General features: G+C 59.9%; 51 protein-coding genes (1 of these 51 running past the window's edge). 23 read left to right on the top strand and 28 right to left on the bottom strand.

Annotated elements, in window-relative coordinates; translation table 11 throughout:
• The 5 genes from D9X30_RS08000 to D9X30_RS08020 all read left to right on the top strand — a co-directional run.
• Nucleotides 1-213, top strand: a 213-nt coding sequence (locus tag D9X30_RS08000; RefSeq protein WP_349632225.1) for a hypothetical protein, incomplete at its 5' end; no start/stop codon positions are given.
• An 862-nt stretch (nucleotides 214-1,075) separates the two neighbouring features.
• Complete coding sequence (locus D9X30_RS08005) at nucleotides 1,076-2,221, top strand: tyrosine-type recombinase/integrase (RefSeq protein WP_011239934.1); 1,146 nt, start codon at nucleotides 1,076-1,078, stop codon at nucleotides 2,219-2,221.
• Nucleotides 2,196-3,854 (top strand): tyrosine-type recombinase/integrase, encoded by a 1,659-nt coding sequence (locus D9X30_RS08010; RefSeq protein WP_011514892.1) that lies wholly within the window; start codon nucleotides 2,196-2,198, stop codon nucleotides 3,852-3,854. The genes D9X30_RS08005 and D9X30_RS08010 overlap by 26 nt, the downstream gene beginning before the upstream one ends.
• Nucleotides 3,851-5,764 (top strand): tyrosine-type recombinase/integrase, encoded by a 1,914-nt coding sequence (locus tag D9X30_RS08015; RefSeq protein ID WP_029309944.1) that lies wholly within the window; start codon nucleotides 3,851-3,853, stop codon nucleotides 5,762-5,764. The genes D9X30_RS08010 and D9X30_RS08015 overlap by 4 nt, the downstream gene beginning before the upstream one ends.
• The gene (locus D9X30_RS08020; protein WP_011514894.1) at nucleotides 5,761-6,261 is read left to right on the top strand and encodes a hypothetical protein; all 501 of its coding nucleotides are present in this window, start codon (nucleotides 5,761-5,763) and stop codon (nucleotides 6,259-6,261) included. Before D9X30_RS08015 ends, D9X30_RS08020 begins: the two co-directional genes overlap by 4 nt.
• A 301-nt stretch (nucleotides 6,262-6,562) precedes the next feature.
• Here D9X30_RS08020 and D9X30_RS08025 read toward each other — a convergent pair whose 3' ends face one another.
• The gene (locus D9X30_RS08025; RefSeq protein WP_029309942.1) at nucleotides 6,563-8,005 is read right to left on the bottom strand and encodes a hypothetical protein; all 1,443 of its coding nucleotides are present in this window, start codon (nucleotides 8,003-8,005) and stop codon (nucleotides 6,563-6,565) included.
• The gene (locus D9X30_RS08030) at nucleotides 8,005-12,429 is read right to left on the bottom strand and encodes an ATP-binding protein (protein WP_011514896.1); all 4,425 of its coding nucleotides are present in this window, start codon (nucleotides 12,427-12,429) and stop codon (nucleotides 8,005-8,007) included. Before D9X30_RS08030 ends, D9X30_RS08025 begins: the two co-directional genes overlap by 1 nt.
• Before the next feature lie 668 nt (nucleotides 12,430-13,097).
• Here D9X30_RS08030 and D9X30_RS08035 point away from each other — a divergent pair.
• The gene (locus tag D9X30_RS08035; RefSeq protein ID WP_153949994.1) at nucleotides 13,098-15,881 is read left to right on the top strand and encodes a DUF6531 domain-containing protein; all 2,784 of its coding nucleotides are present in this window, start codon (nucleotides 13,098-13,100) and stop codon (nucleotides 15,879-15,881) included.
• Nucleotides 15,882-15,890: 9 nt separating this feature from the next.
• Nucleotides 15,891-16,106 (top strand): hypothetical protein, encoded by a 216-nt coding sequence (locus tag D9X30_RS08040; RefSeq protein ID WP_011514931.1) that lies wholly within the window; start codon nucleotides 15,891-15,893, stop codon nucleotides 16,104-16,106.
• A gap of 113 nt (nucleotides 16,107-16,219) precedes the next feature.
• On the opposite strand, the gene D9X30_RS08045 is transcribed toward D9X30_RS08040, so the two are convergent.
• A complete protein-coding gene (locus D9X30_RS08045; RefSeq protein ID WP_227461077.1) occupies nucleotides 16,220-16,816 on the bottom strand; it encodes an alpha/beta fold hydrolase in 597 nt (198 codons plus the stop codon).
• Between the two features lie 448 nt (nucleotides 16,817-17,264).
• Here D9X30_RS08045 and D9X30_RS08050 point away from each other — a divergent pair, with 448 nt between their 5' ends.
• The 6 genes from D9X30_RS08050 to D9X30_RS08075 all read left to right on the top strand — a co-directional run bounded on the left by D9X30_RS08050 (nucleotide 17,265) and on the right by D9X30_RS08075 (nucleotide 23,568).
• Nucleotides 17,265-20,045: a DUF6531 domain-containing protein gene (locus tag D9X30_RS08050; protein ID WP_158664421.1), complete on the top strand. Its 2,781-nt coding sequence runs from the start codon at nucleotides 17,265-17,267 to the stop codon at nucleotides 20,043-20,045.
• A 12-nt stretch (nucleotides 20,046-20,057) separates the two neighbouring features.
• Nucleotides 20,058-20,273, top strand: coding sequence for a hypothetical protein (locus tag D9X30_RS08055; RefSeq protein WP_011514935.1), 216 nt, complete (start codon nucleotides 20,058-20,060; stop codon nucleotides 20,271-20,273).
• A 395-nt stretch (nucleotides 20,274-20,668) separates the two neighbouring features.
• A complete protein-coding gene (locus D9X30_RS08060) occupies nucleotides 20,669-21,775 on the top strand; it encodes a phage Gp37/Gp68 family protein (RefSeq protein WP_228771098.1) in 1,107 nt (368 codons plus the stop codon).
• Between the two features lie 24 nt (nucleotides 21,776-21,799).
• Entirely contained in the window at nucleotides 21,800-22,072 is a 273-nt protein-coding gene (locus D9X30_RS08065) for a hypothetical protein (protein ID WP_153949992.1), read from the top strand.
• A 56-nt stretch (nucleotides 22,073-22,128) separates the two neighbouring features.
• Nucleotides 22,129-22,719 (top strand): hypothetical protein, encoded by a 591-nt coding sequence (locus D9X30_RS08070; RefSeq protein WP_153949991.1) that lies wholly within the window; start codon nucleotides 22,129-22,131, stop codon nucleotides 22,717-22,719.
• A gap of 21 nt (nucleotides 22,720-22,740) precedes the next feature.
• Entirely contained in the window at nucleotides 22,741-23,568 is an 828-nt protein-coding gene (locus tag D9X30_RS08075; protein ID WP_153949990.1) for a DNA/RNA non-specific endonuclease, read from the top strand.
• A gap of 100 nt (nucleotides 23,569-23,668) precedes the next feature.
• On the opposite strand, the gene D9X30_RS08080 is transcribed toward D9X30_RS08075, so the two are convergent.
• The 4 genes from D9X30_RS08080 to D9X30_RS08095 all read right to left on the bottom strand — a co-directional run bounded on the left by D9X30_RS08080 (nucleotide 23,669) and on the right by D9X30_RS08095 (nucleotide 26,810).
• The gene (locus D9X30_RS08080) at nucleotides 23,669-24,610 is read right to left on the bottom strand and encodes a hypothetical protein (RefSeq protein WP_249640911.1); all 942 of its coding nucleotides are present in this window, start codon (nucleotides 24,608-24,610) and stop codon (nucleotides 23,669-23,671) included.
• A complete protein-coding gene (locus tag D9X30_RS08085) occupies nucleotides 24,591-24,884 on the bottom strand; it encodes an HU family DNA-binding protein (protein ID WP_153949989.1) in 294 nt (97 codons plus the stop codon). Before D9X30_RS08085 ends, D9X30_RS08080 begins: the two co-directional genes overlap by 20 nt.
• A 78-nt stretch (nucleotides 24,885-24,962) precedes the next feature.
• Nucleotides 24,963-25,544 carry a hypothetical protein gene (locus D9X30_RS08090; protein ID WP_153949988.1) on the bottom strand — a complete coding sequence of 194 codons (582 nt, stop codon included), beginning with the start codon at nucleotides 25,542-25,544 and terminating at the stop codon, nucleotides 24,963-24,965.
• A gap of 117 nt (nucleotides 25,545-25,661) precedes the next feature.
• The gene (locus D9X30_RS08095) at nucleotides 25,662-26,810 is read right to left on the bottom strand and encodes an integrase domain-containing protein (protein ID WP_153949987.1); all 1,149 of its coding nucleotides are present in this window, start codon (nucleotides 26,808-26,810) and stop codon (nucleotides 25,662-25,664) included.
• 1,107 nt (nucleotides 26,811-27,917) lie between these two features.
• Here D9X30_RS08095 and D9X30_RS08100 point away from each other — a divergent pair.
• Genes D9X30_RS08100 through D9X30_RS29695 form a run of 3 tightly spaced genes read left to right on the top strand, consistent with a single transcriptional unit; the run spans nucleotide 27,918 to nucleotide 29,543 of the window.
• Entirely contained in the window at nucleotides 27,918-28,940 is a 1,023-nt protein-coding gene (locus D9X30_RS08100) for a PRTRC system protein D (protein WP_153949986.1), read from the top strand.
• An 8-nt stretch (nucleotides 28,941-28,948) separates the two neighbouring features.
• On the top strand, nucleotides 28,949-29,353 hold the full coding sequence (locus D9X30_RS08105) for a hypothetical protein (RefSeq protein WP_153949985.1): 405 nt from the start codon (nucleotides 28,949-28,951) through the stop codon (nucleotides 29,351-29,353).
• 58 nt (nucleotides 29,354-29,411) lie between these two features.
• Complete coding sequence (locus tag D9X30_RS29695) at nucleotides 29,412-29,543, top strand: hypothetical protein (protein WP_283780772.1); 132 nt, start codon at nucleotides 29,412-29,414, stop codon at nucleotides 29,541-29,543.
• Nucleotides 29,544-29,615: 72 nt separating this feature from the next.
• On the opposite strand, the gene D9X30_RS08110 is transcribed toward D9X30_RS29695, so the two are convergent.
• The 6 genes from D9X30_RS08110 to D9X30_RS08135 all read right to left on the bottom strand — a co-directional run bounded on the left by D9X30_RS08110 (nucleotide 29,616) and on the right by D9X30_RS08135 (nucleotide 33,390).
• Nucleotides 29,616-29,828, bottom strand: coding sequence for a hypothetical protein (locus D9X30_RS08110; RefSeq protein WP_153949984.1), 213 nt, complete (start codon nucleotides 29,826-29,828; stop codon nucleotides 29,616-29,618).
• A gap of 104 nt (nucleotides 29,829-29,932) precedes the next feature.
• Nucleotides 29,933-31,003 (bottom strand): DUF7146 domain-containing protein, encoded by a 1,071-nt coding sequence (locus D9X30_RS08115; RefSeq protein ID WP_153950001.1) that lies wholly within the window; start codon nucleotides 31,001-31,003, stop codon nucleotides 29,933-29,935.
• A 222-nt stretch (nucleotides 31,004-31,225) separates the two neighbouring features.
• Nucleotides 31,226-31,747: a single-stranded DNA-binding protein gene (locus tag D9X30_RS08120; RefSeq protein ID WP_153949983.1), complete on the bottom strand. Its 522-nt coding sequence runs from the start codon at nucleotides 31,745-31,747 to the stop codon at nucleotides 31,226-31,228.
• Between the two features lie 12 nt (nucleotides 31,748-31,759).
• Nucleotides 31,760-32,548 (bottom strand): hypothetical protein, encoded by a 789-nt coding sequence (locus D9X30_RS08125; protein ID WP_153949982.1) that lies wholly within the window; start codon nucleotides 32,546-32,548, stop codon nucleotides 31,760-31,762.
• 6 nt (nucleotides 32,549-32,554) lie between these two features.
• Nucleotides 32,555-32,983, bottom strand: a complete 429-nt coding sequence (locus D9X30_RS08130) for a hypothetical protein (RefSeq protein WP_153949981.1) — start codon at nucleotides 32,981-32,983, stop codon at nucleotides 32,555-32,557.
• A 98-nt stretch (nucleotides 32,984-33,081) separates the two neighbouring features.
• A complete protein-coding gene (locus D9X30_RS08135; RefSeq protein ID WP_153949980.1) occupies nucleotides 33,082-33,390 on the bottom strand; it encodes a hypothetical protein in 309 nt (102 codons plus the stop codon).
• Between the two features lie 673 nt (nucleotides 33,391-34,063).
• On the opposite strand from D9X30_RS08135, the gene D9X30_RS08140 reads away from it, so the two are divergent.
• From D9X30_RS08140 to D9X30_RS08150, 3 genes are all read left to right on the top strand, one after another.
• Nucleotides 34,064-35,224, top strand: a complete 1,161-nt coding sequence (locus tag D9X30_RS08140) for a hypothetical protein (protein ID WP_153949979.1) — start codon at nucleotides 34,064-34,066, stop codon at nucleotides 35,222-35,224.
• Nucleotide 35,225: 1 nt separating this feature from the next.
• Nucleotides 35,226-36,410 (top strand): FlhC family transcriptional regulator, encoded by a 1,185-nt coding sequence (locus D9X30_RS08145; RefSeq protein ID WP_153949978.1) that lies wholly within the window; start codon nucleotides 35,226-35,228, stop codon nucleotides 36,408-36,410.
• 676 nt (nucleotides 36,411-37,086) lie between these two features.
• Nucleotides 37,087-37,905, top strand: coding sequence for a hypothetical protein (locus D9X30_RS08150; RefSeq protein ID WP_153949977.1), 819 nt, complete (start codon nucleotides 37,087-37,089; stop codon nucleotides 37,903-37,905).
• 67 nt (nucleotides 37,906-37,972) lie between these two features.
• On the opposite strand, the gene D9X30_RS08155 is transcribed toward D9X30_RS08150, so the two are convergent.
• The 15 genes from D9X30_RS08155 to D9X30_RS08225 all read right to left on the bottom strand — a co-directional run bounded on the left by D9X30_RS08155 (nucleotide 37,973) and on the right by D9X30_RS08225 (nucleotide 53,638).
• The gene (locus D9X30_RS08155) at nucleotides 37,973-39,301 is read right to left on the bottom strand and encodes an adhesin (protein WP_153949976.1); all 1,329 of its coding nucleotides are present in this window, start codon (nucleotides 39,299-39,301) and stop codon (nucleotides 37,973-37,975) included.
• 65 nt (nucleotides 39,302-39,366) lie between these two features.
• On the bottom strand, nucleotides 39,367-39,999 hold the full coding sequence (locus tag D9X30_RS08160; protein ID WP_153949975.1) for a type 4 pilus major pilin: 633 nt from the start codon (nucleotides 39,997-39,999) through the stop codon (nucleotides 39,367-39,369).
• A gap of 16 nt (nucleotides 40,000-40,015) precedes the next feature.
• Nucleotides 40,016-41,251, bottom strand: coding sequence for a type II secretion system F family protein (locus D9X30_RS08165; RefSeq protein ID WP_153949974.1), 1,236 nt, complete (start codon nucleotides 41,249-41,251; stop codon nucleotides 40,016-40,018).
• Nucleotides 41,248-43,065 carry an ATPase, T2SS/T4P/T4SS family gene (locus D9X30_RS08170; RefSeq protein ID WP_249640912.1) on the bottom strand — a complete coding sequence of 606 codons (1,818 nt, stop codon included), beginning with the start codon at nucleotides 43,063-43,065 and terminating at the stop codon, nucleotides 41,248-41,250. Before D9X30_RS08170 ends, D9X30_RS08165 begins: the two co-directional genes overlap by 4 nt.
• Before the next feature lie 10 nt (nucleotides 43,066-43,075).
• Nucleotides 43,076-43,711 (bottom strand): hypothetical protein, encoded by a 636-nt coding sequence (locus D9X30_RS08175; protein WP_153949973.1) that lies wholly within the window; start codon nucleotides 43,709-43,711, stop codon nucleotides 43,076-43,078.
• Nucleotides 43,711-45,075, bottom strand: coding sequence for an ATPase (locus D9X30_RS08180; RefSeq protein ID WP_153949972.1), 1,365 nt, complete (start codon nucleotides 45,073-45,075; stop codon nucleotides 43,711-43,713). The genes D9X30_RS08175 and D9X30_RS08180 overlap by 1 nt, the downstream gene beginning before the upstream one ends.
• Nucleotides 45,072-45,872, bottom strand: a complete 801-nt coding sequence (locus D9X30_RS08185; RefSeq protein ID WP_153949971.1) for a hypothetical protein — start codon at nucleotides 45,870-45,872, stop codon at nucleotides 45,072-45,074. The genes D9X30_RS08180 and D9X30_RS08185 overlap by 4 nt, the downstream gene beginning before the upstream one ends.
• A 2-nt stretch (nucleotides 45,873-45,874) precedes the next feature.
• On the bottom strand, nucleotides 45,875-47,677 hold the full coding sequence (locus D9X30_RS08190) for a protein PilN (protein ID WP_153949970.1): 1,803 nt from the start codon (nucleotides 47,675-47,677) through the stop codon (nucleotides 45,875-45,877).
• A gap of 7 nt (nucleotides 47,678-47,684) precedes the next feature.
• Entirely contained in the window at nucleotides 47,685-48,278 is a 594-nt protein-coding gene (locus tag D9X30_RS08195) for a toxin co-regulated pilus biosynthesis Q family protein (RefSeq protein WP_153949969.1), read from the bottom strand.
• Between the two features lie 28 nt (nucleotides 48,279-48,306).
• Complete coding sequence (locus D9X30_RS08200) at nucleotides 48,307-48,732, bottom strand: lytic transglycosylase domain-containing protein (RefSeq protein WP_153949968.1); 426 nt, start codon at nucleotides 48,730-48,732, stop codon at nucleotides 48,307-48,309.
• Nucleotides 48,729-49,976 (bottom strand): TrbG/VirB9 family P-type conjugative transfer protein, encoded by a 1,248-nt coding sequence (locus tag D9X30_RS08205; RefSeq protein ID WP_153949967.1) that lies wholly within the window; start codon nucleotides 49,974-49,976, stop codon nucleotides 48,729-48,731. The genes D9X30_RS08200 and D9X30_RS08205 overlap by 4 nt, the downstream gene beginning before the upstream one ends.
• Nucleotides 49,973-50,770, bottom strand: a complete 798-nt coding sequence (locus tag D9X30_RS08210) for a lysozyme family protein (RefSeq protein ID WP_153949999.1) — start codon at nucleotides 50,768-50,770, stop codon at nucleotides 49,973-49,975. The genes D9X30_RS08205 and D9X30_RS08210 overlap by 4 nt, the downstream gene beginning before the upstream one ends.
• Nucleotides 50,763-52,007 carry a TraB/TrbI/VirB10 family type IV secretion system protein gene (locus D9X30_RS08215; protein WP_153949966.1) on the bottom strand — a complete coding sequence of 415 codons (1,245 nt, stop codon included), beginning with the start codon at nucleotides 52,005-52,007 and terminating at the stop codon, nucleotides 50,763-50,765. The genes D9X30_RS08210 and D9X30_RS08215 overlap by 8 nt, the downstream gene beginning before the upstream one ends.
• On the bottom strand, nucleotides 52,007-52,915 hold the full coding sequence (locus tag D9X30_RS08220; protein WP_153949965.1) for a TrbG/VirB9 family P-type conjugative transfer protein: 909 nt from the start codon (nucleotides 52,913-52,915) through the stop codon (nucleotides 52,007-52,009). The genes D9X30_RS08215 and D9X30_RS08220 overlap by 1 nt, the downstream gene beginning before the upstream one ends.
• 15 nt (nucleotides 52,916-52,930) lie before the next feature.
• On the bottom strand, nucleotides 52,931-53,638 hold the full coding sequence (locus tag D9X30_RS08225; protein ID WP_153949964.1) for a VirB8/TrbF family protein: 708 nt from the start codon (nucleotides 53,636-53,638) through the stop codon (nucleotides 52,931-52,933).
• A 342-nt stretch (nucleotides 53,639-53,980) separates the two neighbouring features.
• Between D9X30_RS08225 and D9X30_RS08230 the strand changes: the two genes are divergently transcribed.
• The 4 genes in view from D9X30_RS08230 to D9X30_RS08245 are tightly spaced (at most 20 nt apart) and all read left to right on the top strand, a layout consistent with a single transcriptional unit that may run on beyond the window.
• Nucleotides 53,981-55,030 carry a TadA family conjugal transfer-associated ATPase gene (locus D9X30_RS08230; RefSeq protein ID WP_153949963.1) on the top strand — a complete coding sequence of 350 codons (1,050 nt, stop codon included), beginning with the start codon at nucleotides 53,981-53,983 and terminating at the stop codon, nucleotides 55,028-55,030.
• A gap of 20 nt (nucleotides 55,031-55,050) precedes the next feature.
• On the top strand, nucleotides 55,051-55,398 hold the full coding sequence (locus D9X30_RS08235; protein WP_153949962.1) for a TrbC/VirB2 family protein: 348 nt from the start codon (nucleotides 55,051-55,053) through the stop codon (nucleotides 55,396-55,398).
• A 1-nt stretch (nucleotide 55,399) separates the two neighbouring features.
• Entirely contained in the window at nucleotides 55,400-55,729 is a 330-nt protein-coding gene (locus D9X30_RS08240; protein ID WP_008645668.1) for a conjugal transfer protein, read from the top strand.
• Nucleotides 55,723-57,671 carry the 5' portion of a VirB4 family type IV secretion system protein gene (locus D9X30_RS08245; RefSeq protein WP_153949961.1) on the top strand. The gene runs 508 nt beyond the window's last position, so 1,949 of the gene's 2,457 nt are visible here — the first part of the coding sequence; its start codon is at nucleotides 55,723-55,725; its stop codon lies off the right edge, out of view. Before D9X30_RS08240 ends, D9X30_RS08245 begins: the two co-directional genes overlap by 7 nt.

Here is a 57,671-nt window from a genome sequence, read left to right on the forward strand (position 1 = left end):
GACCAAGACATACGAGATTGGCAAGCAATCTCGGACATTGATGGAAGCGGACAAAACGCGCTTATCGAAAAGGGGCAATTCGAAGCGCAAGCCCACTTGTTCGAGGGCACGCCAGTGCTACTAAAGACGTTTGATGCCGAAACCTATGACGAAGCCGCACAAATCTATAACGATTACTTCGGATGGGGCAAATACCACCCGATGAAAGACTAGGGGTTGATCGGTGTTACGCTCGGCGCGAGACGATTGGGGACGAGCGGTGCTCTTGATGGGAATCACCAAAGCCGAATCAACGTCGGTTCATGATAGTTGAGCGGACGTTTGTCGCAAAAGGTCCAGTGGCTGGGATTGGCCGGACCCAGCCACCTGGCCAGCAGTCAGTGAATGACTGTCATGGCCTGCGGCGCAGGGCTACTACCTCGCCCCTAGAGGGATTTTGATCCAGCGGACACAATTCATGCGCCGCTCAAAGCAACCCCTCGGTTGAAATCGTCCTCCAACGTCCGCGACGACGCACAGCCGTCTCGGCTGAAGCTAGCACCGGAAACTATCACGAGCGGGCCAAGATCATCGAGCGCCTGTATGTATTCGCCACGACCGGTGCCGAAGTTCATTGTCCTCAATTTCAATGCGCAACACGCGATACGCTGATCAGTGCCCAAAGCCCCTGGGTGACAGCGACTTCTCAATGCGCAACAACAAGGTTTCATTAGATAATTTTTGATATGTAACCATCTGTCTGCTGCGTATTGCATGGGGCCTCGATATAATGCGACAGGTGTGTCGGGGGATAGTTTTCTCTTTCAATCGTAGGTCGGAGCCTGTGGAGCTTGTGGGCTAGGCTGGAGACTGTGGGCGGGTTGTGGGCAACCTGAAGGTTGTCCACGAGCCGTCCATAGGAAGGAGCTCGTCCTCCGAAGGAGGAAGTCCACAAATCCTCAGACTGATGGACCGCAGCAGTTTTTTTGGCACTTAGGGATCTTATGGGACACCAAGTAAAACGGGTGCCACTGGACTTCGATTGGCAGATCAACAAGGCGTGGTCCGAATATCCTCCGCGCGAGACGGTCGCTGCATGAAACTGTTCTTCACCGATGGCCAGTTTGCTGTCGCTGGCTATTCTCGCCCAGACGTGCCTTTTCTCTGCGATGCGGAGATGGAGCTAGTCGACGCACCGAATCGCTACCTGCGCTACATTGCGACCGTCAAAGGGCGGACTCGCGCTGCGAATACCTGGCGCACATACGGCGCCGCGCTCTACGAGTTTTTTGCGTTTCTTGAGGCGAACGGCCTCGCATGGGATCGCGTCGATCAAAGCCAGATCGCGGCCTGGCGTGACACCATGCTTGAGCGCGGTTGCGCCAGAAGCACCGTCAATCAGCGGCTTCGTACCGTTGACGCCTTCTACAACTGGGCAAAGTCGAATGGAATGACGCACTCGATTCCTTTCGATCGGACCGATGTTTGGGTCGCGAAGCCTCGTGGGTTCCTCGCGCACGTCGATGCGTCAGGCGACCGATTCGAGGCCAATTCCCTTACGGTGCAAACGCACAAGGTTACCCCCCAGTTTCTCCATCTGGACCGCGCGATTCGCTTTCTCGACGCGCTGACGCCCTACCGCATGCGCTTGATGGGGTATCTCGCCCTGCTCACTGGCATGCGGCGCGAAGAGGTGGTCAGCATGGATTGCCGCGTGCTGCCCAACCCAGCCGGACGAGATTCGAACAAGCAGATCCCCATGCACCTTGATCCGTCCATTACCCCAACGAAGGGGGAAAAGGACCGGACCGTGATGTTGCCGTACGATCTCGCCGTCGCGTTGTATCAGTACTTCACATTTGAGCGCTCGCGCTTGCTCGCCAAGCACAGGGCCAAGTTCGGCATCGAAACGACATTGCTGTTTCTTTCGCAAACGGGAGACCCGTTGTCAGTAAACGGACTGAACAACGCGTTCAGGCGTGTCAGCCAGAAGACGGGGATCTGGTGCACACCTCACATGCTGCGGCACACCTTCGGCACCTATGAACTGATGCGGATGAGCCGACAGAAAACCCAGACCCAGGCATTGCTGTGGGTACGCGACAGAATGGGGCACAACTCGATCACAACGACTGAAATCTACGTCCACGCGGCCGACCTGGTCGAGCATGACGACGTGGATGGCTACCACTTAGATATTTGCCGCGCGCTCGCACATGGCAATCCGACGTCAAAAACTTGATCGCAAAGCCAGCGCCCAGATTCAAGGCGGCCGGGTCATTGACCTGGCGCCCGGCTGGTCTTTCTCGCTCGTTTGCCCTCACCAGGGCGAGCAGCGGTTCGATTTTAAAGAGTATCGTGCGCGCGGCCGCGAGAATCTTGCAGCGCATATGCGCGACGCCGCCTGGAGTCTACGCAATGAGCTAGGCGCCTACACCCTGACTTCCTATGTTAGCTTTCTGCGCCGCTTCTGGCTGTTTCTTGACGACCTGTCCGCAAAGGGCGAGGATATTGTTGCTCTCAACCAGATTACGCGGTCGTTGATTGAACGGTATCTGGCGTGGATGGAACGCCAGATCATCGTCGCCACCCAAAACCGTGGGCAGATTTGGTCGATAGGGACTCGGCGCACTGCCTACAAGGCCCTCAAGGCATTCCTCGTAGCAAGGCAAAAGCGGGTTCCCGACGAGGTAAGCGATCAGCTGACTTTTCCGCGCAACCCATTTCCCAACGCAAACAGTCACTCCTCCAAGCGCCAGCCCTATTCGGACAGAGAGCAGAAGCGACTTCTTGCGGCGCTGAATCAAGATTTGCGCACCATCCACGAGGGCGTCGGAGCACCCCTCTCGGAATTGCAGGTGCTCGTCGTTCACCTGCTATTGTTTGCTCTTGCAACGGGCATTAATCAGCAGCCGTTGCTGGATCTCAAGCGGGATAGTTTTCGACCCCATCCCCTCCCAGACAGAGAATTGCTGGTCACGCTCAAACGTCGAGGCTATTCCGTCCAGAACACGTCCGTCCGCGCGGCCGAGGCACCAGTTGCTACCGCAAATATGCAATCGGTCCCGTCCACGATCGGCGAACACTTCCGGTTTCTGTGCCAGTTCACTGAATCTGTCGCCGATGACGCTGCACCGCGTGACCGCGAGTATGTGTTCCTGCGTCGCGGACTTCTCAACGAGCGCAAAGGCGTTGTATCTCGACTGTCCGCGAGAGATGCCAAGAATGCCGTCGCGATCTTCATGCGCCGGCACAAATTGGAGGATGATCGCGGCCAGCCTCTGCAGGTCAGAGTCGCGCGCTTACGCCCGACGTTTGCTACGGAGTTATACCGCCGCACCCGTGACTTGCGCCGCGTGCAACGGGCACTCGGGCACGCGAGCGTCTCCACCACTGCCCGTCACTACGTCGACTCACCCATCGAGGCTGAGCGTGATCATGCCTTTGTCCTCGATGGGATGGTCAGCAGCTTCACTAAGCAAGACGTTTCTGGCAAAGTCCTTATCGCTGCCGACGGGTTAATCCCCGCGGCGAACATAAAAGACCTCCTCTCGGGTGGATACAACACCGGCGTCGCGCGGTGTCGAAATCCATTTCGGGATGACGCGTCCGTTTGCAAGAAGTTCTTTACCTGCTTCGGCTGTCCAAATATGGTGGTCTTCGAAGATGACCTGTGGCGGCTCTTCAGCTTCTACTACCGCTTGATCTCCGAACGGCCGAAGATCAATGCCGCGCACTGGCTGAAGACCTACGCTCCGATTATCCGGCGCATTGATACCGATATCGCACCGCAGTTTCCGAAGGACAAAGTCACTGAGGCGCGAGCGCGTGCCCAACAAAATCCCCATCCGACCTGGCGTGGTATCGCCCTATGAACGCACTCTCAATCGATATCAAGCGGGCTGGCGCTGTCGATCCGGCAGATCGTAACTCCATGCCCGTGTCGGCGATCGCGACGGAGGACGGTGGCCGTCATGTGATCAGCCGCTATGGCGACTCCAAGTGGGATTTCTACCCGTTCATTCCCCAACTCAATCTAAAGGGCTCAAGCAAACGCATCAATTGGGCAATACGTTTGAGCGACGGATCGCTCCTCACGGATCCGCAACACGGACAGCTTCTCGCCAGTAGCAAGGCGTATATCTGGTCGCTATTCGCCGATCCGGTTGATGGCCGGAAGCGCCCTTCACTGCTCACGCTATGCGAAAAGACCGCTAGTCTCGTTCCGCTGCTACGCTGGATGTTCGAGATGGGCCTGCGGCGCTTCGAGGACTTGTCGGGCCACACTCTTCAATATGTTCCGGCCGCGAGGCTCAATCTTAATGGCTCAGCCGCCGTACCGCATACAGTGGCAACGAAGCTGTTTATTGTTGAAGACCTCTATTTGCAGCGCGACAAACTCGACGACGCGCTTCGAAGTCACCCGTGGCCTCATGAAAGCGCGATGTCTCTGGCGGGCGAACGGCGGAGGCACGCTCATCGCGTACCTAAGACTGAGTTCATCCCCGATCAAATAGCGCAGCGGATCACGGATGCCGCACTCGACTACGTCCGCGTGAAGGGCGACTCTATCTTGAAGGCCCGTGACGCCGTCGCCGAGGCCCGCCTACACAGCGTGGGCCGGTCTGGGGGAACACTGACTCGTTATCTGGCATCGGCCGCGACCCAGAATGGATTCGACGGAGTAAACCATGTAATCAGCGAGATGGGCATGCTGCGTACTGCGTGCTACGTCACTGTCGCCATGTTCTCGGGGCTGCGGGACTCTGAGATGATGTCCCTGGAGGAAAACTGCCTTTCGTCGTCACGAAGCAAAGATGGGAGCATTGAAGTCCTCTGGCTGCACGGAACGATTTATAAAACCGGCCGCCGCGCAAAAAAGTGGATGGTCCCTGCCGTTGTCGGTGACGCTATCAGCGTCTTGACACGCCTTACGGAGCCGTGGCGAATTGCATTGGCTGGTGAGGAGCGCGCGCTCATGGGCCAACTGGACGCGTCGCTTGGCTCTGGGTCGAGCGTCAGACGGCGCCTTGACGAGGTTCGGGTCCAGAAAAAGAGCCTGTTTCTTGGCCGGCAACGGTCGGGGGGAATCGGCACTCTCTCCAGCCGCGCTATCAACATGAATCTGAAAGAGTTCTGCGAGGCCTGCAACATTGTTGGTCTGGATGGGAATCCTTACCCCCTTACGACACATCAATTCCGCCGCTCGTATGCGCGCTTCATCGCGAAGGCCGAACTGGGAGATCTCCTGACACTCCAACACCACTTCGGCCACTGGAGTCTGGACATGACTGCGCTCTACGCCGACGGAGCCCCGGATGAATACGAGACTGACACGGAGCTGCTGGAGATGGTGACCGAGGAAAAGCGCATCCGGCAGACGGAGGTGATGACGTCCTACCTTGACTCCGACGCTCCGCTCGCCAACGGCTCGCACTGGCTAGAGGATTGGCGCAGTACGGTTCGCACAGCCGCGAACAAAGAGGAGTTGATTGCCGAGTACGCCGGCACGATCACCCTCAATGGCACGGGCCACTCGTGGTGCGTAGGTAACGCCAAGGGCGTAGGTTGTGGCGGTCTATGCGTATTCGAGGCCCAAATGTGTGTTGATTGCAATCACGGGATTATTGGTCAGGAGCACCGCTCCGTTTGGGAGGGCATTCGAGATCAGCAAATCGAAGCCATCGCCATTGGCGACCTTGGTGAAAGCGGGAAGGCTCGCGCCCAACAGATTCTGGTCAAGGCTGAGAAGGTTCTCCGTCGCCTCGATAAAGACCCGGCATGAGAGTACTGTCGGCGGCCGCACGGAAGGCGTTATCGGAGCAGAAAGATGTGTCGACCAGGAGAACGCGGAAACGCCTTGAGCAGGCGCTGCAACGGCTTTCCCGAGGCACACCCGAGACCGTCATCATAGGCTCCCGGCTCACTGTCTCCAATGTGGCTAAAGAGGCGGGTGTCGATCGTGCCACGCTATATCGTTTCCATCAACCGGTGCTCGACGCGATCCGAAAAGCGGCCGGCGACTCGAAGCCTTCGGCAAAGAAGACTCGCAGAAACCTCACTGAGAGTGAAGCTAAACTCAAGGAATATCGTGCTTTGGTTGAGGATGCCCAAAGCGAGGTCGCGGCTTTGGCACGTATCAACTATCGTCTTGACGCGAGGATTCGGGAGTTGGAGGAATTGATCCGGATACGAGACCGAGTAATCACAGATTTGCAGTTGCAACTGAATCAGCGCCCCGACTCGAGGCAGCCGACCCCGCTGAAGCGCCCCAGAGCATGATCGCGACGTCCCCTTTGTATTTCGATCAGGCTGATCGATTTGCTCTGCCACACGAGCGCTAAGATTGAGGTTCACTAGGCGGATTCAACCGTATGCAGCGGCAATGAAAGACTGACGGCGACCGAGGCCGTGTGGAAACACCCCTCGACCCGTTGCTGCCCGATCGGGGTTCGCTGAACAACGTCTGCTTCGCAGCGATTGCTGTCGGTCGGCTTGAACGGGTGAACTCACGCTGTCGGCCACTAAGCGGCCACTAGCTCTGGCTGCGCTCCTGTGAAAGTTAGTTGAATGGAGGGCTGGGTCACACGAACGTGGCACCAAAAGACAGCTTTTCTTCAAAGCCGTTGAATCCGCCCTTCCTATGGAGCGTTCTCACACGCCAGAAGTAGAACGATCGCACCTCCTGAACTGCATCATCCGGTGATATGCGATATGCCGTACCTCTGGAGACAAGGGCCATGCCGCAGTTTCCGTCGAACTGCATGGGGCGAACCGGACCCCAGCCTGCATTCCAATAGCTGAGGTCGGCGATGACGGCGCTACCCGACTTAACCTCCAGCACCCCATCACGAGGCGTGACCTCCAACTGGTCGCGCCTTGGAATTGCAGGCAAGTAGAGGCGGCCGGGATAAAGATCGAGCTGCAGGTAACCGAGGCGCTCAAAGTCGAGCAGCTTTGCCAGCGGCCAAGCTCTGCTCTCCCGATCGGCTATCGCTTGATGCGCCGGTGACTCCAGGACCGTCGTCGTTCCTAGGGGCTCGTGGAAGTCGCTAGCGAGTAGCTCTCCAGTTCTCCACAGATCCTTCAAGTGTTCAGCCAAGCCTTCATCAGCGACGCTGCTACCTGCCACCTGCGCCCACCGGACGACCGAGACCTCCACACAGCGGTCCATTGACATCACAACGGGAGACGCGAAGGCCATCAGTTCGTCGCCGGGACGTTCTAGCTGAACCCGTTCAACGAGACTGCGGACAGCCCCACCAATAGCCTCGTCATCGCCGTCGAACTCCGTTCGGCCTGGAAACCAAGCTGGCCGCCTAGGCCTAAGCAGTGCAAGTGTCGGGTGAACAGGCAAAGCCAATAGAGCCCATTCTTCCGCTGTATCGGGAGGCATGCCCCAGAACTCCTCAGCAACCGCCAACGTGCGGTGGTAGGCGGAGATCATCCGCAAGGCAGTCCGGGATGAGATTTGACCGCTGAACCCGTCGCCCAAGAGGCGCGAGAAATGCCAAGGGTCACCCTGAAAAGGAGCATCCGGATAGGCCTCCTTGTTCATCGACCACTCGAAAGCCATCTGGCGGACGAACGGCAGCCGCGTAGCGGCCTCAAGTTCCGTCATGGAGGTACGGAACATCCGCGGAAGGTCCGCACCTTGGACTCCGTTGAAATCCTGTGGAATCTCGAAGTCCTCAGGCACTTCTTCTAGGCCTTCGTCCGGGATGTCCGCCCACAGCCCGAGGCTCTCTAGCAATAGCTCCGAGAGGACGGACGTCTTAGGAATGCTCTCGGCCAGTTTCTGGCTGGCCTCGTACCCGTGCGCCTGCGCGGCCATCCAAAAGACGAAGAGCGCCTCCACCACCTCGGCCTCGAGCTTCCTTGTGCCGAGGAATTCAAGAAGTGCGGCCTCCGTCGCCGCTTTGGACGCCGGCGCGCCCAGCCGAGCGGCGAGCTCCTGCATGGTCCACCACCGTGCAGCGGTCGACGGCCAGCCCAGCCTAGCGACGAGGATGCGAAGGTCATCCATCATGTGCCCTTCGCCCTCGCAGCGTCGAGCTCTTCTGCCCAGCGCGGCCGTTCCAGCGGAAGGGTTCGGGTGTCTTCAAGAACGCAATTCACCATCATCTCGGCGAACTTCACGGCGTCGGCAACGCGCTTCTGCCGTGCATAGAAATAGACCATCAGATTCGTCGGCGCTACACGCGGCGGCTCGGGCTCTCCGAACATGCCATACGTCGTCTCAGCGACGAACTCGTCGCAACGACTCGGGTAGTGCTGAACGACCATATCCAGCCTCTCACGCGTCTTTTCTTCGCTTTCCGCGAAGCCCAGCCATGCACCCTTCCGGACCTGTGCCTGAACGAGGTAATTCCACGCAGCCTTCGAGCCGCTCAGCCTGCGCCTCGTCTCAAAGGCGAGGTCAGACAGTTCGAGGATGCCATTCATGCGCCCCTCGTCTGAGTGAAGAAAGCCGTCCAACGCCGCGAGAAGGCGCTTGCCATGTCCGGCCTTATCCCAGTGCTCGTACCATGTCCGAAAGAGCCTCTTCTTCTCGTTGTAGCTGGTCGACAGGCTTGCCAGCATCTCGTCGACCTGCTCCGGTGCAAACGTGGTGACATCGCCCGTATACGGCTTGCTGTCAATGTCGCCGCTAGACGAGTCTGCACGCTGAAGCACGCCGACGTCCCAGCCGGCGTGCTCCCTGAGAACACGCAGCCGCTCGGCAGCGCCATCCTGACCATTGCGCTCAAGCTGCATCAACGCGTCTTGGACCTCTGGGTGAACACCCGTGCGCATAAGCGCATCCAGGGGCCAACCGTCCCGCACGCCCTGCTCTACGTACGCCCGCAGGCTGTCCTCCGCATGCGACCAATCGCCGGCGGCCGTGTGCTCCTCATACTTCACCACCAGAGCTGGTGGGCAGAGCTTCGCCAACAGGCGGTCAGCGGCTGAGAGCACGTGCCTCGTGCCCTTTCCGTCCGTGAAGTCCAGCACGCGGTGGATCTGGGGCGAAATCGAGCTGAGCAGCCGTCGAGCATCGTCTGGCACGACCTCCACCAGGTAGTCAATGGCGTCGACGGTGTTGTTCAACGTGGGGTCCTTGCGGTGCCCGTAGCCGGTCACCAGCTCCCAAGTCTGCGTGCAGAGCTCCCGGGCGCTGGTGTTTAAGCCGTGGCTAAGGGTGATGCCGCAGAGTTGCAGAGGCGTCTGAAGATGAACGCTGGTCTCCTGGCGGATCTCAGCATCGAGCAGGACGCGTTGGGATTGGATGAAGGCCGCTGCAGCTTCATCGCTCATCCTGGTCAGCAATCCTGCCGCGTACTGGGTGCGGAAGGACGCAGGGTCGAACCACTCGCCAGTAGCTGAGGCGACCATGGTGGCCTCAGTGAGTTCAACATCGTCGCGACCGGCAAGCAGGCAGCTCCCCAGCCGGATGTCGCAGGCAATGCGATGCAGTCCAGCCCGGAAATCCTCCGCTGCTGAGCTGGCATCGTGACCCTGCCTAAAGCGCCTGAACTGGATAGGCTTGAGCAGTTCGAACAGCTCATGAAAGTCCACGAACTCCCCGCGCCACCAGCGCTCAGCAACCTGAGCTGCAATTGCTGAGAGGGAATTCAAGAAGTAGCTGATGTTCCTCCTGTCCTCGTAGGTGGGCGCCCGCACGAACTCGAAGCCGGTTTGTCCTTCTGCCTTCATGCAAAGGCTCAGGTGCACGCCGCTGAAGAACCAATGATGAACGAGCGCACTCAGGTCGTCCTTGCGCTCGTAGTAGTCACCCTTGAGCCACTCAATGGGGATGGGCTCGTTCAGCGGTTTGGAGCCCCGTGTGCGGGCGGCCTCCAATGCGGCAACAAATGGGGTTCGCGCCAGTTTGTTGAAGTCGTCGCGGTCAAAGATGCTCACCCCCGCCGTTGCAGCCGCCCGGACGCAGACGTCGCTGAGAACACTCTTATCCGGATCGTCGGGCGGCAGCGGGGTGGCCGCGTCCATCAGGTCGTCCAGCACGCCCTCATCAACCAGCATCCGGGCTCTCGGCATCCACACGACAGGGGCGTTCTCGCGAACCAGCTTGGCAAACGCCTCTGAGGTCGCACCGATGACACCCAAGCGCGCGAACGCCTCGACCAAGAACTTGAAATCAGCAGTTCCTTCGTTTGACGAGTACCGCGTGGAGAAGCGGCTGAGACCTCTGAAACGCCGCAGTGCCTCGGAACCACAGGTCTTGGCCAGTACCGCATGTCCTCGCGCCTGCAAGGCCAAGCCAAGGGCTGCCACACGCAGGATGTCCGTCTCGTGCCGCGACGCCACAGCCTCTCGGACAACACAGTCGTCGGCTGTCAGCCTCAGCGTAAACGACACAAGCCGAGCCATGTCGTCGTCCTGCATCTGAAACTCGCTGCCACGGACCATCCGCGCCCTGAGATGGTCAAGGCGGTAGGCGTCGGCAAACGCATTGGTATCCAGCGCCGCGACCATGGCCTCCGACAACAAGGTGTCGAACAGCGACTCTGGATAGCCTTCCTCCAGGCGGAGCATGATCCAGTCGCGGGTCAACCCGGCAATGAGGTTCTTGGGGTCACCGAGCCTGGCCTGAACCGACCAGAGCCAGTTGACGCGCAAAGAAGGCGGTGCCGATGTTTCAAGCCAGCCCGCCACCGCCGGCATCAGTTCCTTGATGCGCTCGTCGTAGTCCGGTGTTGAGCGCACAAAGACGGCCAGGCTCTCGTGGAAGACCTTCAGGCCAGCCGCTGAGGAATGCAGTAGGTGCTCCACCTTCGCGACATCGGGCTGAGCAGTGCCAAGCTTCGCCGCAATCTCCAAGAACCCAGCCTTTGGCCAGAAGAAGGGGAACGCGCACACCAAGCGCAGCGTGTCCTTCAGACTGGGTGGCAGCTCTTCCCACAGGGACGCGTAGTAGAACTTAACCTCCTTGGTCATATCCCCTTGCAGCCGCTCGATATCCCAGCTGTCCAGGTCACCCCCGGCATGCTCAACCTCCGCGGTGGCGTAGATGACGTGCAGCGGGTGGCCGTTGGTCTTCTTGCGAAGCGCGGTCGCCGCCTCCTGCAGTTGGCGCTCCGACTGCCCCTCATCGTCGAATCGGGTCGACAGCCTGCCCTCGTCAACAGCCTTGCGCAGGTACGACAACACTGCGTTCTCGGACATCGCTGGCAACTCACGCCAACTGGCCTTCGGGGCTACCGCCAAGAGGTCCCTAGGAAGCTGGGCGTCGTCAACCGGCTGCGTGCCCACCAACAGAACCATGTTGTCCGGACACGGCAAGACCTGCGAGAACAAGTCGTCCAGCGGACGCTTGTCGGCGGCATTGATGCGCCAGACATGGTCCAAGCCGTCCAGAACCAGCACGAACGGCTTGCCCTTACCCTCGTAGTACGCCGCGCAAGCTTCGAGGAGCCCTCGCAAGTCACCGCCGAGTGCCTGAACCCCTGGATGAAACTGCTTGACCTGAGCCGCGATGGACTGCTCAACCACATAGCTGTGCACGCGGTCGCGCCCCCGCTCGGTCGTCGACAGGAAGTAGTGGTGACGGACCGTGGGAATGTCCAAGCTAGCAAGCTTGTCGCACAGCGCGCTCAAGTACGTGCTCTTCCCGCGGCCAGGCGGCCCCGTGAGCACGAATGCCTGTCCGGCACCGGCGGCGGTGTCGCGCACGAAGTCCCGGTGGAACGTTTCGTCTGGCACTTCATATCCGAGCGGCACGAAAAAGTCTTCAGGCAAGGGGGCCGCCGGCGCAGCTCGCAGGATTGTGAGCACCTGGTTCAAGGAGATCCACCCGTCAGGCGGCGGGGAATTCTTCCGAATCGCCCAGTTCAAAGCGACATTCTTGAGGTTCGCAATGCCCTCAGGCGTACCGTGCCGGTGCAGTCGAGCATCGACCTCGTGCTCGAGCGATTCGAACCCCTTGTCGCTGTGAAGAACCTGCAGCTGACTGAAGAAGGCTTCGCACTTCTCCTGGTCGCCCAGCTCGGCGATTAACGCTGAGCGCCGCGGCTCGGGAACTTTGGCGAAGTCGATCTTCCCCCCGGACAAGCACGCCTCAACTTCCGCATCTGGCCGGCGATTCGTCCTCAGCGATAGGACGCCAACCCGAGCGGGGTCCAAAGCGGCGAACGCGTCAAACCACTTCCGAAGCATGGACCTCGACCGCGCAGTCGTGCCTGCCTTCTCAAGCATCCACTCCCAGCTCAGCGCGTGCGCACCCGGGTTCGGTGTGTACTTGACCTGCTCCAGATCGATGAGGTCATCTGCGCGCTCGGCGACGATGTCGTCCAGTCCCTTCGGCGCAACGGCCTCGTCGTCACACTCAAACTTCACACGGGTGAAGCGTGTCGGCGCATCTAGCCAATCGCAAAGAAGCCTCAGTCCCTGCCGATTCTGATAGATGTAGCCGGCGGCGGTTATCGCAGTGTTCTTAATCTCTTCAGACATGGAATGGGATGGCCGGCAAAGGTATTGACCGAGCAAACGGCCTTGTGACGCCGCTTGCGGAACACTAGTTCTTGCACACGCACCTATCAGCTTACATTGGCGGCGCCGGAGCCTCGCAGTAGTGGCAGAAACTGCTCAAGGAACAGGGCACGTCAAAAGATCATAGCAACTCCCTTGCAAGGAGGCTTGTTGCTGCGCTGAAGGATGTGCTTGGACTTCGGAGTTCCTAAGGCGGCTCGACGACAGCCCGCAGTAAAGCAGGGAGTCGCGTCAGCTGTGCTCGGAGGTCGGGTATTAATGTGAGCCGTCGCTCGGTTCGACCACGGCGATTGGCTGGAATCGACCCTTCTGAGCCGTTCAGCCAACCCATGGCAACGGCAGTTACGCGATATCGTACGGCCATTCGGACGCGTTTCAGGTTAAGTCAGAACCGAAACTGGCCGCAAGCGCCTAGTTTCGTACGGGGCTCGCTCGCGAGTGCTCCATCCTCACGGAGGCAAGGCTGTCTGACCCCTATAGAGCGTGGCCGATGTAACCCATATTGATATCAGATGTGAGCATCTCAGTACATGTCGAAGTCGTCCTCGCCGTAGACTTCTGCCGGCAGTACGCCGCACCAGCTAGAGAATAATGCTTGGATAGCAATAACAATTTCGGGGAGTGGGAAGGTGGGTCGACGACATTGTCTTGTACTTTTTCTATTTTTTCTGCAATTAATATTCTGCATTGGCCCATCTCATGCCGCAGAGAGAAAGACATACTGGAAGCTCGCTGCGGTTCCGCAGGGCACGAAATTAAACACCGATTTTCTCTATAGCGCGCCGCAGGATGCTTGTCCGGATGCATTCCAGGCGTTTAGTGCAGTGTATGAATATCCTACCGTGCGGTGGTACCTTAAACAGGATCCCTACGTTGAGCGACTAGTTCACTGCAACGCAATTATCCTGAACACAGCAAATCAGGAAATCGAGTACGGTAGTTTTGCGACGGTGGAACGCTTTTTCAAGTGTCCTGATGGTCTAGAGTTTACTAATTCCGCATATATATGCCCGGTGGCGGATTGGCCGGAAGATAGCTGCGGGAGCGGCGCCAAAGTGGCCTTGTCGTTCAATGGGGTATCGCTTGCCAGTTGTAAAGCGCGGGAAAAGTCCTGCCCATATGGGAACCCGGTCTTCCCCGGGACAGGCATTAAGGTTGCGACCGAAATTGATTACGCCGCAGCGGGTGCGGACGCGCTCTCGCTGATACGCACTTACCGTTCGAGCTTTCACATTGCCCCCAAGAACGGATTCGGTGCCGTTTGGATGCACCAGTATCAGAAGCGGCTGGACACCTCCATCATGTACGAACCGGGTGGTAGCGTGGCGGCGCTGCGAGGAGACGGTAACTATCTGCGGTTTTTCAAGAGCGGCTCGGTTTGGCTTTCCTCCGAAGGGCGAGATCGGTTGATTCCATCGTTCAGCAGCACGGGCGCTATTACGGGATGGCAATATGAGTCCGCAGAGGATGGCACCGTTGAGGCCTACGACAACACTGGACTGCTGCGATCCGTCACGGCGCTAAATGGCTGGCAGACGGGCCTTGTTTACAGCGATGCCACCACCCCGATAAGCATCGCGCCAAGAAGCGGGCTCCTGATCAAGATTCGGGGTCAGTTTGGCCGTGAGATGCAGTTGATCTATGACTCGCGTGTGCGAATCACGCGTGTGGTCGGTCCGGCCGGCAAAGCCACGGACTACCAATACGACAACAACAATATGCTGGTCACGGTAACGTGGTCCGATCAAAAGATCCGGCAGTACCATTATGAGGACAGCCGATTCGCTTATGCGCTGACTGGCATCACGGATGAGAAGGGTGTTCGCTATGCTACCTATGCGTATGACTCGCTCGGCCGCGCCATCAGCACTGAACATGCTGGCGGCGTAGATAGGTTCCAGTTCAATGTCCTGGGGAATGGCCAAACGTCGGTCATTTCTCCCAGTGGCACTGGCTTTACGCTGAGCTCGGAACTGCAAGGTACCGTTTTGCGACCGACTTCAGCTTCGGCCGCTTGCCCGGAGTGCGGTGACATTGCGAAATCGACTTCCTACGATGCGGCGGGGAATGTCGCGACCAGAAGGGATTTTGCCGAAAAGGAGACGCGCTACAGCTACGACGCGCTCGGCCGGGAAACCCAACGTGTCGAGGGCTACGGCACGGCCGACGCGAAGACCACGACAACCGAGTGGCATCCGACGTGGAATCTGCCATTGAAGGTGGCTGCGCCAGGGCGGGTCGACTATTTCACCTACGACGGGATGGGTCAAATGACCGCCCATGGGTGGTTTCCCACAGCCGACGCCAACGGCAGCCAAGGGCTCAACGCAGCGCCATCGGGCGCGGTGTCCAGCAACAGCTATGGCTATGACACCAATGCGCTGATGACGGCGCTAACTGAGGTAGAGGACGGTGCGATCGCCAAACAATGGAGCCTGACTTACGATGCACAGGGAAATCTGCTGACGGCAACAGACGGCACGCGGACAGCGCGGGCACTGGCGTACGATCCATCCGGCCGTTTGCTTGAGGCGGTGAACATTGACGGCGACACGCTCAAGTATGTGTACGACTCCCGAGGCCGGGTGACGCAGTATGTATTCGGGGAGAACGTGACTGCGTACGTCTACGATGCGATAGGGCAAAAGATTCAGGTTACTAGTCCGGAAGGAGACGTGACAAACTACGTCTATGATGCGGCCCATCGCCTGATCGATGTTCTGTACAACGGCGAGTCTCTGACTACACCGGAGGCGCCTGAGACGGCGGCCATCACGATGGCAAAGGCAGAATCCGGGGCCGACAATGCCGGTGCCAATCCCTTTGCGTCGTGGTTTGGCTGGATCGCCAAGCTATTCAAATGGTTGTTGCCGTCGGCACATGCACAAGGGGTACCGGCACCTTCACCGCCGATCTATGGAGGCGGTGGCTCGGCACCGGGCACATACACACCCAATCCGCTGCAGGACTTGGTGCCGGGGCTGAATGGTGACAAGACGCCTGGCCAGTGGCTGGCCATGGCAACCCAGCGTGCCGTCGACTATTGCCGTTCAAAGGTGCAGGAGAACATTCATCGCGGGAAGATCCAGGCTCAGGGCGCCGGGTATCGTGATCCAGGTGTAGGAGATGCCGAAACGTGGGGACCCCAGCTAAGCCCGCCGACGGTGGAGTGGGGGCTACAAGCGTTGGAGAGAATTGAAGCGCGCATGAATAACAAGCAGCGTAGCACCAGAAATCAGGCGCTCAAGGACGCAAAGAGATATGTAATCTCAACAGGGCGCGCCGGCGGACTCGACGCAGTCAGAAAGAAGTCTTTCTACAATGACGAGATCCGGAAAGAGAATGAAGATGGTGGCAGACGAGATGAGCGCGTTGATGTCGATATTCTGGGTGGCAAGGCGTTTGTGCCCTGAGGAGAAAAAATGATGCAAAAATTTGAGCTTTGGGAATTTTTCAACGAGAAGGGGAATTCCTACTCGGTTGAGCTATGCGAGGAAGGGAAATTTGTGAACCTCGATCCCCCGGAATGGAAAAAGCCACGATTGCTTAAAGTGTTCGAAGCGCGAGATATCGACGAGGCGACCCAGATGCGGAACGACTATATGGGTTGGGGAAAGCATTACCCTACGAAAGACTAGGCGATGGCCCCAGACCGAGCCAACGTCGGCTCATGCCTACACAGCGGACGCCCACGAACTAAATCGCAATGACCGAGTCGGCCGGCCCCTGCCTTCCATCCGATCAAGATGGATCATGTCAACGCATTCTGGTGTTTTAACAGCCAGTTTCGAGCCAGCGCGGTTGTCAACAGGGGCTGTTCCAGGGAAGGGAAGTGACCACAGCCCTCCAGCATGTCGAGTTGGGCGTGGGGCATGAGCCTCGCCATCTCTTCTCCAATCCCGGTGGGCAGGAACCTATCGACCATTCCCCATGTAATAAGGGTTGGGGCGACGATGGAACTCAGCTTGTCCCAGTGGTCCCTTCGGGTAAGAGCAGCGTCTGACTGACGAGCGAACACTTCCGCACCGATGACTCGTCCCATCTCGATAAACACGGTGCGGCAGTCCGCTGCTGTATCCGGCATCGCCGCAGTGGCAAATTCTTCGAGCACCTGATCGAGTTGCCCGCTTCTAAGCCGAAAGCTGGTTTCCCGCACTGCGTCGAGGTCAGGGTGTGCCCCCGGATTGCAGTTCATCAACCACAACCCCGCAACGCGTTCTGGTGCACGAATCGCTGTCTCAATCGCAAGGCACCCACCGTAGGCGGTGCCGGCGATGATAAATCTGCCATGGATGCTGGTCAGCAAGTGTTCTGCACCCGCGTCAAACGATTGGGCGTCTACCACCATAACTCTGCACTCCGTCAGGTCTGATAGACCAGAAACCTGCGCGGCATACATACGTTCGTCGCATGGCATCGCGGGCAAGAGGATGAGGGGTAGCAATCAGTGCTCCTGTGCTGGTTGGAGGTGCATGAGTATTTCGGGACTACGCAAGGCCGCCATCGTCCCTTTATAGACCCTCAGCAGCTCGCCTTCAATGGCCGCTATCCAGTACTAGCCAGTCGTTGAGATCTTCGTTCGATTGTCGACTCCTGCGGCTACCGTCAACTGCCGACACCTAAAGTGCGTGCCTGATTTCAACTCGACTTAACCCTGATATGCATTACAAGATACATGGTTCGATGCGATTTGTTTAAACTCAACCCAAATTAATCAAGGCGGCGCTTCGGCAGTCGCGACTTCGGGTCGGTAAAAAATGAATCTAACAATATCCGTTTCGAGCGCGGCGACGGGCTTGCACCCGTTGCGAGCGCTCCAAAATATAGCTTCGCTGAAGCTGCTGGGAATTTTTGGAAAATTTCTTCCGATCGCATTATCACTTGCGGGATTTTGTTTCGCTTCCTTTGTATCAGAGGCAAAGGCTGATCCGCCCGTGCAAGCCTTCATTCTTAGATGGAACGATACCTATCACAACGAACCGGGGAACATCAAATCATCGGCTGCAGCCTTATGTACAGAGGTTCTGCCGAAAACCTTTGCTTCGGACATGCCGGGATGGACGCTGACGAGTTTCCCATATTTCGGCAGTCGGGGTATGTGCGTGATGGATATAAGGCAGAATTACGACGGAACCGTTATGACAGACTGGCCCGCCGGCTGGCCATACTTGTATGGTTCCATTTGCGAGGATGGGTCGAAACCTGATACGACGAAGCCTTTGGATCAACAATGCGGCACGGTCCGGGGAAACGTGTCGAACTACCCGGGCTCGCAGATCCCCGTCAATCAAATCGATGAGCGGAGCTGTGCCGTTGGCAATCCATGCTCCGTTGGCTCAGGGCTAAAGCGGCAATCCGAGGTTGACTATGTCGGCGCCGGCGCTCAGCCTCTATCCCTGCAACGAACCTACCGATCGAGCTACCTGGTGGCGCCAAGAAAAGGCTTCGGTGCCCTGTGGATGCACGAATGGCAGAGGCGTCTGGATTTTTCTTCGTACTCTGGCACCACGCCTCTGCTCACTGTTCAGCGTGCCGATGGCAGTCATTCCAACTTCGGCCCCAGCAACGGTATTTGGCTTTCCGTAGATGGAAAAGGCGATTCCCTGACGCCACTTCGAGATGGTAAAGGAGTAATTTCTGGCTGGCGGTTTGCCCAAATAACGATGGGAGTCACGGAAGACTTTGACATTGCCGGCAAGCTCCTGCGCGTACAAAAAGCCAATGGTTGGGCAACGTCGCTGACATACAGTGACGCAAGCACGCCCTCGAGCATTGCACCGGAACCGAATCTTCTCTTGGAAGTTCGGAATGCATTTGGTCAGAAGCTCTCTTTTGCGTACGATGCGCAGAGTCGTATCGTTGCTGTCACCACGCCCGGCGGGAACGTAATCACATATTCGTACGATGCCAACGGCATGCTGAACGGCGTGACCTATGCCGATGGCACGCGACGCCAGTATCACTACGAAAACTCCCAGTACCGCTGGGCGCTGACGGGCATCACTGATGAAAAGGGCGTCCGGTTCGCGACGTATGCCTACGATTCCCTCGGCCGCGCCACCAGCACCGAACACGCCGGGGGCGTCGACAAGTTCCAACTGAGCTTCCTCGGGAATGGACAAACATCGGTGACCACCGCGGACGGCACCAGCCGCACCTTCACCTCGGAACTGCAGGGCAACGTGCTACGTGCTACCGGCGCCTCGGCCCCCTGCCCAGCGTGCGGGGACATCGCCAAGGCGGTGACCTACGATGCGGCAGGAAATGTTGCGAGTCGGAGGAATTTTGCGGACAAGGAGACGCGCTACAGCTACGATGCGCTCGGGCGCGAGACCCAACGCATCGAGGGCTACGGCACGGCGGACGCGAAGACCACGACCACCGAGTGGCATCCGACGTGGAATTTGCCGCTGAAGGTGGCTGCGCCCGGGCGGGTCGACTATTTCACTTACGATGGTCAAGGTCAAATGACCGCCCATGGGTGGTTTCCCACAGCCGACGTCAATGGCGGCCAAGGGCTCAACGCAGCCCCATCGGGAGCGGTGTCCAGCAACAGCTATGGCTATGACGCCAACGGGCTAATGACAGCATTGACCGAACAAGTCGATGGCACGGCGACCCAGCAGTGGACGTTCGGCTACGACGCACAAGGCAATTTGACGTCTGCGGCAGACGGAACCGGTAGAACTTCGCATGCTGTGCAATATGATGCCGCCGGGCGCCTCCTCGAAGCGGTCGATCTGGAAGGCGTGACCGTCAAGTATGTCTACAATCAGCGAGGTCGCGTGCTCCAGTACCTGTATGGCGAGAACGTGACCGCATACGTGTACGACGCAATCGGGCAGAAAGTCCAGGTGACCAGTCCCAACGGAGACGTCACGAACTACACTTACGATGCGGCGCACCGGCTCATCGACGTATTGTTCAATGGTCAGTCGCTCACTGGCCCAGACCCGGATGAGCAACCTCTGGCCCTAGCCAGGACATCGGCAGAAGATGCAGGGGCCAATCCCTTCAGTGCATGGATGGGTTGGGTTTCGAAGCTATTCAACTGGTTGTTCGGTTCGGCACATGCGCAAGCGATACCAGTGCCGGTAACGGCAGTAGGCGCATCTATGTCGATTCCTGGTACCTACACACCGAACCCATGGGACGTGCTTGCCCCCAACCTCGGTGGAAAGAAGCCTTGGGAGTGGATGGCGATTTGGACGACACGATTGATTGAAGCGTGTTCGGGAAACAGTCCGAAAACCGATCACCGAGGACGGATTCAGGCGCAAGGTCCTGGCTATCCAGATGAGGGCGTTGGCGATGTTGAGGCGTGGGCGCAGGCGGACCCGCTTTCTGCAGCGTCTGGATTGGCGAAACTGGAAGCCCTTGAAGGGCGAATGACAAAGAAGCAGTATCAAGCTCGTTCACAGGCTTTGGCGAGAGCTAAGCGGTTTGTTGTGAATGCCAGCAGAGGCGGCGGAACAGGCCCAACGAAACAGACCTTCCGCAACGATGAGGTCATCGCAGTCAATGGCAGTGAGCGCATTGATATTGAGGTACAAAAAGGCATGGCTTTCGTGCCGTAAAGGGGGAACAGGATGACCAAGACATACGAGATTTGGCAAGCAATCTCGGACATTGATGGAAGCGGACAAAACGCGCTTATCGAAAAGGGGCAATTCGAAGCGCAAGCCCACTTGTTCGAGGGCACGCCAGTGCTACTAAAGACGTTTGATGCCGAAACCTATGACGAAGCCGCACAAATCTATAACGATTACTTCGGATGGGGCAAATACCACCCGATGAAAGACTAGGGGTTGATCGGTGTTACGCTCGGCGCGAGACGATTGGGGACGAGCGGTGCTCTTGATGGGAATCACCAAAGCCGAATCAACGTCGGTTCATGATAGTTGAGCGGACGTTTGTCGCAAAAGGTTACCTCGCCCCTAGAGGGATTTTGATCCAGCGGACACAATTCATGCGCCGCTCAAAGCAACCCCTCGGTTGAAATCGTCCTCCAACGTCCGCGACGACGCACAGCCGTCTCGGCTGAAGCTAGCACCGGAAACTATCACGAGCGGGCCAAGATCATCGAGCGCCTGTATGTATTCGCCACGACCGGTGCCGAAGTTCATTGTCCTCAATTTCAATGCGCAACACGCGATACGCTGATCAGTGCCCAAAGCCCCTGGGTGACAGCGACTTCTCAATGCGCAACAACAAGGTTTCATTAGATAATTTTTGGGAAGGCTGTCAGAAGGTAGGCCCTGGCTGCGACCACTGCTACGCCGAGGCGCGTAATGCGCGTTACGGCAGCGGCCATGCCGCCAATTGGGGGCCGGGCGCGCCCCGCCGGCGCACCACCACCGCCAACTGGCGAAAGATGATCCGCTGGAACGTTGCGCACGCCGCGTTTGCCGCAGTCCACGACCGCCGGCAGCGTGTCTTCTGTGCCAGCCTGGCGGACGTGTTCGACAACGAAGTACCAATGGAGTGGTTCATCGACATGCTCGATGTCTGGCGCCAGACGCCGAACCTCGACAAGCTCGTGCTGACCAAGCGCATTGGCAACGTCACAAAGCGCCTGGGCGATGCATTCAACGTCCTGATGTCGCGCGACGATTTCGGCGACAACCCCCTCGTACCGTGGCTGGCCACGTGGATCGCTGGCAACGCCCCGGCCGATGTCTGGTTGGGCGCAACGATCGTGAATCAGACTGAGGCCGATCGCGACATCCCAAAGCTGCTTCGCACCCCGGCGAAGACCCGCTTCCTTTCGATGGAACCTCTGCTTGGCCGCGTCGACGTGTTTTCGACCCTCACCGGTGACCTACTCCACACGTCCGGCAACGACTACAGCCCGGGCGCTATCGACTGGATCATTGCTGGTGGCGAATCCGGGCCCGGCGCGCGACCTACGCATCCGGCATGGCTGCGCAGCCTGCGCGACCAGTGCTCGGCCTCCGGCGTGCCGTTCCTGCTGAAGCAGTGGGGCGAATGGCACACCGCGGCCGTACGGACCACGACCGGCGAAGCCGTTTTCCGGACATTCGACACGTTCGACCAGTGGGTGAACAAGGCCTCTAGCTGGATCGCCGGCGGCATCTGTTTGGACCGAGACGGCCGGCAGCTGGCAATTGGCGCGGATTTCATGCAAGCCCGGGACGAAGGCCGCTTCCCAGTGACGGTGATGCATCGGGTCGGCAAGAAGGCGGCCGGCCGTCTCCTCGATGGCATGCTGCACGACGCCTTTCCCACTGCATCGCTCCCCGTGGCCGACGCTGGCCATGGATTCCTTCCTCACGGCGTCGCCTAGACGTCAACCTCAACCTCGAAATAAATGCAGCAATACGACAATGAAGGGCGAGAGTACCCCGAGCCCGAAACCGTCCTGGCCATCCGCGGGGCCATCACCACCGGCCAGATGGGCGGCCCGATGGGCCCGCCAGGCCATTGGCTCAACGAGTTCTGGCAGATCGGCGCAGCCCTGCGGGACCACGCGGAAATGCTGCAAGGCTTCCAGGGAACCGTCACGCGCGAGAKTCTCAGCACAACKAGCGGCTATCTAGCCGTAGAAAAGCCGATCATCGAACAGCCCGTCTGCGAATTCTGACGGGCGCAGGTCGCGGGCAGGCATAATCCCGGGATTTTCAGCAGCGGATCCTTGCCATGCCCAGCGGCCTCCTCCAATGCGCCCACTGCGACGGCGCCCCCCTCTACATCGCCGGCCGCCTGCAGGCAGTCATTGTTTGTGAAGAATGCGGCATGTCGACGCCGCCGATCCAACTCGATGGCGCCAGCAAGGACGCGGCCTTCACCCAGCTCAGCGCCATCTGGAACAACCGCGTCGAGCACCGGCCCGCCGATGAGCAAGCCATCTCGATGACTGCTCGCCGCGCGCTGACCGTCTCGGACATTCCGTACTTCCTGAACCTGGTMGCCTCCACAACGACCGACTGGGAGGCAAATGGCCCGAAATTCGCGGCGATGGCCGCTGCCCTCGCCCAGCCTGGGTACGAGTTCAAGCACGTGGACCCACCTGAAACCGTGGTGTCTCAGGCCGCGCGCTATCAGAAGCTGTTGAAGCGGGCGAAGATCATCTATATAGACGGCGCGCCAATGGTCCGCTTCGAGCCAGTGCCGGCGCTATGCGCTGAGATTGCCGAGGAGGCGTTGGCCGACAAGGAGTGGCCGCTGTTGGACCTGCACGATTTCATCGGCAAGGCCATCGATGGCGTGCCGGATCACTGGCAACCTTGACTTCGCGTTGGGGATGGCAAGCTGAAATGGTCACTATCTCRGACCTTCAGCCATGACTCGCCACTTCGTAGTCGCCCTCAGCCTCGCGCTTGTCGCAGCCACTCCTACGCCGTCCTCTACTCCGCCCAGACTCGCACCGCGCTTTGGTCGGCCGAGCGGCTCACGAGGGAATCCGTAGAAGCCGCACGCTCGCTGCCGCGCGACAGCGATTTCTACGAGGAGGAACGCCTTCCGGCCGCCGACCGCGCACACCTGCAGGACTTCAGCCGATCTGGAATGGACCGTGGGCACCTTGCCCCAAGTGGGGATGTCGCAGACAAGGCATCGCAAGCCGAAAGCTTCAGCCTGGCCAACGTTGTTCCGCAGAACAGCCTCTCCAACCGTCGCACCTGGAGCCACATCGAGACGTCGGCACGCCGGCTGGCTCGGCAATACGGCGCAATCCAGGTTGTCACCGGTCCGGCATTTTCGAAGACCAGCGCGACCCTCAATGGCCGTGTTCGGATTCCCGACTTCCTCTGGAAGGCTATCTATGTGCCCGGTGTCGGCGCCGCCGCCTACGTTGTCCGCAACGATGCGACGCCAGCTTACAGCGCGATCAGCATTGATGAACTGGCGCACTTCACGGGCGTCGATCCTTTCCCGGGGCTCACTCGTGCGCAGCGATCGCAGCCCATTGATCTACCCGCGCCGACACCCCATCCCGGCGAAAAATCCTCGCGCCGCGTGAAGTTCTCTTGGCTGGTGTCGGGCGAATCACTGGCAGACAAATCTCCCGCAGGCTCGATCCATCGACTCGTAGGCGACGCCGGCGCCCTGGCTACCTTGCTTCTGGCCTACGCACGGTAGCCCACCGGACAAGTAGTCGAAGGAACATGTTCCCTTCAAAAACGACGAAAGGCACGCCCGTAGACGTGCCTTTCGCGTTTTTGATACCAGTTTTGCGCGTCTACCGGTTGGTCCAGAGCCACATCCCCAGACCAAAATAGATCGACAGCGGGATGCTGGCTCCCGCCAGCACGGCAAGCGCAAACCTGAGGCGTGATGGCCGGCCTCGCGCACCGGCGAGCTCTATGGCGCGCGACCGAACACTGTTCACCGTCCGCAGTACCGTCTGGTCCAGCAGCGTTTCGTCGAGGCCGGCCAACCACGCCATGTCCGAGTTGTGAATCTCGCCAACAAAAATCGAGATCTCGCTGGCGCCGAGCACTCGAGCCCGCTCCACAGCAAACTCCAGCATAAAGACGCTGCGCAACGGAATGTTGAGTTCCGGCTCAATCATCGCGAGCCAACGCCAAACCGGGTCGGGAAAAACGGGCCCTTTGCGGTCACCACCGCCCGTGCGCCGACGACAGTTCTCCACGAGGTACGAGTAAGGATCGGGAAATCCCGCAAGTCTGCGACGTTCCTCGGGCGACAAGGCATGGAAGGCCGCGGAGCCGCCGATGTCCTGCAGGCGACGAACACCGCCCGTTCCAAAGCGGTCAACCTCAGTTCGGCGCTCACGACGCATGCCGGCGGCCACCATGAACATTCGCATCGGCGTCAGCGCCGCCTTGAATTGCATCCGGAAGGCGTCGCGCAGCGGAATCTCGGTCCAGTCGTCCATCTCCACCTGGATGCCTCGATAGAGCTTCCCGAACTTCGTCTCGCCAAAGACTAGCTCGCCCGGGGCATCTTCGATGGCCTGCTCCACCAGGGCCTTGTATTGCCGGTTGGTGCCGCCGGTCAGACCGTGGAGAACTCCATAAACGTGACACGTGACGCCCCGATATCGCACGATCGTTGCGTCGATGCGTTGGGGGAGCTCCGTGGTATCGGCGAGCAGCTGTGCGACTGGCACGTAATGCGGCGAGGCCGCGCCCGTCCGGTCACTTTGCACCGGCGTCACCGTTTACGGCATCCTTGAATCGCTGACCGGCCTTGAACTTCACGGTCTTGGCTGCCTCGACCCGGATTTCTTCGCCGGTGCGAGGATTGCGGGCCATCCGCTCACCGCGCTCACCCTTGCTGAAGGTGCCGAAGCCGATCAGGCTCAGGGTTTCGCCGCGGCCCACGGCTTCCACGATGGCATCGAGGGTGGCATTGAGGACTTGCTCGGCTTTCGTCTTAGTCAGTCCTTCGACGCCACGGGCAACGGCGTCGATCAGTTCGGATTTGGTCATGAGGGTTCTCCTGTTGGATGTACTAAGGTATTCAAGCATGCCCCGGCTACATCGCCCGTCTTGAAAGACCCGCCAAAATCACGACCTTTCCGGTTTGGGCCCGACCTTACCCGCAATCGGCCGAGCAGGCAGTTCGGCAAAGTCCTTCAATCCGCCCAAGTAGTCCCGCCCCTGGCATGCCAGATTGAGATGCGCGACGTCGGCTTTCTGAAGCGCGACACCCAGTGCTTTCCCCAACACGTCGCCTTTTTCCGGCGGCATGACAGACGAAATGCGGAAAATCGTTCCAACCTCGGTATCGTGATCCTCTAGCTGCCACCCCGCCTTGCTCAGGGTCGACCTGGTCAGGCGGGCAAAGTGCATCGAAACCAAATCACTCAGATGGGCACCCACTGTGACCCCGTTTCCCCAGATCTCGCCGAAATCGAAGAATGGGTTGTCTGCGATATAGCCTTCAATTCCGACCTCGGAAGCTTCAGTCTCGTCAAAGGTATAGAGCAGAATCCCTCCCCATTTCGTGCGAACGCCACGGCGACGCGCCGCCGGCCACTCAGGGGAGGATATGGGGAGCCACGGCCATTCGGCGGTCGCGTTTGCCGCGACGCCGTTGGCTAAGATGCGTCGAAGCGCGTTGTCAGAGTAGCGTTTGTCTACATACATAGGGCATCTACGCCTCTATCCGGCTGAGAAACACGCTACAAAAGTGTCGTGTTACCGGGGAAATAGGGTGAGCATGCTCACACTTTTCGTTTCCACCCACAATATCGCCTGTTACGTTCACCGCTTCACCAACATCCTATAGAGCTTGGCGCGCGAAATGCCCAATGCCTTCGCCGCCGCGGCTTTGTTACCGCCGGACTGCGCAATGGCCGCCTCGATCTCAGCAACTGTGGGTTCAGGCCGGTCCCGGCTCCGCTGCGTTGCATATGTTGACAGGTACGCGTTGGCCTTCGTCGCCCGGCTATGGCCTGCGGCCTCGACAACCTTCCGCATGGCTTCGTGGTGTGCCGCCGGATCCTCTACCTTGCCACCGCCCTTGACGGCGGCAGGCTGGCCACTATGGCGCTGGTACATCTGCTGCAGGAACTGATGGCGCAACCCGTGAGCAGTAACCCCAACGCCGTCTTTCGTGACCCCGTGCTTCTCCAGTACGGTATAGAACCGGCGGCGCCATTGGTTCTGGGTGTATGTCGCGGGAATGAGCGTGCCTTTGCCCGGATTGGTTGCCTCGGACAGACTGGCCGCCTGGCCCAGCAACTCGTACTGCCAATCAAACTCGATAGGCACTCGGCGCGGCCGACCTCCCTTCGTCCCGTCATGGACATGCAGCATGCCGGACGGCAGAACGTCCAGCGCCGCTCTCAGACGCCAACTCTCCTTTGCACGCAGTCCGAATCCGGCTTCGAGCTTCAGCTGCAGCGCAACGTGTGTGTCCGTTTTGGCGATCTCCGCGATCAGTTCCGCGGCATCGATGCCCTTTCCGTCCCAAGAGCGATCCTCCTTCGCAACGTAGCTGCGGACGTAGCCCGCCGGTCGCACCACATAGTCGTCGATTCGACCCACCATGTTTGCCTTGCCCATCCAGGACATGAAGGCACGTAGATGTGTGAGCCGCAGTTCCACCGTGCCCACATTCAGCTTCCGCTCCTCCACCCAGTGGCAGACGAGCCAACGGATGTGCTTCTGCCGTATAGCGTAGGGCGAAGTCACGGCCATGCCTCCGACGCGCCGCAGCTCGACCATCATCGCCAGCAGCGCCTGCACCCGCTGCCGCTGAGACATCTGCGATAGCGAACGGCCGCTCACGCGGGTGCCGCTGTGCGGGAGATGAAGGTGCTCGGCCGCCAGGACGGCGAATTCCGCCTTGAATCGCTCGGGGAGGTTGTACTGTTCCAGGATCGGGCGCAGGTTGATCGTCTTGCTCATGTTCGTCTCGCATAGCGCTGCGCGCACGCAGCCGCGGGGCCGTGCATCTCGCACACAGCCCATTTCAGGACAGCGTCGACCCCGATTCGGAGCTGTCCCATTCGGTGCGCCGGGATACCACCCCCAGCTTGCCGGCCCACCCAGCCGGTCCTGCCACTACTCTCCCGGTCCTTTAGCGATGCCAAACCGATCAGCCCTGAGCATGGAAGCAATGCGTCGTGACTGTCCGCTTACGCGAACACGCAGGGCTCTCGCCGTGCGCGCCGCTTGCGCGGCTACCCTATCCGGTGCATCTGCTGATGCCGGCCTGCGTTCGTGAGGATTGCGTCCACACGCCTGCGGCCGATGCCGTGATGGGTAATTACCTGTTGCGCCGTTCTGGTACCGGTAGCGCCCCCCGGATCGATATCTGCTCAGAAGCCTGCGTTCACCGTCTCTCGGCACGCAAAGCAGCTCCCCACCCCAAAGTCAGATCATCCCCGCCGCAGTGTGTCGGGCTTCGTGATCCGCACCCAGCCACGCGGCTGTAAGGGTGTCGGGCATACGCGGAAATTCCACAGAGCACCTGTCCGGTGTCCGGCTTCGGAATTGCCCGCACTACGGTCTATTTTCACAAACAGACCGCCAATCGGCTTGGTATCGCGGTGTCCGGTGTCCTCACTATCCGACACGGTCCACTTGATTTGATTGAAAAAAAAGCCGGTTCAATTTCCGGCGTGAACAGCGGGCCTCGCAGTGACCCTTCACCAGGAAGAATCGGAGGTCATATGTGCCGCGCAAATGGCAGCGAGGTCGATGCGTCGGGGACGCGATAGGTGTGCCAAGCATAAACCATGAATCGAATCGATGGCAACGTAACACCCCCAAAATTCCCGCGCATTCGAGAACTTGACTTCAATTTTTCGACGGTAGAGTGGGTTGTGACGATGTGCCACGAAGTCGGACTACGTGGCACTTGATGCCACCACGTCCTTCGACGTGCCAAGTTTCATCATCGGAAGCTCTGGCTTGGTGGCACCTAGTGGCACGTGGACCGACTTGACCGACCGTCATTCGGTAATAGCACATCGACCAGAAAGAACCGCGTCCATCAGAAAGGAAATGTCCATGAAGCAACAAATCGACCAGATCAAGTACCCCACCTTTGCCATCGACGTCGGCTATGGCAACACGAAGTCCGCCTGGGCTATCGGGTCGGAAGTCAAAATGAACATGTTCCCGTCGCTCGCCCCCCTTGCGGCCACTACCGCCTTGAATGACTTCGGTGGCGGCGTATTCAAGGGCCGCAACGTCATCACGGTCGAAGTCGATGGTGCGCGGTATGAGGTGGGACCTGGCGTAGAGTTCAGCGGCGCCCATGTGAACACCGGCCGTTCCTTGGCGGAGGACTACGCTGCTACGGCGAACTATGCCGCCCTGCTTGGTGGAGCACTCTACTATGCTGGCGCCAGTGAAGTTGATCGCCTGGTGTTGGGTCTGCCCGTCCATAACACTCAGAAGTATGCTGCCTACCTCAAGGATCGCTTCGCGGGCACGCACAACTTTGGCTGGGGCGAAGTTCGTATCGGCAGCGTGCTTCCCCTTCCGCAGCCGCTTGGCACGCTGATCAGCTTCATCCAGCAAAGCGGCAAGGCATATGACCCCGACAACGCCTACCTCGTCATCGACGTTGGATACTTCACGACCGACTGGGTGGTCGCTCGCGGCTATACCGTCCACGATACCCGCAGCGGTGGCGTACCCGGCGGGGCCGCTCGAATCCATCAGCAAATCGCGAGCCTGATCAGTGCCGACCACAACGAGACTGTCGACGGAATTGAGCGCATCGACAGGGCGATCCGCGAGAGCAAGCCGCTCGTCTACTTTGGCCAGGACCTGGATGTCGCCCCCTACCTTGCCGAAGCAATGGCGCTGACAAATCAGCCGGTCAAGGAAATTCAGTCTCGCGTTGGCCGTACCGATGATCTTCGGGCAATCATCCTGACCGGCGGGGGTGCTCAGCTCTATGCTCCGGCGATTCGTGCGGCATTCCCACGCAATGTCATCCATATGATGGACGCACCGTGCTTCGCGAACGTTCGAGGTTTCTATACGATCGGCGCCGCGCAGCAAGCCAGCCGTAACGTTTAAGGCTCCCCATGGACAAGCAACAGATGACTGTGACTGTGTCCGAACCTGAGCTGCTCGCATACCTGAGGCAGTTCGCAGATGCGCGTGAACGGTCCATCATGCTCCGCCGGCTGGCTATACGCGGGCTTCAGGCCGGGCGATCCGCCGGCGCTGAGGACCTGATGCTGCCGCCAGCCAGCAGGCAGCCGACGCATACCAATGCGCTCCGGCCACCCATTGCAGACACCCGGCAGGTCCCACCACAGCACGGACAGGTCGCGCCCGCGCAAGCGGCACCGCCCCAAAATGTGGCCCAGGTGCCAGCCGCGGTTGTAGCCGAATCGAACGCGCCGCAGCTGGACGACACTGGCTTGTCAGATCCGCTTGCGGGAATCGACGTTGCCGCACTCAACGACGCCATGGCGCGCTACTAAGGGGAATTGACCATGGCAATTTGTGTGGCAATCTATAGCAAACTTCAGGAGAAAAACGATGAAATTCTTCGACTACCTTTCGACCAATCACGACGTCAACCGCTTCGTCTTCGCTGCAGTCATCTGCTACTGCGTACTGGAAGCGGTCGTCGCGTGTTACCGCGGCTTCAAGGCGCGCAAGCCCGCCTGAAAAGGAAGCGCACGCAGTAATGAAAAAAGCCCGGCGATTGCCGGGCTTTGTGTTGAATGGGATGGGACGCAGTCAATGGACCGTCCTGGGTGTCAAACAAAAATCCATGGCCGAATCGAACGAAAGGCCTTTCTCGACCAGCGTCAAGTCACCTGACGCCTCCCGTCGATAGACGTGGAAGAACTGCGCCTCCGATTGGTTAGCCTGCACGTCGCGCGTCAGCGTGCGACGCATGGCGTGGATATGGAGCTTATTCACGATCGCGGTAAAACCCTTTTGCGGCATTGCATTTCTCCTGGGAGATCCTGCCACAGTGGGAGTTCCGCCCACGCGGGACAGACCCACGGGGCAGAGGTTGAAAGTGATCCGCCTAAAAAAGCGGTATGACGTTAGGCGGCTACCGCCTGGTTAGACATCTGGCGCAACTGATAAACCGTGCGCCATTCATCGCAAAAATCAGTGCCCCGGACCTTTGGTCGGTGAAGCACCACCTTGTAGCCGGCCTGACGCAAGCGCTTTTGAAGCGCCAGCGCGTCGGCCACGCCGGGCGACTTGCCCGTCTTCTCGTCAACAGCATCGAAGTCCGCAAAGATGTGGACAGTCTGGATGCCAAGGCCGTCTGGTACAACGAACTGGCTGAGCAGGACACGATTCAGGCAGTACCACGTCGGTACACCAAACTGCATGTACGCGGCATAGGCCGTCTCCAGCCCTTCAGCAATGCCCAGCTCGCCATTGCGCGGCGCCATCAATCGCACTGCACCACCGGCCGGTGGAAGCGCTGACACGTCATTACGCTTCGAGGGAAGAATCTCCCCTTCCGCGTCGATCACCGTTGCCTTCTCTGGCCGACGGGGATCCAACGATGTCCGATGCACGGTTGCCATGCGGCCGTCGGGCAGCGTGAACTGCGCGACGATCGTGGGATAGCGCCCGATCAGCTTCTTCTCGTGCCAGTATTCCTGTACGGCCAACCTCAATGACTGGGGCTTCGGGGCACGAAGCCCGGGAACGCGGGCCGCCAGGTACTGCATCGCGTGGTCGCCCGGTGACAGACACGAAGCTGCAGACCACTGCTGTTCAATCCGGCGCAGCTTCGCCGCCGAATCAAGCGGCTTTCGCGTCGAAGCAGGCCGAACGGGTAGCTGCAATGGCGTCGGCATCGCCGCGCCGTTGAGCCGACACTTCAGCTCGTAGTAAGACATGTTGGTGTAGCGGCGGACCAGTTCGAGACCGTCGCCGCCACTAGGACTACCGTTATTGCATTTGCGGCACACCCAATCTCCGCGTTTGCGGTTACGGGTGTAGGTGAATCGATCCTTGCCACCGCATATGGGGCAAGGGCAAGGGCGGCCGCTCCAGAATGCATCCGTCAGGACGCCCGCAGGCAAATACTCTGCGATGAAAGCATCCCACTGACGGGATTCCCAACTCGCAACAATCACGCTCAGATCTTTCAGTTTCATGGGATGACTCCAATTGGAGTAGGTTTGTCGATGCCTGAGACAGGCGAAGGAACGCTTGCTCAAAGGACATCCCGGCATGTAGCCAGAAGGTCTTTTCAGCATGGCGAATTGATATCGGGGGAAAGTCAGAGGAGGCTTGGAGCCAAGGGAGACGAGCAGCCCCCCGCAAAATGGGAGGCCGCCGTATAATTCTAGGACAGAACAGCGTTCTGTCGGTCAGAACGGTATATCATCATCGTCCATATCTTCGAACCCGTTGGACGCCGCCGGTTGCTGACGACGCTGTCCGGCCGCCTGTTGGCTGTTGGCACTAGACTGACCACGGCCACTGCCGCCGCCCTGCGATTCCCGGCTGGAACCACCGCCGCCATAGCCGCCTTCATCGCCGCCACCGCTTCCGCCCTGACGGGCGCCCAGCATTTGCATCTGGTCGGCAACGATTTCGGTGCTGTACTTGTCCTGGCCGGACTGGTCCTGCCATTTGCGAGTACGGATTCGGCCCTCAATGTAGACGGATGAACCCTTCTTGAGATACTGGCCAGCGATCTCCGCAAGCTTCCCGAAGAAGGCAATGCGATGCCATTCGGTCGCTTCCTTGAATTCGCCGGACTGTTTGTCCTTGTAGCGGTCAGTGGTCGCGAGGCGAACGTTGGTGACAGCGTCACCGCTCGGCAGGTAACGGATTTCAGGATCAGCCCCGAGGTTTCCCACGAGGATGACTTTGTTTACGGATGCCATGTTGCTTCCTTGTCAATGAATGCGGTTAATGGACCAGACCCAACGGTCCCAAAGTTGCTGCTTTTGTGTGCCCCTTTCGAAGATGGGCCGACCAGTCGCCTGGTCAAAAGCAGGAACCTTCTCCTTATAGAGACGTTTAATGCCGACGCGCTCACCAACTTTGCAGCGCGCATCCGCCAAGACGTCCTTGAGGCCTTCGCCCTGCAGCGTCTTGACACCATTGCTGGTGTCAAGCTTCACGGCGAACGACGTATAGGTTCGCTTGCCACCAGGCCTTCGGTTGGGGAAGTCCATCTCGCCCCATTCGATAAGAGTTCCAACGGTGTAGTCAGCGGACGATGCCTCTGCCAGCGGTGCGTTATGCGTGGGTTGGGCATTGGTTGAGCCTCGCCCGCGATCTGACATGCCCTCGCCATCTCGCTTAGCTCCAGCGGCTTTGTGATCCACCGGCGGTGACGACTGCTTAGGTTGATGTTTGGCGTCACGCATTACTGCTTCGGCGACCGATTTGGGAGTTACTCCATTTTCGTCATAGACGCGTACCTTGGTCCAACGAGGAAAGACCTCCGGTAGCAGCTTTGAGCCGAACGCAGTGGGCTGGATCAGGCGATCGAATTCCGCTCGGAAATGGACGACGCAGTCGCCTTCATCACGGAAGAGATGGGGTACGCCGCTGATGAAGATCTCGAATTCGTTATCCGCGCCTGTTCCGACAGCTACTTGTTCCGCTTGCTCGGCGTTACCGGCGTTCTGCCCCAGAATGGCAACCGTCGCCTGCTTAATGAATTTGAACAGCGACATGGGATTTCATAGGAGTGAGCCACAGCACTGTTGCCGGACCTCATCGAGATCGGCTTTCAGTCGGGCATTGTTGAGGACAACGTCTTGCAGTACTTCGGGGCTCACGCCACACACGGCGCAGACGTATGTATAGGGAAGCGCTCCGTCCCAGTATCCAAAGATCCAACCGAGCGTCATGCAGTACTCCTCATGATCGAGCGGTTTCCTTCGGATACGAGCGCGCAAGAGCTCTGCGCAATCAATCAGCGATTCAGGCATGTTGTCGCCGCGACGGCTGTCGCATGCCAGGCTAATCAACGCGTCGACCATCTTCTCCCGCACCGCCTCGCTCCAGTGCGAGGGATCAGGCAAAGGGTCAACCTTGGGAGGCGAGACAACGATAGCGGCCGCTTCACCGAAGAAGTCCAGCTGCCATCCTGCTGTGTTTGTGTCCATGATGGTCTCCGGACAGGCATCCGGAGACCCACCTGCCGGCGGGTATCGGATACCCGCGACAGGTGGAATGAGGCCGCCCAAGGGAGGGCGGCTAGTGATTAGGAACGATCGTGCGTTCCGGTGCGACGGATAGGCGTGACCACGGCCGAGCGTTCGTACTGCTTCTCGGGTGGCTGCGCCGGTTGCTCGACGGTCCGTTGCGGCTTAGCTGGCGTATCCGGCATCGACACCTTGGGCGCTGCTGGTACGACCTTGCTCCACTGGATCGCCTTCTCCTTCAGGTAGAAGAATCCGACGACTGCAACGAACAAACCAACGATGAAGGATTGTGAGGCCACATACAAAAGCATTGCCCAAAGGAAAAGCTTGAGCGGACGCTTGATGAGGCTATTTGCAATGGATTCCATGGTTTCTCACGAGAAAACATATAAGGGGGGATTTCCTGGCGGAAGCCAGGCGATTATTCGATGCTCGCAGAGCAAGGAATCCAGGAGACGCGCACGCAGAACAACGCGCTTGCGACATGCATCGCATGTCGTAAAAGCGCTATCGCTGAGTACGGCTAAAGGGAGTGTGCGGTTCGCGACGCCACAGTTGGCGGCGCGAGTAGCCTGCTGGCTACCGCTAATATCGATGCGTCGGAGACGCTGAAGGTGGTTGAACTCTACACTCGAATCCTCCACCTGACAAGGTCGAGCGACAACGGGCCCCTCCCTTCAAATCGCACACCTGAATCCCGAGCTTTCGAGTTTTTTGGGAGGAACATGTTCCTCTTCTGGACGACATCTCTGGTCCCGAACCTGTATATACAGCCCACCCCTTCTGAAGTGGCACATACCTTCAAACGACTAAACCGAGGTCGTTAAAAGACACGGAGAAGTTATGCTGTTTCGAATTTGACTTTTGAAAGAGGTGTGGTTTTGCCTAGCTTTCGGGTCTCGCAGACACTCGCTAACAGCATATGCTTCCCCCCTAGTCGCTGCACCTGTTTCGTCCCCTTGACATTGAGTTTCGAGTGGTAGGTTGAATGAGTGCGGCACGGGTCCGCATCACTCTCCTTATCTTGAACAAGGCTAAACAATGACAAAGAAGGGTAAAGACGAGGACAAGGTTCAGTATGATCTTGTCAATCCAAGCACAAATACCTCGCTGCGCGAGATGGCGGTACACGAGCTTGGTCAGTACGTCGATACGGCCGCCATTGGCCGAATCGTCCAGGCCGCTCATGAGATCGAGCTGTCGCGCAAACGAATCCTGAGTGAGCACACCGCCATCGGATCGCGGATGTTCCAGATCTACCACGTCATCCTCACGTCGGTGCAGAAGCGACTTGGTGATACGGAACGCGCGACACGGGAGGCCGATGCAATGCTCTACGCCTTCGCATCCAAGGCGCTCCGCATCTCCCGCGGCTCTGCTATTAAGTATCTTCAGGCGTTCCACCACTTCTCGGACAACGTCGACGCCATCACGTTTCTGAACCTTGGCGAACTGACCATCCTGAAGCGGTCGGACATTACGGACGACGAAATACAGCGGTTCATCGACGCGAGGAAAGCAGACGAGTCGTATTCTCGCAAAGACATCCTCCCTTACATCGAGTGGTCCCGGAAGACGCATCAAGAACTCAACACGGTCATGGCCACGCTTCAGGCTGCGGAAGACCAGCTGAACGAGAGCCTCGAACGTCAGCGGGATCTTGAGGCCCAGATGCGAGCGATGCGCGAGCAGGTCAACTCCGCAGATGCACAGAATCTCGCCCAAAAAGAGCAACTCGACAGGTCAACTGCAGCGTTGTCCTCTCAGGCCAACACCGTGGAATCGCTTCAATTGGCAGTCACGCGCCTAACCAACGACAAGAATGCGCTGCAGAAATCGTTGGCTGAATCGAAGATCCGTGAGGTCGTCAAAGAGGTTCGAGTGGAAGTGGTGCCGCCTGAATACAAGGATCTCACGGACGCGACACGGCAGCTTGAAACGACCAACGCCCAGTTGCGAGATGCGCAACAGCGGCTCAACGAACTCAACACCGAGATCCAGGGTCATGAGTCAAAAGCTGCAGACACGCGCAATGTTGCACTCCGCATCGAGGGTCTTCGCGCGGACGTCGACGAAGCCCTGAGCAAGCTGCGCAACACGGTCAAGTCAATCAAGAAGCGCGAGCACGGGGCTGCCCTGCAGTCGCTTCGGCGCACGATTGAAACCTTCCACAACGAACTTATCGGCCTGACCGGAGCTTGAGATGCAGATCGCCCATTCCCGCTCAATTTTCGAGCAATTCATTCTCCCATCCTGGGTACAGGACCGTGCCCTCTCGGCAAATCTTCGAATCAGTAACTATGTGGTGAACGCGGTGGCTGTGCGGCCGGCGCTTGCAGACGTATTTCGTGTATCCCACGAGAACCTGTTGGCACTCCGTAACGACCAAGAGAATTCCACCAAGGTGTTCTGCACACCCTTCCTGGCCTTTGCACCGACCCTCTCCACTATCGCAGATTGGCGGTCGTTCATCGAGGGCACCATGCCGACCGTCACGATGGACCGGTTGCAGGCGGGCTTGCCGCATGATCTATCCGTTGTCGAGCGGCTCGCGCTGGAACATACCAACCGCTCGTACATCACTGCACTATATGACATGTTGAACATGTCGGTCTTGGCAGCGCCTTTGCTCGGCGTCTCGAACGAACTAGCCGCCTATCTCCGTTCAGTGCCACAGCATGAAATGGACGTCGCCATTTCGGATCGCCTGGTGCCTCTTTTCCAATGGCGGTTTGCAGACGAGATGTTCTGGCTCGAGACGCACGCCGGACGCTTGTCGAGAGAGCTGATTGCGCATTATCTGATGGAAAGCTCGCCGCTACGCACGGATAGGCTCCCGCATTCCGGCCCTTGGGGAAAATTCCGCCTCGAAACGTTTGTTCGCGACGCGCTGTTTGAGGCGTTCCTGTACTTCTCTTGCCGAGCGAAGAGCGTTGCGTCATTGTTCAATACGAGCGTCGACACCGCGCGCGAGGCCTATCGCCGCATTCACGGCAAGCCGTCGCCATCGGGTCAGCCGCCCTCCTCCCTCACCTGGTTCATCGAGACGGCACCGCGCCGCGTACAATCCACCTTCCAGATGTGGTTGTTTCGCTCCGCGATCGCCTGCGACGTATCTACGCCGGAGAGCTTCGTCGCCGCGATGGACATCAACCGAGCGTTCTTTGCGGACGACTGCAAGGTGCCTCCCGAGCGTTCCATGCATCTGGCGCGCTCGATGTCGATGAATGAGGAGCTCGCGGTGTGGCCGTGCCGCAAATGCGGTACGCCCTATCTTGCTTCGAACTCGTCAGACAGGATTGAATTGTCCCAATCGTTCACTTGCCCTTGCTGCAACGGAACATTGACTGCGACGCGTGGAGGTAATCGTCGGCGCGGTCCGAAATAATCTATGTCTGGCCCCTCTTACAGGAGAAAGTTTTGGGCGGCTTGCTACTCGTATTCGTGATCTATTTGGTTCCGACCATTATTGCCGTCTATTTCGCCAAGAAAGACGGCCGGTCGATACTGGCTTGGGGAGTTGTCTGCGTCATTGCCAATTACCTTGGCCTCCTCGCCTACTTTCTCACGCGAGGCGGCCCGCCGACGTTGGACAAATACGCCGAAGCCCACCCCGAAAACGTTACGCCTCGCGGCATGTCGTGTTATCGCTGCGGGTCGCGCAGCATTCGCGTCTGGCGCGAGCAAGCATTTGTTAAGGTGCGGCAATACCATATCTGTAACCACTGCGGAACGTCGTTATACCGTTCGCGGTAGGCGCACCCCTCGAATCGGGGGTTTAGCACCGCAATGAAGCGACCGATACACCTTCGGTCCGCCTTCTTGTATTCTTGCGGGCTGTGTCTTCTTTGTGGAGTCGCAACGAAGAAGACTGGTCGTCTGGATTCTATCTGATCGACCTACCTATCGGGCCAATACAAGACCGAGCAAACAGATTTTCGGCCGCTTTAAAGGATCGCGGCCAGCTGATTTTCCCCGACTTGACTTACGGAGTTAGTCGGTAGGATTGAATCAAGCGGTTCAGATCGAATCGCGGTCCATCCTGAACACAGAGGAAGAAGAAAATGCAAAAGACCAAACTCGCTCTCTCCATGATTTCTGCAGCTGCACTGCTGAGCCTGGCCGCCTGCGGTGGTGGCGGCGGTGACAGTGCTCCTACGACGCAGCAACCGGCAACGCCGACGCCGCCGGCGCCGACCATCACCGTCAACGGCTCCGCAACGACGGTTTCGGCTGACCCCCTGGCCTTCGTCTTCGTGCCAGTAGACGCGACCTCCAATGGCCTGGCAGCACGCGCCGGTGCGACTGCCAATGCCCCAGCGACACTACAAGCCACTACTGCGGAAGGGGCCTACAAGACGATCGCAGGCAATGCCGCGAGCGTTATCAGTCTGACGTCGGGAACCATTGCCGACGTGGGCGGCAATGGCCAATTCTCGATTGGCCGCTGGACTAACGGTGCGACGAATGTCGGTTCCATCAACGCAAACCAGGGCGCTCACTACGTTGTTGGCAAGCCTCTGGCGCTAGTCAGCGTCCCCGGCCCGACGGCAAAGCTCACCTGCACCGCACAATTCGCGACGGCACCGACTGCTGTCTCGGGTAACTTTGCGGCTGGGAAGCTGAACAGCGCGACGGCAGTGATCAATCTCAATGGCCCTTCGATTGAATCGCTAGCGTTGGACTTGTCTATCGCGTCCGACCGTGTCACCAAGACATTTGCCAATGCCGGCGTTGTAGGCGTGAACTTGTCTTCTACAGGTACCCTCCTCGCGGAGACTATGGGCAGCGACCAAGCCAAGCCCTATCTGTCCGTCGGCTACACCGTTGCGAGTCAGTCCAGCGGTGATGTCTCTGGTGCGATTGTGTTCGCTTGCCAGTAAGCCCAGCCTCGTGGCAAAGAAAAAGCCGGCAATGCCGGCTTTCTCCATTTCTGTCAGCGATGTAGAGTCAACCTCCGCTACCGCCGCCGCCACTCGCGATGTTGTACAAAGGGACCATCGCCGTGCCAGGCGGGCATGCATAACCGTCAGATTGTCTGTATCCCATATTCCCATACATATCACTATAAGGAACCGAGCCAGCACGGTTGTCAGTCGAGATTGCACCGGAGCCCTGATAGACCCCAGGCGACCCTGCCAAAGTGAAACACGCCATCGGAAACCGGTCCATACCTCCCTGTCCTCCATACGTCCAGGTAATCGAATGGACACCCGACGCGGACCCGCTCGCCGCTCGCCATACACCAGATTGGCATGAGAGTGACTTTCCTGCGGCGTCGCTACGAATTGCCCCCTGCGGATCACCACATCCCCAACCCTCCGCGACTTTTTGCCCCGGGTCAGCGGACGGCACGATGGCGCCCGCGGCTGTGACGTATCCATTCGCCGCTACCCCGCCATACGACGTAATACTATTTGCGTAAACAGCCGTCCCTCGGAGCGAGCCGCCCACATATGCATCGCCGTTCGACTGGACATAGCTACCATAAACGCCGCTACCAGTGACATTTCCGGCAGCGGAGAGGCTTCCAGAGGCAGACACATTCCCAGCCGCCGACACCGAACCATTCGACTGAAAATTCCCCACCCGATTCATCGCCTGGTTGTTCGCATCCATCGGCCCGGTCAGATTCAGCGATCCGTCGCGCTTGTAGAACTGGTTCATCGACTGCGCCAGCAGTGAGCTCGATCCGGTCCGCATGGCCAGCACGCCGGAGGGCTTTGCGGCGACTGGGTTCACGGTAGACCAGCTCGCAGACATGCCGGTGATCGTCGCGGGGGTCTCCGCATACGACACGCCCGCATCCTGCCCGGCCTTCGCCACAGCAAGACCCAGCAGGTCCGTCCGGACGCGGCCCACAGCGTCGCGGTATCCCGTCGTCGAGTACACCAACCCCGGAATCGAACAAGCCGTGATATCCGCCCCGCAGTTTGTAGGGGTCAGGTCTACCCGAAACGACAGTCCCAATGGGCTGATATCCGTATAGCCGATCGGCAAAAGACCGAAGTTAATGAGATCCTGCACCGTCGGATGCAGCGGATTTGGCACCCCGATGGTCTTGCCGCCGACCGTGAGGTTCGTTGGCCCGGTCGGACTCTTCGCCAGGTCCGTGAACGCCTCGAACGTGTACGTATTCACAGCCGAAGCAATATTCGCCATGTAGTTGCCCGTGCCGACCGATTGCACCTCCTCGATCTCGGCGTACGTCCACGGCACCGATGCCATGAGAGCAACGCTGCTCAGCGCAAGCCCCATGGCGTAGTTCGACATCAACATATTCCACTCTCCTATGCCAAAGCCCGGCCAACGGCCGGGCTGTCAATACGCACGTCAGGTTGCGCTCAGGACATGTAAAGGTCGATCGTGTTGCTGTCGCTGGAGCATTTCACCTGCGTCATGTTCACACTGCCGCCCACGTCCTTGATGGTGGTGCCATTGACAACGATCTTGCCCGCGCTGCTCTGGAAAGCCGAAGCAATCTGCGTGCACGCGGCGTCGGGCTGATTCGGGATGGTGTACTGCACGGAATCGTTTGCCGTCAGCAGCTTGCCCGGCACGATGGTCAGCGTGCCGCCGCCCGGCTGCACCGTGACCGTTCCGCTGTCCACGGTCATGGTGGTCAGGTCCTTAAATGTGCCGTTGTCAACGACCGCAGCCACCGTGACCGTGCCGTAACGGCCGCGATAGTTCGTTTTGACCTTGCCCATCACCTTGTTCAGCTCAGTCGTAAACTGCTGGGCCTGCGAATCTGTCGAGTTGCCCGAGAAGAGCACCAGGATTGCAACGAGCGAGAAGGCCACCAGCAGCAGGTAGAAGCCATATTCGTCGAGGATGCCGCCGTGCTGCCCACGAAGGCGTGGATTGCTACGGATACGCTTCCATTGCTCTGCACGGCACAGCTGATTGAGCGGTACCCGGTATTCGCCCGCCGTCGTTTCGCGAGCCGCCGTATTGGTTTGCAGGTTGGTTTCCATTGTTCAGCCTTGTTCGTCAGTTGGATGGGTAGGTGGAAGGATTGATGCTCTTCTGATGCGTCTTCATGCCGTGCACCTGCATGCTCTGCTTCAACTCGCGGGCCATGAACGCGGGCATAAACGCCAGGGCCGTGATCAGGAGGATCAGCAGGATGGAGGATCGTCGGTTGAACTTTGACGCCCGTTGCTCGAGCTCGCGCGGCGCAGTCTTCAGCAGCGTCACCGATACCGTATTCAGCATCTTGGACAGGTCGTCCTCATACTCCGCGATGTCCTGGATGCGATAGGTGGTGTCGCGGTCGAAGAGGCCCGTATCGAACATCTTGCCGCCGGCGTTGGGCGACTCTTCAAGCGTCGCTTCAATACGCCGGATATGCTGCGCAAGGTAGGGGTACGCGTTGGCACGCATCATCTCCAGCGCGTTGGTCAGGTTGTTCATGTCGCCACCGAACCGCTGCGTCACTGCGGACATGGCTCCCAGAAACTGCGCCCCCTGAAACCGGCGGAAGAAGTCGAAGATGATTACGTGCTTGTCCAACCACGCGCGGTGAGGCCCCGTGTAGTTCCGCAGTGCGCGCAGTACCCACCATATGAGACCCGCCTCGCCCAGAAGTACGAGCCACCCCCACTCGCGCAGGAAAGTGGCCCCAAAATGGAACGCTCGGGCAATCGGCCCATAGCCGTCAACAGGCAGCAGGTTCGCAAAACTGCGATCCAGCATCGGTGCGACGATGAAAGCCATGACGCCGAGGTAAACGTGCAGGATGATCAGCGTAATGCCCATGCTCGCCAGCAACAGCAAGATGTTGGACTTGGCCGTGCTCATTGCCCGGAGGTTGTTGGCCAGCCGGAACAGCCCGTCCTTTACATCGCCGCCCTGCTCCGCCACTGCCAGGATGGCCAGATCTTCGTCAGGCACCGTGCCCTGGAAGATCTCCGCCAGCCGCGATTCCTGCGTCTGCCCATCTAGACCTTCATAGCGGGCCAGCCATAGGGACGCCAGCAGGCCCAGCGGCTCACCGGCGCGCCGTGCCGCATCCTTGGCAAAATGGTTCGAGATGGGTTCGCCCGGCATCTTCTCGATGCGCATGGCGAGGTCGTAGTAGTAGTCCGCGCGCTTGGGCGAGAACTCCAGCTTTGCGAACCACAGCTTGTCCGGAAACCGCCCTGTCGCGCCGCCAATGCTCTCGGCGGCCGCGGCGTACTTCTTGCGCTTGATCGCGGCAAGCGCGTTCCTGAATCGTTGCATCATGCTCGGGCTCCCGTCAGTCGCTTCACCTTGGCTTCATATGCATCCAGAGACAGAATGCGCTCGGCCTGGCGCGGATCGACCGTGCCAGCAAACACGTGATACATGGCCACTTCGAATACCGACTTGCCAGTGCTGTCGGGGATATCGAATCCGGTCGTTCGCTTCTCTCGCTGGTGCGCTTGCAGCTCGATGGCACGCGCATCGCGGATGTACATCAGGTCCAGTTCGTCCGGCTCGAACATTTCGGCCGCCATCACACGGCCACGGATACCGTTGAGGTCAGGAAGGTTCGCGCGCCTGCACTTATCGCAGCCCGCCTCACGGCGAACACGAATGCCTTCGACGTCGAACTGGAACAGACGCTCAATCTGCTTCAGCTTCGCCGCACCCAGAATGTCCTTGGCTTCCTCCCCGTGGTGGCCGCATTCGCATGTCTTGGCGAGCAGCGCCTGGTACACGTAGAGGTTCACGAAGCCGGGGGTGGCCAGCACACTGCGCGGAATCTGCAACTCGCTGTCGGCAAGACGGTCGGTGGCGGCTGTCGCCGACGGCGCGTGCAGCGTCGTCATCGCACGCAGGCCCGCGCCGGCAACGTCGCGGAACAGCCCGGCCGACTCGAAATCCCGCACCTCGCCGATCATCACAAAGTGGGGGTTCATCCGTTTGAGCTGGCGCTTGGCCACAATGAACGGATCCTCTTCCCGGTTCGAGCCGTCCAGCTGCCGTGCCACGGAAAAATGGTGCGTGCCGTGGGCCATCAGTTCGACCGGGTCCTCGATGGACATCTTGTTCATCCAGGACGGCAGGCGCTGCATGACGGCGTGCGCCGTGGTCGTCTTGCCCGAGCCCACCGTACCAACGAGGACCACGCCACCGCCCATCTGCATCGTGCAGCGATCGATGACATCCGCCTGTTGCTGGAAGAAGTGAAGGTCTTTGACGAAATCGACCTGAGTGGTCGTCGCGTTCTCGGGATTCATCCGCATGACGGTCACGTGGCCGTCGGCACTCTGCATGGAGGCCCACCGGAATACCATCGGCACGCCGTCAACCACAGTCCGGATGCTCGTCTGCTGGGGCTGTACCCGGCTGAACACGCCATGGGAGCCGCCCTTCCCTTTCTGGAAGACGTGAGACAGCATGTCCAGCAGATCGGTGGTGCGGATGCGGAATTCGGGGGGCAGGACCAGATGGCCATCGATGGCGAAACGGATCTGCGACAGCTCGCTGTTGTCCTTCACCTCGAAGTGGAGGTCGGATGCCTGCTCGCGCTTTGCGAACTGCGCTGCTGCCAGGAACGTCTGCCACAGGCCGCTCGCATTACGAAGGCCCGTGGTCTGGATGCCATCCTGCCGCGCACTGCCTTCGACACCGCGCGACAACGCCGTCATCACCTGCGGGGTTGCCGTGTAGAACAGCGGGTCGGCCGCATCCCAGCGCAGCTTCGCTTGGCGCAGGATCTCATCCGTATAGTCCGAGTACCGCATGTCGGCCAACAGGATGAACGCGAACTTACCGCGCTGGCCATCTGCCGGCGCCTCGATCAGGACCGGACAAATCTGGTGCCGCAGCGACTGCGCCAACGAGAGATCGTCGTACAGCACCCGCGAGAACGGTGGCAGGTCATCGGTGGTTCGCACCTCCGTACAACCGACCTCGCTCATCTCGGGCGTTGAAAGGGAGGGTTCGGCGTGAACGGGCATCGCCGCTACAGGCGCCGCGCCCGGGCGGGCCGATCCGCCGCCGGATATGACCATGATGCCGCCTGAGGCCTCGGGCACCAGCCCTTTTCTGGAGCGTTCAAAGAGTCGCACGACTGACTCCTTAGCCCTGCGCCACTGCGGCAGGCGCGGCCGGCAATGCTGGTACTGCCGGCACCGACGGCATCACCGGGGCCACGCCGTTGCTACCAGCACCTGGAAACGGCGCCGGCATCACCGGGGGCTGCGACGGCATCGCGGCGGGGGTGCCGGGAGCGTGCGGGGGCATCGGGTTGCCGGCATTCATCATCGGCGCGCGCTGTACGGGCGGCTCCTCGACCAGAACCGCATCATCGTCGACACGCGCGGCGTTCAGGGTCTGTTTTCCCTTGGAGAGCTTCGTGCCCGACTCGGAGATCGACACCACCTTGTAGCCGCGCACGCTGCCGCCGACCTTTGCCGCATAGACCTGCTCGCCCCACTTCACATAGCTGCGCAGCGTGACCGGTAGCCCGACCTTGCTGCCGTCCACGCCAAAGATTGCCACGGTCCTCGGGGTGCCGCGGGCTTCACGCTGCTCGGCGGTAGGTGCCGACGTGGTGACCACGGGCGCCGGATTCGTCTTGGCCAACTCCTGGTCGGCTTTTTGCACGGCGATCTGCGCGTCCTTTTCCAGAAGCACCCGCGTCACAGTCTTGTCGCCTTCCGCATGGGCCAGCGAGGCGGCAACTGCAAGAAAAGTCATGGCGATGCGTTTCATTAGCTTTTTCCTCCATCGCGGGCGTACGCATCGCCCTTCACATTGAGTTCAAACTTCGATTTCTGGATGTCGGAGTCCGCGTCCAGGTTGATCGTCAGGGCGATCTCGTTGACCGAGACGTTCGGCGGGAAGGTGCCGATCTCCGCCGCATTGCGCAGCGGCCCCTCCATTTCCCACTTGGCGCTCTTGTAGACATACGGGACCGAGGCAATACCCTCGCCGGGGATCGTGCCGAACAGTCCGATGTCCTGCAGCACCGCCTTGGATGCGGCAGGACGCAACAACTGGAGGGTCGAGCCGAAGTCCGTGCGCAGCGCCATCGACGTGGGCAGCGTATCGAGCAGCTTGGCGAGGGGTGCGTCCGGGCCGAAAGGCACCATGGCCTGCACGGTGACTTCCTTGTCTTCCTTGGAGAAGGCGGGCGCGCTGAAGGCGTCCGGCAGCGCAGTCAGGAACGTCGCGTTCGTGACACCTCGTGGCGCGCCCTTCGCGCCGCCGAGTCCGTAGGTCAGCGAGCAAGATGCTTGCGGCGCCACGACCGCTCCGCAATTGATCTTCGTGAGCTTCCACCCGCCGACAAACAACGGATCGACGTCGACGAACCACTTTGCAAAGCGCGGCACGGCTACTGCGGCGACCGCCGATGGCGCGCGCCCGCGAGCGAGGATGTCCTCGGCATAGCGCTGCGCCGGACTCTTCTGCGGAGGCGGCGGATGCTTGCGTGCCTCATAGGCCCGGTACTGCGCCATGCCGTACTTGTAGCCAACGGCGCCGACAACGATCAGCGCGGCGAGCGCCAGCAAACGCTTCTTCGTGGCGGCCGAACTCGGTTTGCGCAGCGCCGCGTGCTGGTCGGCTGCGTCGGCGAGCTGCTCAAGCGTCAGTTCCGAGAACGTGAGCGCCGACACATTGCCGAGCAACTGGGCCAGTTCGGGAAGGTTGCCGGCCAGCCGGAAGGTTCCCCCTGCGACCCGCGCGAACTCGACCGCAAGCTCCGACAGGGCTTGCTCGTCCTGAATGACGCGGTCGAACCCGACACGTGGCCTGCCCTTGAGGATGCCGCAGACCAGGTACCCGACCTGCTTCCCGGCGTGTTCGAGCCTGAACGCGAAGAACACGTTCGGCATCAGCCCCGGAATGCGGGCCACGGCGACAGCCGCCGAATAGAGCTTGTCCTTGACCTTTGTCTGCGCGTCTTCCGGTGCGAGATAGCCCATGTGCAGGGCCGCCCCGTCATGCCAGATGCGCGCGGCCTTCACTTCCTTCGCGACTTTCGCGGCGAGGTCAGGCGCCGGCGCGTTCCCGGTGAGGGTGCGCCATTGCATCCCGAAGGCGATCGCCTTGCCGTGGATCTCGAGGATCATCGGGCAACTCCCGGCGATACGCTGTCGGTACCCGCCTTCGACAGGCGCGCGCGCATGAATGCGCGGAACTCAGCCCGCTCCGCTGCCGGTACGCGCTCATTCCCCTCGAGCCGATAGAGGTCGGGCCGCTCAGTGGTGGGCAGATTCAGCCGCCGGCGCAGGGAGTGCTCCAGGTCGGCGCGAAACTGATTGCAGAAGCCAATCGCATTCGGCATGAACATGCCATAGATCACGGCGCCCCAAGCGAGCGTCAACACAAGGCCTTTAGCCATCCCATAGGCGAACGAATCAGGGGACGTCTGAGCCATTGCCCACAGCTTGCGCGCCAAGGCCAGCGCCGTGGTCGTGTCAAGAAGCAGCCCACCAATCACGATCCAGAAAGCTAGGAACGGAATGGCACGCGTCATTGCACGCACGGAGTTGAGGGCCATTTCGCAAAGGTTCGCAATTTGGCGCAGATAGTTTGCGACCGAGAAGGCGGCGTGATGGCGCAACGAGGCGTATTCGACATCCGAGATCACCCCCAGATCCATGCCGTGAACCTGAACCGTCCAGGTGCTGTCGGTCTTGGTCAACATCCGTTGTTCCAGGGACAGGCCATAGATCGACAGCATTCCTTGTGCAACGATTGTGAGGATGGTGCACACCACAGCGGCGTAGACCGCATCGCCAGTGACCTGCCCGCGGATCTGCACGAGCACCATGGAGAGGCCCGGTAGACATGTCAGGACGGCGACAGCCGGATAGCGGCGATACAACGCCAGCGCGTCAGAGAGAAGCGTACGGATAGCCAGCATGATTACTTGCCCTCCCCGTGGTCCTGCACCATGACTGTCGCCAGCAGCAGCGTGAACGTGCGGGTCTTCGATACAGTTTGCGAACCGCCGAGAATCATCGGCAACGACTCACCCAGCGTTCGGCGAGTGTTGGCGGTGTCGTCCTGGTCAAGCGCAGCCATCAGGACGGTCTGGCCGTTCCGGACGATGATGTCTTGCTTGGGAATGCCCTTGCCGATGATGTTGATCTGCTGCACCGATTGCTGGTTGTCGCCGGACCCAGAGGTGAACTTCACCAACGGGCCATCCTGTTGCGACTGATCCAGAGCGATCGTCAGGTTCACGTCATCGCGCGAGGTCGCATCGGCGTAGGCGGCAAGCTTGAAGCCCACCGTGGCGGTGGACGTAGTGATGCCTGGCACGCCACCAGTCCCGCCCACCGTCGAGGCGGCAGGTGTCGTGTTGGAGACGTACGAGAAAGTCCGGCGGTTGTTGTATTGGAAGCCGTGGCGATTGCGCATCGACACCGGAATGGTCAGACCCGATGTGACCGTGCCGTATTGCTTCAGCGCATTCACGATTGCCTGTGTGCCATTGAACCCGCCCGATGTGATGTTCAGGCCCACACTGCCTGCCGCCGACGACACCAACGTCGCCGGTGACAACGCGTTGACGGTAAAGCCCGGGATATTCTGCAAGGCCTTAGTGAGCACAACATTCCAGTCGATACCTGCCTCTCCCGAGTCCGAAACTGTCAGGTCGATCATCTGGAACTTGAGCGTCACCATCCGCGAGTAGATGGCGATCTGCTTGCGGATGATCTCGTCGGCCGCATCCACCGCTTCCTTGGTATCTCGCAACGTCAGCACACCCGTCGCAGGATTCAGTTCGGCACTGCCAACCATCGTCATCGCCGGCAGGATGCTTTTCTGCACGCCGTCAAGGTCGTTCTGCTCCTTGATCTCCGCCTTGGCAGCGGCGTCAACCTGCGTCGACTGACCAGTACCGCCACTGCCGCCAGCCGACGAGTTGCCCTGTGCGGATTGCTTGAATTCTGTCGTGAACGAGTTCGTGCCGCCCGCCATCGGGAGTTGCCAGGTCTTCGTGACGAGCCGGTAGAACCGTACTACGCCCTTGTCGGCGTTGAACTCCCAGTTAATGCCCAGGCGCGTCGCGATCAAGTCGAGCATGCTCGCGAGGGGCATCTTCTCGCTGTTCTTGAACTCCACATTCATTGCCGTCTCCAGCAACGCTGTTCCCTGCGTGATCGCACCGCCGCCGGCAGCCGTCAGCGACGAAGGCAGCGGAGAATTCAATGCCGGCGCCGGGCCGAGGCCTTGCGCGAGCGGGTTCGCAGCACCTCCCTGTCCCTGCTGCTGTGTGCGCAGCTGCTGCTGCGCTTGCGCGGCAAAGGTGCGAGGCAGCAGCAGGTTTGGCGGAAGATAGACATCGGATTCGATCTTGACCGGGATGCCAGTGGCCATTTGGACCCGCTGGGCGGCAACGGCAAGTGACATCGAGCGTTCGGGGAACACAACCAAGGTATCCACGTCCTTGCGCAGCGCGACGGGCAGCGTGACGTTGCGTGCCACCGGCACGCGCTTGCCGGCGAGGAACGGGCGATTCACTTCCTGCTCGGCTTCCACGGCGGCGCGATCGCGGCGAATGCGAGCGTAAAGCTCCTCGGTCGTCTGCGTGATCTGCATGGTGGTCGTGTCGGTCGTCTGCTGGACGTCCTTGAGCAGCGTCGGGGAGACACAACCCGAAAGCGTGGTACAGACCAGGGCGGCGCCAGTTGCCGGGCGAAGAATGTGTTTCAGCTTCATCTGCAGCTCACTTTGTCGGGTCGCACTTCGTGGTGAGCTTCACCACGCGGACGAGGTTGTTGGAGTAGAAGCACGGCTTCAGGCTGTAGTCGGTCATTTCTGTCGCCGAGAGCACCCGACGAACCGCCGTCTTGAAGTCGGCGGTGAAGGCGTCAGCCCCTTCGATCTGCACGTCCTGATCCGGCTCCCAGGGCGCGGTGGCCCAGCCCGCATCGCGGGCCCACTTCTCGATGAGCAGGCGATAGTTACCATCGGCCGGCGAGACAGACCAGTCGCGCTGGCCGTTCGTCGTGGCTGGCGCCACCAGAGGCGCCGGGACCGCAGGCACTGCAGCGACCGGCGATGCAACCGCTGCGGGCGCCGTGGCTGCCGATGTCGGCGCCAGCGCCGCAACGGTCGACGGATCGACCTTCGGCGCCTTGCGATCGGATAGTAGCTGCCAGCCCCCGCCGGCCAATGGCTTGCTCGGCTCGAAGTTGCCCGAGGCGCCGGCACCGAACGGGGAGGACGCAGGTACTGCCGCGTGCGCACAGGCAGCAACGGCTGCGGCGCCGGCAAGAAGAACCCGGCACATCCGGGACAACGATCGAGACTGGTGCATGGCTGTATTCCGTTTCAATTCGAATGGGTTACTTGGTCGTCGATTGCAGCTTCTGGTACACACGGTTCGCATACCTGAGCCGCTTGTCTGGCGAGCCGGCGTTGTAGCAACCGACCGCTGTCCAGGTCTCGCCATACCGGCCCAGGCAATCGGCGAGGATCCAGGTACCAACGTAGGCATTGGTGCAAGGATCGAAGAGGCTCTGGCGGGTGATGCCGAACTTCGCGAGGCGCGGCAGGTGCACCGAATTGATCTGCATCAGCCCGATGTCCTCGCTGCCGTTGGTGTTGGTGTTGGTCACCCACGAGCGCATGCCGGACTCGACTTGCGCGATGCCGCGGACCAGTACGGGACTCACGCGATGGAACGCCGCCGCATCGTCCAGGCAATCGGCGTGCACGAGGCCGGCCAATGCGGTGCCAGCGATCAGTAGCCCGATCCGCATCGCAATCATTGGACCGCCCGCTCGTAAAAGCGGACCTCAGGCAAGCGGTCCACACGAACCACATTGCCGTCAGCGATGACGGTCAGGTGGTCCGATACCCCGTTGAACTTGAAGTAGCGGTCCTTTTGCTCTCCGCCGCCCTGGTGGTTGTCGCCGAACACGGAGATGCTGGCCATCGACTTGGCGAAGCTCAGATAGGTCGCACCATCTTTCTCGAACACGCGTTCGAGGCCGGCGCTGTTGTCACGCGGGAACAGGAAATTGATGCCCGGCACACGGGCCACCTCCACGCGCTTCCCGCCGCTGCTCGCCGTAAAGCTATCGACCGTCGGGAAGGACAGCACCTTCTCGGTGTCATCCCATCGAATGCGCAGCTTGTCGCCGGCCCCATCCCGTACTTCCAGATCCTTAGGTTCTGCGTCGAAACGGACTTCGATGCGCCCGTTCTTGGCGTCGCGGATAGCCAGTGCGTTGAACGCCGAAGCCAAAGTTGGACCTTCCGGCAGCGGCGTACCGGTCGTCGGCGCACTCGCAGCTGGAATAGGCGTAGCGATTGCCGGTGCCGTTCCAGTCGTTGCCGAAGCTCGAAGCATCCCACTCGTCACGGACTCGACGCCGAAGCCCTTGGGCGGCGTTGCACGCAGCGCTACGTTCCTGCGGCCAAAATCCACCTCCGCGTACAGGTTGCGCTGCTCAAGGACTTGGGCGAGGGCTTGCAGCCAGTTCTCCCCAGCCCGGGCGTCCAACGAAACATCGTCCGTCAGCGGAATATCCTTCTGCGCCGTCCCACTCCACCCATTCGGAGCGATGGACTTGACCATCTGCGCCAGCGGCAATGAGGAGCGGCCGGGGCGCACCAGCGCAATATCCGAGTAGCTGCCGATCAGGGCCAGACGGCCGGAAATGGCGGCCAGACTGCGCGGCAAATCGCCACCGGGGTTAGCCGGCTCGGACGTGAAGCTATTGGAACGCTTCCAGCGAGCCACAACGGGCTGCCCATTCACAGAGTAGCGGACCACGTCTGGCACGCCATCGATTACCCAGTACGGGCCATTCTGGATGGCGCCATCGGCCTGCACCGATTGGCCGAAGCGCGGCTGGATGTACGTGGAAAGTCCGTCGTTGAACACCATCGCCGGCCGGTCGGCGGCGCGAGCGACGACCTGATAATCGAAGTCGAGCGGGTCGGTGTCGGCCGCGATAGCCGGCGCAGCAATCAGCGCCAATGCGGAGAGGAGGAGCGGCCTGATCATTGGAATGTCGCCACGTGTTTCATGAATCGGGTGAAGTACGGACCGCCGCGCTCGGGGTTGGCGCTGTGGTACCAGGCCACGGCCTTCATGGCAGAGCCGCTGCGTTGCAGGTTTTCCGCGAGGATGTCCTCTGCCACACGGATGTTTGTCGCCGGTGCCAGTGCTTCCCACGGCGATGAAAAGCGCTTGCCGTGGTAGCACCAGTTGACCTGCATGAGGCCCACATCGAAGTCGCATCGGTCACTCGCCAACAACCGGTTGATGGCCGCGTAGGCTTCCTCCCGTGACGAGAAGAACATGCCCCTCCCAGCCACATTGAGCGTCCACGGCCAGGGGCGACCGCGATACGACGACTCGTTCATGGCGATGCCGGCGGTAATCTTGGGATCCACGCGATTGCCCATCTGCACGAACGGCTCGGTCTTCGGTGCGCATGCCCAGCCGCCGCGCCGCTCTGCAAGCGCTTCTTGAGCAGCGTCATCAAGATTCACCGGACGTAGCCACCCTTCCCGTACGAACAGACGCGCAATCGGTACCATCTTGCCCGCCAGCGTGACAGTCGGGCCTTGTTCTGCCCCCGGCTCGATATGTACGCCGAGCAACCGCGCCGACCAGCCCAGGAACGCATCCAACCCACAGTACAGAACGGGCTTACCTTCGAGGGTATGCACGCGTGCCTGGCCGTCAGCATTCACGACGATGGCGTTAGGGCTGATGACGGCCTCGATCGTTGCAGCATTGGCAGCAACCGACGCGCAAGGAATAAGCAGGGACGCCGCGAGCCGCTTAATCAAGATACGGCTCCAGAACGATGTCATGCTTGACCTGCACCATCATCTTTTGGCCGGGCTCGGTCGTGATGGTCGGGCGAATGTTCTGGTTGCGGTTCAGGATCGTCTGCGCCGTCTGGGTAGCCACCTGCCCTGCCGCATTGCCGTAAGCGACCAATCCGGCCGGGCCGACTGTGGTGGTCGTCGGGTTGTCGTTGAAGCGCAACGACAGAGCGCCGATGATGAGCGCGCCGCCAAAGATCTTGAGAAAGTGGTTGTTGACGTCACCCCTATTGCCGGCTGTGCCATCCGGGTCTGCGCCCTGCATGCCCAATAGGGGAACCGTTTTGCCGTTAGGCAGTTGCATACGCACAAAGGCAGTGAGGATGCGCTCCTGGCCCACTGCGATATCGGCGCTATACACACCAACCAGCGTGCTGCCTGCAGGGATAATCTTGCAGGTGCCTTTCACGGTGTCATAGACGTCCTGCGATACGACCGCACGGAATTCGCCGGGCTTGTCCGAGTTCAGGACACCGGCAAAATTCGCGGGAATATTGAAGCCGCGGCTCAGCGTGCAACGCGGCAGCTTGCCGTCGAATCCGGTACGAAGCGTGGTCGTGGTTCCTGCATCCCGCAGGAATTGACGGTCGGCCGACGCCGGCTGTGCCGCCGCGCCTTCAGGGTTCTGTGCTGCCGCATTCGCCGCCGCCGCCTTGGCGGCCACCGCCTGCTGGATCGCGCGCATCTGCGCAGGGTCAGTGACATCTGCGAGCGCAGCCGTAGGCTTTGCCTGATTGACCTGGGATTTCCGCGTGCCGCTCTTGAAGACAGGCGCAGTGAAGAGGTCATCCTGCTCGTTCTTCTTGGCATCCGGCGACGCGCTCGTGGTCCGTGCCGTACTGGTCAGGTCGCCGGCGGTCATAACGGGCGCCTTAGTGTCGGACGGGATCGCCTGTTTGCGCTGCCGGTCGGCTTCCTCGCGGGCCTTGTCGGCCTGCGCGCGAATGGTCGCCTCCAGGCTCTGCCCGGTGTCCGCACTGGCTGCGCGTTGGTTGATCTGGTCGGCGCGTTGCTGCTCGGCCTTGGCATCGAGCTGCTCGTCCGAGATCGTCTGATAGTAGTAGCCCAGCGCGCCAACCATGACAGCGGCCACGCCGCCGAGTGCGAACACGACGTTGCGCGGAAGCTTACCCTTGACGGTACGCTCCTGGGCTTCCGTCACGTCGGTGACGTTCTCGGATTTCTTGTTGCCGCGCATCAGAACAGCCCCAGAATGCGGCGACGACGCTCGATCTTGACTTCGTCACTGCCCGAACGCAGCACAACGGTGTCGGCCAGACGCTGCACCACGAGATAGCGTCCGCGCGTCACGGAGTTCACGACCACGTAGTCGCTGCCGTCTTTGATGAGCGGCACCGGCCAGTTTTGCAGGGCGCCAGCCGGCAAGCGCAGCCAAAGCGCCTTGCCGTCGTCGAACGCCGTATCTGGCTTGAAGTCCGCACCGCCGGAGATGGTGTAATCGAAATTGAGTTGGTCAGGCGGCACACCGACGGCATCAGCGTTCCGGCCACTTTCTGCGTCACCGCCTTTCCCCTCGTCGGTCGGCTCCGGCCGTGCCTCGTTACGCGCCTTCACCTTGGCGGAAATGGACGTGGGGATCCGAAACCGGACTTTTTGGTAGAAGATGCCGCCGAGCGGCGAGGAAACGAGCGTGAACTCGTAGCTACGCTTGTTGGTGTTGACCGACAGGGTGTTGACCAGACCTGGGCCCTGCGGCTTCACGTACAGATGATTTGCACCGTCGGTGTCATAGTCCCAGCGAACGCTTTCGCCCCACGCCGGGTCGCCAACGATCTGCTCATCGTCCGGGAACTCGATGGTCGTCATCTTGAGCGGCGCACTCAGGACACGAAAGATCTGGTCCCGGCTGTAGTTGAAGACCACCAACCGGGAATCGCCCGGCAGCGCGACCGGATCCACACCGCCGTTGAACGGGTTGCCGGGGTTCATCGCATCGCTGAGATCGCCAATGCCGAGCCCGGACATCCCGGCTCCCGCGCGACGGGGCGACTTGTCGGCGGCATGGCCGTCCGGCACGGACAGCATTAGCGCAATACAGCAGGCGATGGCGTAAGGCAGGAATCGGGAGGAAGTACGGGCGTCCATGAGCGTGAGCGCGGATCAGGCCGCGGATTTCTGAATACTGAAGAAGACGGGATAAACACCAAACGGATTGGTGCCAAGGATGGCTTCCTTGTCCGCCGGCTTGGTCTGGTACCGGAAGGTGATCGTGTAGCGCTGCTTGCGCGGCTTGAAGCCGTCTTCGGCCGTCGTGGTCACGAATTCCACGACGACCGTGCTATCCGGCAGGCTAGCAATATTGACGAACTTGGGTTCGCGCGTGAGCGTGGGCGACGAGGTGACTTGCCTGAACGGTTCGTCCTCGTCGACCCATGCCTTGAATTGATCTTTGGCCGACCCGAGCATCTGCTCGCGCACGGATCGAAGGTTTGCGGCCATCCGCGAAGATTCGATCTGCGGTGTCAGAATCGGCTCGATGGTGAACCAGCGTTGCACCAGGTCCTTGAGCGCCGCCTGGACCTGACGCTCGTCCGGCCTGAAGGCGTCGAGTTCACGGGTAATCGGCTTGCCGGTCACATCCGACGACACGCCGACGACCTTGACGACAGATGGCGGCGGCTCACGCGTGAGGATGGCTACCACTGCGATCACGCCCAGCCCTACAGTTGCCAGCTTCCAGTGATTCCGATCCACGCTGATGCGCGTAGATCGGTCGAAGATGACTTGCTCCGGGCTTTCGTTGCCATACATCCCCGGTGCAACGGTCAGGGGCTTGGCTTTGTCGGAAGGTTTGCGAGAAAGGCGCATGCTGCAGCAGTCCAATTTGATGCGCCTATTGGACCAGCGAATGACGGTGCACTTGCTCCCGAAAGGTATGCCATTTTGCGGAGCTTTCCACTTCTTTGTAATTGGAAGGCCCACGCCACAACCGCGAGATCCAAAGCCATCAAGTCAGCCTCCCGGCTCGCCTCGTATCATCAGAAATGCGAATACTCGGGATTTGGGAGCGCGATTCGAGGTTTTTAAGAGGAACATGTTCCTTCGGCGTTCCTGATTTCCAAAGCTGTCCCTAGCAAATCTCGAAAGCTCCTGAAAATCGCATAGCTTTCGGGCGATTCCAATCGCGTTTGCCCGCCAACAATAGCGGGCATGGAATCGCCTACCAACGACCACCCTCTTCTGCAACTCACGCAGCTGGCCGAAAGCGCTGTCTCGATGTTCTTCGAGTCGCTCGCGCCGCTTCATGACGTCATCCACGCCGCGGACGTCGCAGAAGTCATGATCAACCGCCATGACAGCATTTGGGTGGAGCGGCGCGGTGTCCTGACAAAGCTTAACGTGGTACTTGAACCGTTTAAGCTAGAAGGTGCCGTCCGCGCCCTGGCCTCTTCCGTAGAGAAATCAGCGGTGCGCGGTACATCTCAAGGCATCATCAACGCCGGTCACAAGGGCTTGCGGATTGCCGCAGTCATGCAACCGACCGCGATAGACGGCCACGCCCTGAGCATCCGGCGTCACCGGGAGACAAACCTGACCCTCGAGGACTACGCGAAAGCAGGTGCGTTCTCATTGCGCAACGCAACGACGCAGGATGAAGAGCCGATCTTCCTTGGGACCGAAGAAGACGAATCCCTGGCGCGCGCCCTCGAACAACTGATGGTCCGCCGCAAGAACGTCATCGTCGCCGGCGGCACGTCCTCCGGGAAAACAACGTTCCTCAACGCATTGGCAGGCAAAGTCCCGGTGACAGACCGGGTCCTGACAATCGAAGACACGATGGAACTGAAGCTGTCCGTACCGAACCTCGTGCGGCTGCTCTCGAACGCAGACAAGGGAGTAACAACCCAACACCTTGTGGCGCTGGCCCTGCGCTTCCGCCCAGATCGAATCTTTGTTGGCGAAGTGCGCGGAGGCGAAGCCTACGACATGCTGCAGGCACTCAACACCGGCCACGATGGCGGCATCGCCTCCCTGCACGCCAACAATGCTCGCTCCGCGCTCTCCCGCCTTGAAAGCATGGCGCTTCTTGGCATTCCAGCCGGTTCCGGCTGGAAGCTCGACGACATGCGCAAGCTTATTGCCGATTGCATTCACTACGTGGTGCACATGAAACGAACCGGCGAAATGCGTCACGTCTCGGAAATCATCGAAATCAAAGGTTTCCGCGACAACGACTACGACATCAAACGCGTCTTCTAACCAACGGAGTCTTCCTCGAAATGCAACTCGCAATCAATCCGCGCGTACGCGCCACCGCCCGTAAGTACGCACCATCTGCCATGCTGATGATCGGCATGATGGCCGTCGCCACATCGGCGGTCGCCGCCGATGATTCGTTCCTTGGCAATCTGGGCAACTTCATCTGCGGCCTGGCGACTTTCATCAACACCAAATATCTCTTCGTGCTGGGACTCATTGTCATCGTGCTCGGCGCAATCGCTTACGCCAACGCAGAGTCCTCGCTGTCCAAATTCATCTCTGGCGCTTGCGTGGGTATCGGTCTGGCCGCAGCCGCACCATCGATTCTCAAGACGCTGAACATCGTCGCGTCCTGCACAGGCTTCTAGCATGCGCAAACACCACGTGAGCATCGGCTTGTCCATGCCGCAGCTGATTGCCGGCGCGGTGCGGACCCTGGCCATCGCCAACGGCACGATCACCGCGTTGCTGATCTACGTCACTTACCGGAGTGGCTGGCAAATCCCAGTGACGTTCTTCGTCCTGGGCTTGAGCGTACACGCGCTGCTAGCGTGGCTGACAAGCCGAGACCCGTGGTGGAACCAGATTCTGAACCTTTACAACCAGTACGGCGACCTTTACGAATCACTCCCTTGGCACGGGAAATCACACCCGGTCTTCCGTCGCCCCTATGGCTTTGACAGCGACCTGCCATGCTGAAACTCAAGCGACGCCCCCTGGCCGAGATTGCCCCGTGGCTCACCTCGATCACGCCCGAACTCATCCTGAACAAGGATGGCTCGTTGCTCGCAACCTACGAATTCCGTGGCGTAGATGCGGACAGCGCTGACGCAAGCGATATCACCTCCGCCCGTGAGCAGCTCGACCAAGCCTGCCGCTCGTTCGACAACCGCATCACTGCATGGTGGCGCCTCTCACACCGGCGAACTAAAGACTACGTCGACGGCGAGTTCAGCAATGGTACCGACGCGCGTCTCAACGCCCTGAATCAGGCGCACATGACAACCGGGCGCTATTTCCGGAACGCGCACTCACTGAGCATTGCCTATACGCCCGAGACCGGTGTGGCCAAATTCTTCGAAAAGATTGGCTACCACATGACGGTCGGTGGCAAGAAGGTCTATGGCGCCATTATCGAAGCTGCCAAGGACACCGTGCTGTCCCGCAGCGCCTTTGCATTCGACATGGAGCAAATTCGATCCGACACACGTCGCTTCGAAGCCATGCTGGATGCTTTCACTGGCGGTATTCCGCGCATCAAGCCAACGCGCCTCGCCATGCAGGAAAGCTACGAGGCACTTCACCAGATTGCGAACCCCAGCGTGCCCAAGCGGCGCATCCGCTTTCCGGTCACGTTGCTGGACACCCATCTGAGCGAGTCCGAGATTACCGTAGGCGCGGAGCGCCTGCTGTTCGAATCTGCCCACGGCAAGCGCTATGCAGCGATTGTGGCTGTGAAGGAATGGATGAGCTTCCAGGAAGCCGCTCTCGACAGCCTCCTGCAGGTGGACGCGGAATTGGATATCTGCATCATGTTCCGCTTCCTCGATACCGCGCGGGCCACGGCCTATATCGAGAAGGTGCGCCGTTTCTACAAGATGGCGGCCGTCAACCTCCGCTCCATGGTCAAGCAGTACGTCGCCAAGGAGGAAAACGAGAATGACGAGGGACGCGAGGAGCTCGCCAAGGAAGCTGGCAAGGCGCTGAAGCGCCTGACGGCAGAAGGCGTCCAGCACGGTTTCGCCAACATCTCCATCGTTATCTACGCCGACACGGAATCGGAACTCGAGGATTCCGTTAGCGAAGTGGTGGGCACGCTGACGAACGCTGGCTTCGGTGCGATCCGCGAGAAAACCAATTTGATGCCGGCGTGGAACAGCACGCTTCCCGGTCGTTGGGATAAGCAACGCCGTCTGCAGTTCGTGGAAACGCCAGCGGTATCCGATATCGCACCCGTTCGCTCGGTCCTGGAAGGGCCGGTCCGTAACGCATGGCTGTCGGAGAAGACTGGTACGGAGGTGCCGCCGCTCACTTGCCTTCCAACGCGCCATCGCACTCCACAGCGCGTCGACATGCACCAACCGGGTGGCAACGGCCACCTCTTTGTCATTGGCCCGATTGGCGCCGGGAAATCGGTATTCCTCAATTTCCTGGTGTCGCAAGCAGATCGGCACGGTGCGCGCCGAATTCGCTTCGACAAGGATCGCTCCACGCGCATTCCGACCTTGCTGAGCGGCGGGGCGTTCATTGACGTGACTGGTAAGTTCCAGGCCAGCACGCCGGTGAATCCGCTCTCGCTGCTCTCCGATTCGAGAAGCTTTACCTATGTCACCGAATGGCTGACCCTCGCTATCGAGGATGACACCTTTACGCTTTCGCCGCAGCAAAAGCAGGACATCTTTGAAGCGGTGAGGTTGGTCGCAACCTACTCGCCAGATCGCTGGACACTCAGTTCGCTGTCCACGCTGCTTCATGCCGATCTGCGCGAGCGCCTGCAGATTTGGCTTGTAGGTGGTCAGTATGGCCACTTCTTCGATCACGTCGAGGATGCCTTCGCCGTGAGCGACAACCTCTGCATCGAGTGCGGAGAACTGTTCCAGAAGTTCCCTCGCGCCGCCGCGCTCTTCACGGACTATGCGTT

It is taken from the genome of Cupriavidus sp. U2 (genome assembly GCF_009663685.2).
Classification (GTDB): domain Bacteria; phylum Pseudomonadota; class Gammaproteobacteria; order Burkholderiales; family Burkholderiaceae; genus Cupriavidus; species Cupriavidus necator_C.

Coding starts and splice junctions, on each gene's coding strand:
- D9X30_RS08005 (WP_011239934.1), top strand. CDS start 1,076: ATGAAACTGTTCTTCACCGATGGCCAGTTTGCTGTCGCTGGCTATTCT.
- D9X30_RS08010 (WP_011514892.1), top strand. CDS start 2,196: ATGGCAATCCGACGTCAAAAACTTGATCGCAAAGCCAGCGCCCAGATT.
- D9X30_RS08015 (WP_029309944.1), top strand. CDS start 3,851: ATGAACGCACTCTCAATCGATATCAAGCGGGCTGGCGCTGTCGATCCG.
- D9X30_RS08020 (WP_011514894.1), top strand. CDS start 5,761: ATGAGAGTACTGTCGGCGGCCGCACGGAAGGCGTTATCGGAGCAGAAA.
- D9X30_RS08025 (WP_029309942.1), bottom strand. CDS start 8,005: ATGGATGACCTTCGCATCCTCGTCGCTAGGCTGGGCTGGCCGTCGACC.
- D9X30_RS08030 (WP_011514896.1), bottom strand. CDS start 12,429: ATGTCTGAAGAGATTAAGAACACTGCGATAACCGCCGCCGGCTACATC.
- D9X30_RS08040 (WP_011514931.1), top strand. CDS start 15,891: ATGATGCAAAAATTTGAGCTTTGGGAATTTTTCAACGAGAAGGGGAAT.
- D9X30_RS08045 (WP_227461077.1), bottom strand. CDS start 16,816: ATGGTGGTAGACGCCCAATCGTTTGACGCGGGTGCAGAACACTTGCTG.
- D9X30_RS08055 (WP_011514935.1), top strand. CDS start 20,058: ATGACCAAGACATACGAGATTTGGCAAGCAATCTCGGACATTGATGGA.
- D9X30_RS08060 (WP_228771098.1), top strand. CDS start 20,669: ATGCGCAACAACAAGGTTTCATTAGATAATTTTTGGGAAGGCTGTCAG.
- D9X30_RS08085 (WP_153949989.1), bottom strand. CDS start 24,884: ATGACCAAATCCGAACTGATCGACGCCGTTGCCCGTGGCGTCGAAGGA.
- D9X30_RS08090 (WP_153949988.1), bottom strand. CDS start 25,544: ATGTATGTAGACAAACGCTACTCTGACAACGCGCTTCGACGCATCTTA.
- D9X30_RS08095 (WP_153949987.1), bottom strand. CDS start 26,810: ATGAGCAAGACGATCAACCTGCGCCCGATCCTGGAACAGTACAACCTC.
- D9X30_RS08100 (WP_153949986.1), top strand. CDS start 27,918: ATGAAGCAACAAATCGACCAGATCAAGTACCCCACCTTTGCCATCGAC.
- D9X30_RS08105 (WP_153949985.1), top strand. CDS start 28,949: ATGGACAAGCAACAGATGACTGTGACTGTGTCCGAACCTGAGCTGCTC.
- D9X30_RS29695 (WP_283780772.1), top strand. CDS start 29,412: ATGAAATTCTTCGACTACCTTTCGACCAATCACGACGTCAACCGCTTC.
- D9X30_RS08110 (WP_153949984.1), bottom strand. CDS start 29,828: ATGCCGCAAAAGGGTTTTACCGCGATCGTGAATAAGCTCCATATCCAC.
- D9X30_RS08120 (WP_153949983.1), bottom strand. CDS start 31,747: ATGGCATCCGTAAACAAAGTCATCCTCGTGGGAAACCTCGGGGCTGAT.
- D9X30_RS08125 (WP_153949982.1), bottom strand. CDS start 32,548: ATGTCGCTGTTCAAATTCATTAAGCAGGCGACGGTTGCCATTCTGGGG.
- D9X30_RS08130 (WP_153949981.1), bottom strand. CDS start 32,983: ATGGACACAAACACAGCAGGATGGCAGCTGGACTTCTTCGGTGAAGCG.
- D9X30_RS08135 (WP_153949980.1), bottom strand. CDS start 33,390: ATGGAATCCATTGCAAATAGCCTCATCAAGCGTCCGCTCAAGCTTTTC.
- D9X30_RS08140 (WP_153949979.1), top strand. CDS start 34,064: ATGACAAAGAAGGGTAAAGACGAGGACAAGGTTCAGTATGATCTTGTC.
- D9X30_RS08145 (WP_153949978.1), top strand. CDS start 35,226: ATGCAGATCGCCCATTCCCGCTCAATTTTCGAGCAATTCATTCTCCCA.
- D9X30_RS08150 (WP_153949977.1), top strand. CDS start 37,087: ATGCAAAAGACCAAACTCGCTCTCTCCATGATTTCTGCAGCTGCACTG.
- D9X30_RS08155 (WP_153949976.1), bottom strand. CDS start 39,301: ATGTTGATGTCGAACTACGCCATGGGGCTTGCGCTGAGCAGCGTTGCT.
- D9X30_RS08160 (WP_153949975.1), bottom strand. CDS start 39,999: ATGGAAACCAACCTGCAAACCAATACGGCGGCTCGCGAAACGACGGCG.
- D9X30_RS08165 (WP_153949974.1), bottom strand. CDS start 41,251: ATGATGCAACGATTCAGGAACGCGCTTGCCGCGATCAAGCGCAAGAAG.
- D9X30_RS08175 (WP_153949973.1), bottom strand. CDS start 43,711: ATGAAACGCATCGCCATGACTTTTCTTGCAGTTGCCGCCTCGCTGGCC.
- D9X30_RS08180 (WP_153949972.1), bottom strand. CDS start 45,075: ATGATCCTCGAGATCCACGGCAAGGCGATCGCCTTCGGGATGCAATGG.
- D9X30_RS08185 (WP_153949971.1), bottom strand. CDS start 45,872: ATGCTGGCTATCCGTACGCTTCTCTCTGACGCGCTGGCGTTGTATCGC.
- D9X30_RS08190 (WP_153949970.1), bottom strand. CDS start 47,677: ATGAAGCTGAAACACATTCTTCGCCCGGCAACTGGCGCCGCCCTGGTC.
- D9X30_RS08195 (WP_153949969.1), bottom strand. CDS start 48,278: ATGCACCAGTCTCGATCGTTGTCCCGGATGTGCCGGGTTCTTCTTGCC.
- D9X30_RS08200 (WP_153949968.1), bottom strand. CDS start 48,732: ATGATTGCGATGCGGATCGGGCTACTGATCGCTGGCACCGCATTGGCC.
- D9X30_RS08205 (WP_153949967.1), bottom strand. CDS start 49,976: ATGATCAGGCCGCTCCTCCTCTCCGCATTGGCGCTGATTGCTGCGCCG.
- D9X30_RS08215 (WP_153949966.1), bottom strand. CDS start 52,007: ATGCGCGGCAACAAGAAATCCGAGAACGTCACCGACGTGACGGAAGCC.
- D9X30_RS08220 (WP_153949965.1), bottom strand. CDS start 52,915: ATGGACGCCCGTACTTCCTCCCGATTCCTGCCTTACGCCATCGCCTGC.
- D9X30_RS08225 (WP_153949964.1), bottom strand. CDS start 53,638: ATGCGCCTTTCTCGCAAACCTTCCGACAAAGCCAAGCCCCTGACCGTT.
- D9X30_RS08230 (WP_153949963.1), top strand. CDS start 53,981: ATGGAATCGCCTACCAACGACCACCCTCTTCTGCAACTCACGCAGCTG.
- D9X30_RS08235 (WP_153949962.1), top strand. CDS start 55,051: ATGCAACTCGCAATCAATCCGCGCGTACGCGCCACCGCCCGTAAGTAC.
- D9X30_RS08240 (WP_008645668.1), top strand. CDS start 55,400: ATGCGCAAACACCACGTGAGCATCGGCTTGTCCATGCCGCAGCTGATT.